Origin of the sequence: Candidatus Pelagibacter sp. HIMB1746, from assembly GCF_052047555.1 — a bacterium.
Lineage (GTDB): Bacteria > Pseudomonadota > Alphaproteobacteria > Pelagibacterales > Pelagibacteraceae > Pelagibacter.
Map to the genome: position 1 here is coordinate 57,672 of NZ_JBNAJZ010000003.1, position 57,671 is coordinate 115,342.

Annotated in this window: 60 protein-coding genes and 2 tRNA genes (2 of these 62 cut by a window edge); 14 read left to right on the forward strand and 48 right to left on the reverse strand. The window is 28.0% G+C overall.

What is annotated here, in order from left to right; genetic code table 11:
• A protein-coding gene (locus ACTTBM_RS04285; RefSeq protein ID WP_440634855.1) for a sigma-54-dependent transcriptional regulator crosses the window boundary here: on the reverse strand, nt 1–602 show its beginning. 754 nt of this gene lie to the left of the window's left edge; the window shows 602 of its 1,356 coding nt (coding positions 1–602); it begins with the start codon at nt 600–602; its stop codon lies beyond the left edge, outside the window.
• A 1-nt stretch (nt 603) separates the two neighbouring features.
• Nucleotides 604–2,385, reverse strand: a complete 1,782-nt coding sequence (locus ACTTBM_RS04290; RefSeq protein ID WP_440634856.1) for an ATP-binding protein — start codon at nt 2,383–2,385, stop codon at nt 604–606.
• Between the two features lie 23 nt (nt 2,386–2,408).
• Between ACTTBM_RS04290 and ispF the strand changes: the two genes are divergently transcribed.
• From ispF to ACTTBM_RS04305, 3 genes are read left to right on the forward strand one after another with little or no spacing between them, the layout of a single operon-like run.
• Nucleotides 2,409–3,509: a 2-C-methyl-D-erythritol 2,4-cyclodiphosphate synthase gene (ispF, locus tag ACTTBM_RS04295; protein ID WP_440634857.1), complete on the forward strand. Its 1,101-nt coding sequence runs from the start codon at nt 2,409–2,411 to the stop codon at nt 3,507–3,509.
• Nucleotides 3,506–3,997 carry a phosphatidylglycerophosphatase A family protein gene (locus ACTTBM_RS04300; RefSeq protein WP_440634858.1) on the forward strand — a complete coding sequence of 164 codons (492 nt, stop codon included), beginning with the start codon at nt 3,506–3,508 and terminating at the stop codon, nt 3,995–3,997. The genes ispF and ACTTBM_RS04300 overlap by 4 nt, the downstream gene beginning before the upstream one ends.
• On the forward strand, nt 3,997–4,464 hold the full coding sequence (locus ACTTBM_RS04305; protein WP_440634859.1) for a CinA family protein: 468 nt from the start codon (nt 3,997–3,999) through the stop codon (nt 4,462–4,464). The genes ACTTBM_RS04300 and ACTTBM_RS04305 overlap by 1 nt, the downstream gene beginning before the upstream one ends.
• Here the strand turns inward: ACTTBM_RS04305 and ACTTBM_RS04310 are convergent.
• Genes ACTTBM_RS04310 through tpiA form a run of 8 tightly spaced genes read right to left on the reverse strand, consistent with a single transcriptional unit; the run spans nt 4,461 to nt 10,888 of the window.
• Entirely contained in the window at nt 4,461–4,898 is a 438-nt protein-coding gene (locus tag ACTTBM_RS04310) for a type II toxin-antitoxin system RatA family toxin (protein ID WP_440634860.1), read from the reverse strand. The two genes, ACTTBM_RS04305 and ACTTBM_RS04310, sit on opposite strands and share 4 nt — an antisense overlap.
• Complete coding sequence (lipA, locus tag ACTTBM_RS04315; RefSeq protein ID WP_440634861.1) at nt 4,898–5,818, reverse strand: lipoyl synthase; 921 nt, start codon at nt 5,816–5,818, stop codon at nt 4,898–4,900. The genes ACTTBM_RS04310 and lipA overlap by 1 nt, the downstream gene beginning before the upstream one ends.
• The gene (locus tag ACTTBM_RS04320; RefSeq protein ID WP_440634862.1) at nt 5,808–6,110 is read right to left on the reverse strand and encodes an FtsB family cell division protein; all 303 of its coding nucleotides are present in this window, start codon (nt 6,108–6,110) and stop codon (nt 5,808–5,810) included. Before ACTTBM_RS04320 ends, lipA begins: the two co-directional genes overlap by 11 nt.
• The gene (eno, locus tag ACTTBM_RS04325; protein WP_440634863.1) at nt 6,110–7,366 is read right to left on the reverse strand and encodes a phosphopyruvate hydratase; all 1,257 of its coding nucleotides are present in this window, start codon (nt 7,364–7,366) and stop codon (nt 6,110–6,112) included. The genes ACTTBM_RS04320 and eno overlap by 1 nt, the downstream gene beginning before the upstream one ends.
• Nucleotides 7,363–8,184 (reverse strand): 3-deoxy-8-phosphooctulonate synthase, encoded by an 822-nt coding sequence (gene kdsA, locus ACTTBM_RS04330; protein ID WP_440634864.1) that lies wholly within the window; start codon nt 8,182–8,184, stop codon nt 7,363–7,365. Before kdsA ends, eno begins: the two co-directional genes overlap by 4 nt.
• The gene (locus ACTTBM_RS04335; RefSeq protein ID WP_440634865.1) at nt 8,181–9,797 is read right to left on the reverse strand and encodes a CTP synthase; all 1,617 of its coding nucleotides are present in this window, start codon (nt 9,795–9,797) and stop codon (nt 8,181–8,183) included. Before ACTTBM_RS04335 ends, kdsA begins: the two co-directional genes overlap by 4 nt.
• 44 nt (nt 9,798–9,841) lie before the next feature.
• Nucleotides 9,842–10,141, reverse strand: a complete 300-nt coding sequence (secG, locus tag ACTTBM_RS04340; protein WP_075506676.1) for a preprotein translocase subunit SecG — start codon at nt 10,139–10,141, stop codon at nt 9,842–9,844.
• Between the two features lie 6 nt (nt 10,142–10,147).
• Nucleotides 10,148–10,888, reverse strand: coding sequence for a triose-phosphate isomerase (tpiA, locus tag ACTTBM_RS04345; RefSeq protein WP_440634095.1), 741 nt, complete (start codon nt 10,886–10,888; stop codon nt 10,148–10,150).
• Nucleotides 10,889–10,944: 56 nt separating this feature from the next.
• Between tpiA and ACTTBM_RS04350 the strand changes: the two genes are divergently transcribed.
• From ACTTBM_RS04350 to gltX, 7 genes are all read left to right on the forward strand, one after another.
• Nucleotides 10,945–12,366 carry a SurA N-terminal domain-containing protein gene (locus ACTTBM_RS04350; RefSeq protein ID WP_440634866.1) on the forward strand — a complete coding sequence of 474 codons (1,422 nt, stop codon included), beginning with the start codon at nt 10,945–10,947 and terminating at the stop codon, nt 12,364–12,366.
• Nucleotides 12,366–13,823 (forward strand): anthranilate synthase component I, encoded by a 1,458-nt coding sequence (gene trpE, locus ACTTBM_RS04355; protein ID WP_440635046.1) that lies wholly within the window; start codon nt 12,366–12,368, stop codon nt 13,821–13,823. Before ACTTBM_RS04350 ends, trpE begins: the two co-directional genes overlap by 1 nt.
• Nucleotides 13,823–14,389: an anthranilate synthase component II gene (locus ACTTBM_RS04360; RefSeq protein ID WP_440634867.1), complete on the forward strand. Its 567-nt coding sequence runs from the start codon at nt 13,823–13,825 to the stop codon at nt 14,387–14,389. The genes trpE and ACTTBM_RS04360 overlap by 1 nt, the downstream gene beginning before the upstream one ends.
• 4 nt (nt 14,390–14,393) lie before the next feature.
• The gene (trpD, locus tag ACTTBM_RS04365; protein WP_440634868.1) at nt 14,394–15,386 is read left to right on the forward strand and encodes an anthranilate phosphoribosyltransferase; all 993 of its coding nucleotides are present in this window, start codon (nt 14,394–14,396) and stop codon (nt 15,384–15,386) included.
• On the forward strand, nt 15,379–16,170 hold the full coding sequence (locus ACTTBM_RS04370) for an indole-3-glycerol phosphate synthase TrpC (protein WP_440634869.1): 792 nt from the start codon (nt 15,379–15,381) through the stop codon (nt 16,168–16,170). The genes trpD and ACTTBM_RS04370 overlap by 8 nt, the downstream gene beginning before the upstream one ends.
• Nucleotides 16,171–16,259: 89 nt before the next feature.
• Nucleotides 16,260–16,937 (forward strand): transcriptional repressor LexA, encoded by a 678-nt coding sequence (lexA, locus tag ACTTBM_RS04375; protein WP_262589277.1) that lies wholly within the window; start codon nt 16,260–16,262, stop codon nt 16,935–16,937.
• A 22-nt stretch (nt 16,938–16,959) separates the two neighbouring features.
• Nucleotides 16,960–18,357 (forward strand): glutamate--tRNA ligase, encoded by a 1,398-nt coding sequence (gene gltX / locus ACTTBM_RS04380; protein ID WP_440634870.1) that lies wholly within the window; start codon nt 16,960–16,962, stop codon nt 18,355–18,357.
• Here gltX and lpxB read toward each other — a convergent pair.
• The 38 genes from lpxB to ACTTBM_RS04570 all read right to left on the reverse strand — a co-directional run bounded on the left by lpxB (nt 18,337) and on the right by ACTTBM_RS04570 (nt 55,808).
• Complete coding sequence (lpxB, locus tag ACTTBM_RS04385) at nt 18,337–19,470, reverse strand: lipid-A-disaccharide synthase (protein ID WP_440634871.1); 1,134 nt, start codon at nt 19,468–19,470, stop codon at nt 18,337–18,339. The genes gltX and lpxB overlap by 21 nt on opposite strands.
• On the reverse strand, nt 19,467–20,252 hold the full coding sequence (locus ACTTBM_RS04390; RefSeq protein ID WP_440634872.1) for an LpxI family protein: 786 nt from the start codon (nt 20,250–20,252) through the stop codon (nt 19,467–19,469). Before ACTTBM_RS04390 ends, lpxB begins: the two co-directional genes overlap by 4 nt.
• Before the next feature lies 1 nt (nt 20,253).
• Entirely contained in the window at nt 20,254–21,036 is a 783-nt protein-coding gene (lpxA, locus tag ACTTBM_RS04395) for an acyl-ACP--UDP-N-acetylglucosamine O-acyltransferase (RefSeq protein ID WP_440634873.1), read from the reverse strand.
• Entirely contained in the window at nt 21,036–22,013 is a 978-nt protein-coding gene (gene lpxD, locus ACTTBM_RS04400) for a UDP-3-O-(3-hydroxymyristoyl)glucosamine N-acyltransferase (protein ID WP_440634874.1), read from the reverse strand. The genes lpxA and lpxD overlap by 1 nt, the downstream gene beginning before the upstream one ends.
• Nucleotides 22,014–22,064: 51 nt before the next feature.
• Complete coding sequence (gene fabZ / locus ACTTBM_RS04405) at nt 22,065–22,511, reverse strand: 3-hydroxyacyl-ACP dehydratase FabZ (RefSeq protein ID WP_440634875.1); 447 nt, start codon at nt 22,509–22,511, stop codon at nt 22,065–22,067.
• Between the two features lie 3 nt (nt 22,512–22,514).
• Complete coding sequence (locus tag ACTTBM_RS04410; protein WP_440634876.1) at nt 22,515–23,012, reverse strand: OmpH family outer membrane protein; 498 nt, start codon at nt 23,010–23,012, stop codon at nt 22,515–22,517.
• Nucleotides 23,013–23,014: 2 nt separating this feature from the next.
• Nucleotides 23,015–25,261, reverse strand: a complete 2,247-nt coding sequence (gene bamA / locus ACTTBM_RS04415; protein WP_440634877.1) for an outer membrane protein assembly factor BamA — start codon at nt 25,259–25,261, stop codon at nt 23,015–23,017.
• On the reverse strand, nt 25,258–26,424 hold the full coding sequence (locus ACTTBM_RS04420; RefSeq protein WP_440634878.1) for a 1-deoxy-D-xylulose-5-phosphate reductoisomerase: 1,167 nt from the start codon (nt 26,422–26,424) through the stop codon (nt 25,258–25,260). The genes bamA and ACTTBM_RS04420 overlap by 4 nt, the downstream gene beginning before the upstream one ends.
• Nucleotides 26,421–27,062 (reverse strand): phosphatidate cytidylyltransferase, encoded by a 642-nt coding sequence (locus tag ACTTBM_RS04425; RefSeq protein WP_440634879.1) that lies wholly within the window; start codon nt 27,060–27,062, stop codon nt 26,421–26,423. The genes ACTTBM_RS04420 and ACTTBM_RS04425 overlap by 4 nt, the downstream gene beginning before the upstream one ends.
• Nucleotides 27,062–27,736, reverse strand: a complete 675-nt coding sequence (uppS, locus tag ACTTBM_RS04430; protein WP_440634880.1) for a polyprenyl diphosphate synthase — start codon at nt 27,734–27,736, stop codon at nt 27,062–27,064. The genes ACTTBM_RS04425 and uppS overlap by 1 nt, the downstream gene beginning before the upstream one ends.
• Nucleotides 27,733–28,284 (reverse strand): ribosome recycling factor, encoded by a 552-nt coding sequence (gene frr, locus ACTTBM_RS04435; protein WP_440634881.1) that lies wholly within the window; start codon nt 28,282–28,284, stop codon nt 27,733–27,735. Before frr ends, uppS begins: the two co-directional genes overlap by 4 nt.
• Nucleotides 28,285–29,136 carry a translation elongation factor Ts gene (tsf, locus tag ACTTBM_RS04440; RefSeq protein WP_440634882.1) on the reverse strand — a complete coding sequence of 284 codons (852 nt, stop codon included), beginning with the start codon at nt 29,134–29,136 and terminating at the stop codon, nt 28,285–28,287.
• A gap of 1 nt (nt 29,137) precedes the next feature.
• A complete protein-coding gene (gene rpsB / locus ACTTBM_RS04445; RefSeq protein WP_440634883.1) occupies nt 29,138–29,956 on the reverse strand; it encodes a 30S ribosomal protein S2 in 819 nt (272 codons plus the stop codon).
• 129 nt (nt 29,957–30,085) lie between these two features.
• The gene (dnaE, locus tag ACTTBM_RS04450) at nt 30,086–33,502 is read right to left on the reverse strand and encodes a DNA polymerase III subunit alpha (RefSeq protein ID WP_440634884.1); all 3,417 of its coding nucleotides are present in this window, start codon (nt 33,500–33,502) and stop codon (nt 30,086–30,088) included.
• Nucleotides 33,495–34,172 carry an ABC transporter ATP-binding protein gene (locus tag ACTTBM_RS04455; protein WP_440634885.1) on the reverse strand — a complete coding sequence of 226 codons (678 nt, stop codon included), beginning with the start codon at nt 34,170–34,172 and terminating at the stop codon, nt 33,495–33,497. Before ACTTBM_RS04455 ends, dnaE begins: the two co-directional genes overlap by 8 nt.
• A complete protein-coding gene (locus ACTTBM_RS04460; RefSeq protein WP_440634886.1) occupies nt 34,165–35,394 on the reverse strand; it encodes a lipoprotein-releasing ABC transporter permease subunit in 1,230 nt (409 codons plus the stop codon). Before ACTTBM_RS04460 ends, ACTTBM_RS04455 begins: the two co-directional genes overlap by 8 nt.
• Nucleotides 35,391–36,725, reverse strand: a complete 1,335-nt coding sequence (gene proS, locus ACTTBM_RS04465) for a proline--tRNA ligase (protein WP_440634887.1) — start codon at nt 36,723–36,725, stop codon at nt 35,391–35,393. The genes ACTTBM_RS04460 and proS overlap by 4 nt, the downstream gene beginning before the upstream one ends.
• A gap of 1 nt (nt 36,726) precedes the next feature.
• Complete coding sequence (locus tag ACTTBM_RS04470) at nt 36,727–36,972, reverse strand: DUF1467 family protein (protein ID WP_075506651.1); 246 nt, start codon at nt 36,970–36,972, stop codon at nt 36,727–36,729.
• The gene (locus tag ACTTBM_RS04475) at nt 36,972–38,630 is read right to left on the reverse strand and encodes a ribonuclease J (RefSeq protein ID WP_440634888.1); all 1,659 of its coding nucleotides are present in this window, start codon (nt 38,628–38,630) and stop codon (nt 36,972–36,974) included. The genes ACTTBM_RS04470 and ACTTBM_RS04475 overlap by 1 nt, the downstream gene beginning before the upstream one ends.
• Nucleotide 38,631: 1 nt before the next feature.
• A complete protein-coding gene (locus ACTTBM_RS04480) occupies nt 38,632–39,378 on the reverse strand; it encodes a type III pantothenate kinase (RefSeq protein WP_440634889.1) in 747 nt (248 codons plus the stop codon).
• A 5-nt stretch (nt 39,379–39,383) separates the two neighbouring features.
• Nucleotides 39,384–39,920, reverse strand: coding sequence for a biotin--[acetyl-CoA-carboxylase] ligase (locus tag ACTTBM_RS04485; protein WP_440634890.1), 537 nt, complete (start codon nt 39,918–39,920; stop codon nt 39,384–39,386).
• Nucleotides 39,920–41,338 carry an NADH-quinone oxidoreductase subunit NuoN gene (nuoN, locus tag ACTTBM_RS04490; RefSeq protein WP_440634891.1) on the reverse strand — a complete coding sequence of 473 codons (1,419 nt, stop codon included), beginning with the start codon at nt 41,336–41,338 and terminating at the stop codon, nt 39,920–39,922. The genes ACTTBM_RS04485 and nuoN overlap by 1 nt, the downstream gene beginning before the upstream one ends.
• Before the next feature lies 1 nt (nt 41,339).
• A complete protein-coding gene (locus ACTTBM_RS04495) occupies nt 41,340–42,821 on the reverse strand; it encodes an NADH-quinone oxidoreductase subunit M (protein WP_440634892.1) in 1,482 nt (493 codons plus the stop codon).
• Nucleotides 42,821–44,734 (reverse strand): NADH-quinone oxidoreductase subunit L, encoded by a 1,914-nt coding sequence (nuoL, locus tag ACTTBM_RS04500; protein ID WP_440634893.1) that lies wholly within the window; start codon nt 44,732–44,734, stop codon nt 42,821–42,823. Before nuoL ends, ACTTBM_RS04495 begins: the two co-directional genes overlap by 1 nt.
• Before the next feature lie 2 nt (nt 44,735–44,736).
• Nucleotides 44,737–45,048, reverse strand: coding sequence for an NADH-quinone oxidoreductase subunit NuoK (gene nuoK / locus ACTTBM_RS04505; RefSeq protein ID WP_075506644.1), 312 nt, complete (start codon nt 45,046–45,048; stop codon nt 44,737–44,739).
• Nucleotides 45,041–45,673 carry an NADH-quinone oxidoreductase subunit J gene (locus ACTTBM_RS04510; protein WP_440634894.1) on the reverse strand — a complete coding sequence of 211 codons (633 nt, stop codon included), beginning with the start codon at nt 45,671–45,673 and terminating at the stop codon, nt 45,041–45,043. The genes nuoK and ACTTBM_RS04510 overlap by 8 nt, the downstream gene beginning before the upstream one ends.
• Complete coding sequence (gene nuoI / locus ACTTBM_RS04515; protein WP_075506642.1) at nt 45,674–46,159, reverse strand: NADH-quinone oxidoreductase subunit NuoI; 486 nt, start codon at nt 46,157–46,159, stop codon at nt 45,674–45,676.
• A gap of 2 nt (nt 46,160–46,161) precedes the next feature.
• Entirely contained in the window at nt 46,162–47,160 is a 999-nt protein-coding gene (gene nuoH / locus ACTTBM_RS04520; RefSeq protein WP_440634895.1) for an NADH-quinone oxidoreductase subunit NuoH, read from the reverse strand.
• A gap of 1 nt (nt 47,161) precedes the next feature.
• Nucleotides 47,162–49,192 (reverse strand): NADH-quinone oxidoreductase subunit NuoG, encoded by a 2,031-nt coding sequence (nuoG, locus tag ACTTBM_RS04525; protein ID WP_440634896.1) that lies wholly within the window; start codon nt 49,190–49,192, stop codon nt 47,162–47,164.
• The gene (gene nuoF / locus ACTTBM_RS04530; protein WP_440634897.1) at nt 49,185–50,516 is read right to left on the reverse strand and encodes an NADH-quinone oxidoreductase subunit NuoF; all 1,332 of its coding nucleotides are present in this window, start codon (nt 50,514–50,516) and stop codon (nt 49,185–49,187) included. The genes nuoG and nuoF overlap by 8 nt, the downstream gene beginning before the upstream one ends.
• Entirely contained in the window at nt 50,509–51,117 is a 609-nt protein-coding gene (gene nuoE, locus ACTTBM_RS04535; RefSeq protein ID WP_440634898.1) for an NADH-quinone oxidoreductase subunit NuoE, read from the reverse strand. Before nuoE ends, nuoF begins: the two co-directional genes overlap by 8 nt.
• Entirely contained in the window at nt 51,114–52,289 is a 1,176-nt protein-coding gene (locus ACTTBM_RS04540) for an NADH-quinone oxidoreductase subunit D (protein WP_440634899.1), read from the reverse strand. The genes nuoE and ACTTBM_RS04540 overlap by 4 nt, the downstream gene beginning before the upstream one ends.
• Nucleotides 52,273–52,878 carry an NADH-quinone oxidoreductase subunit C gene (locus ACTTBM_RS04545; RefSeq protein WP_075506636.1) on the reverse strand — a complete coding sequence of 202 codons (606 nt, stop codon included), beginning with the start codon at nt 52,876–52,878 and terminating at the stop codon, nt 52,273–52,275. Before ACTTBM_RS04545 ends, ACTTBM_RS04540 begins: the two co-directional genes overlap by 17 nt.
• Before the next feature lie 2 nt (nt 52,879–52,880).
• The gene (locus ACTTBM_RS04550) at nt 52,881–53,396 is read right to left on the reverse strand and encodes a NuoB/complex I 20 kDa subunit family protein (RefSeq protein ID WP_440634900.1); all 516 of its coding nucleotides are present in this window, start codon (nt 53,394–53,396) and stop codon (nt 52,881–52,883) included.
• Nucleotides 53,397–53,406: 10 nt separating this feature from the next.
• Complete coding sequence (locus tag ACTTBM_RS04555) at nt 53,407–53,775, reverse strand: NADH-quinone oxidoreductase subunit A (protein ID WP_075506634.1); 369 nt, start codon at nt 53,773–53,775, stop codon at nt 53,407–53,409.
• Between the two features lie 88 nt (nt 53,776–53,863).
• Nucleotides 53,864–53,940 (reverse strand) — tRNA-Asp (locus tag ACTTBM_RS04560).
• 13 nt (nt 53,941–53,953) lie between these two features.
• Nucleotides 53,954–54,024 (reverse strand) — tRNA-Val (locus ACTTBM_RS04565).
• Nucleotides 54,025–54,464: 440 nt separating this feature from the next.
• On the reverse strand, nt 54,465–55,808 hold the full coding sequence (locus tag ACTTBM_RS04570) for a hypothetical protein (protein WP_440634901.1): 1,344 nt from the start codon (nt 55,806–55,808) through the stop codon (nt 54,465–54,467).
• 95 nt (nt 55,809–55,903) lie between these two features.
• Here ACTTBM_RS04570 and ACTTBM_RS04575 point away from each other — a divergent pair, with 95 nt between their 5' ends.
• The 4 genes in view from ACTTBM_RS04575 to ACTTBM_RS04590 are tightly spaced (each overlapping or abutting the next) and all read left to right on the forward strand, a layout consistent with a single transcriptional unit that may run on beyond the window.
• A complete protein-coding gene (locus tag ACTTBM_RS04575; RefSeq protein WP_440634902.1) occupies nt 55,904–56,665 on the forward strand; it encodes a hypothetical protein in 762 nt (253 codons plus the stop codon).
• Nucleotides 56,659–57,183 (forward strand): hypothetical protein, encoded by a 525-nt coding sequence (locus ACTTBM_RS04580; protein ID WP_440634903.1) that lies wholly within the window; start codon nt 56,659–56,661, stop codon nt 57,181–57,183. The genes ACTTBM_RS04575 and ACTTBM_RS04580 overlap by 7 nt, the downstream gene beginning before the upstream one ends.
• Entirely contained in the window at nt 57,183–57,566 is a 384-nt protein-coding gene (locus tag ACTTBM_RS04585) for a hypothetical protein (protein ID WP_440634904.1), read from the forward strand. The genes ACTTBM_RS04580 and ACTTBM_RS04585 overlap by 1 nt, the downstream gene beginning before the upstream one ends.
• Nucleotides 57,567–57,671: the 5' portion of a hypothetical protein gene (locus ACTTBM_RS04590; RefSeq protein ID WP_440634905.1), read on the forward strand. The gene runs 339 nt beyond the window's last position; only the first 105 of its 444 coding nucleotides appear in the window; its start codon is at nt 57,567–57,569; the stop codon falls past the right edge of the window.

Here is a 57,671-nt window from a genome sequence, read left to right on the forward strand (position 1 = left end):
AAAGCTCCATTTAAAACTACAAAAGGATTTTTATTTCTTTTTGATAATTTATGAATTTTTCTTGCTATTAATTCTTTTCCAGATCCCGAAGGACCATTAATAAATACCCTACTTTCTGTAACTGAAATTTTTTTAATTTGATCGTTTATATTTAAAATATTTTTACTATTGCCAATTAATTCATAGGATGAAAATAACTTTGTTTCATATTCTTTATTTTGCTTTTTAAGATTATAATTCTCGACTGCTCTCCTAACAAAATTAAGGAGTCTATCTTGATCAAAGGGTTTTTCAATAAATTCAAAGGCTCCTTCGTGAAGAGATTTTACAGCCATTTCAATGTTAGCGTGACCTGAAATTATTATAACAGGAACATCTTTATCTTTCGATTTAATGTGTGATAACAGCTCTATCCCATCGTTATCACCCTTATCTAATTTAACATCAAGTATTGCAACATCTGGAAGTTTTTTATCTATTTCAGATAACGCTTGATTATAATTAGCGGCAAGTCTTGTTTTATAACCAGCATCCAAAATTAAATCATTAATGATATTCCTTATATCAGCATTGTCATCTACAATTAAAATTTCAGAACTCATTCTATTTAATAAAATCTATTTTAATCTTTGCACCTTCATCTAAAGCTATAAATTCAATTTTGCCGTTATGGTCATTTATAATTTTACTTACTATTGAAAGACCCAATCCAGTTCCATTTTTTTTAGTAGTAAAGTATGGATTTAAAATATCTTTAATATTTGCCGCAAATATTCCAAAACCAATACCATTATCGATCAAATAAATCGTTATGTGGTTATTTTCTTCATTAACTTCAATAGTGATTATTTTCTCTAAATTACTGTCATTTTCTGCTCTTTGTTGGATACTTTCGATAGAATTTTTAATTAAATTAAAAAAAACTCTAGCAATTTGTTCTTTGTCACTATTTAATAAAATTTCTTTTTGATTGCAATTAATAGAAATATTAATCGTATTATCTAATTCATTTAATAATTTGATATTATCCTGAATAATTTGAATTAAATTATTTTCTTTTAAAATTGGTTTTGGCATACGTGCGAAATCGGAAAACTCATTAACCAAATTTCCTATTTGTTTAATTTGGTTATTTATTATCTTTAAATTTTCATCAAAATTTTCTTTTTCGTTTTCATTAACCTGATTAGAATATTTTGTTTTCATTCTATCTATTGTTAATTGAATTGGAGTTAGAGGATTTTTAATTTCATGTGCAAGTTTTCTTGCTAAATTACTCCAGGCTTCGTGTCTTTCGTTAATTATTAATTTTTCTTGTTGACTTTTAAGTCTATCAATCATCAAATTAAAATTCTTATTCAAAATTTCTAAATCTTTATCAGTCTTTACCTCGGGAACTTTAGTATCAAATTTTCCCTCACCGATTGAGACCGAAGCATTAATTAAATTATTAATAGATCTAAAAAATCTTGAAGAAAATCGTATGGCAATTGATATAGATACAAACAACAATACACTTACAACAATAACATAAATAATTGCAAAAGATATTTTTATGCCAGTACTTTTCTCTTCAACAGTATAATAAAAATTTATAGCTTCTTTTGACTCAGTAAGATATTTTGAAATATCTTTATCAAGATATTTAATTACGTATAAAAATCTGTTATCAAAATTTTGTAATCTCATAATCGCTGCAGACATATTTTCTGGAGCATTAATAATTTTTAATGGTCTATCATCATCAATAACTAGTGCTAATGCTCTATCAACTGGAGGTATATATGGTTGGTTGTCTTGAAGAGAAGTAAACAATAATTTTTTATTAACGTCGATTATATGTATTTCATCGACACCTCTAATCAATTTTTGAGTATCTAGAAATCTTTTGTACTCCTTAGAATTATCATTTAAAAAATTTTTACTTTTATTGGTATCAAAAGCAATTAAAACAATATCTGATTGAATTTTGTTTCTAATTTCCTCCACATAGTTTTTAGCTAACTCGTAGGAATTATTAACCACAGTTGTAACTTTCTTGTCAAAATATTTTTCTAAGGCAAATGAAAAAAGGAACAAAGAGAAAATAGATATTAAAACTGAAGGTATTAAAGTGAACAGAGCAAATACAGTAATATATTTTTTGTTAGATTTTAATCCATCATTATCAATGTCTGTTTTGATTGCTCTTCTTATTTCAAAAAAAATAAATACAAAAAGCGAAGTTAGAAGTATTATATTTAATATTAAAAGATATTGTAAATTTTCCTCGGTTAGTTTTATAAATCCTTTATCAATGAATGTTAAAAATGTTAAAAAACCTATCGATAATGTGATAATAAATAATATTATCAAATAAATATTTTTCTTAATAAAATCTGTCATTTAGGTATAAAATTTCTATAATTATGAGTAACTATTTTATAATACTAGCTTCAGGACAAAGCAAAAGATTTAATTCAAAAAAACCTAAACAATACAATATTTATGAAGGCAAACCTTTATTCAAACACTCTCTTGATAAGGCTTTAAAGTCAAAACTTTTTAAAAAAATAATAATTGTTGTGAACAAAAAAAAGGAAATTAAAGAAAAATTTCCAAAAAATGTTTCAATTATCGTCGGTGGTAAAGAAAGGTCTGATTCTTCATTGATTGCTTTAAAGTTTATTAAAAAGTACAAACCAACTAATGTGCTAATACATGATGCCGCAAGACCAAATTTTACAATTAATTTATTAAAAAAATTAATAAACTCACTAAAAAAATACAAAGCTGTAATACCTGCGATCAAATCTAAAGACTCAATCAAGTATAAAATTAAAAATCAAATATTCAATTTAAGCAGAGATAATTCTATTCTGACACAAACCCCTCAAGCTTTTAAATTTCAAGATTTATATCATCTAGCAATAGAACAAAAAAAAGTAATTACAGATGAGGCAACTTTATTTATTGAAAAAAACATAAGTGTAAAATTTATTAAAGGTGAAAATTTAAATTCTAAAATTACTTTTAAAGAAGATATTAAAGAAAAATTAACTTACTTTGGTATTGGATTTGATATCCATAGATTAATCAAAGGTAAAACACTTTATTTAGGAGGTATTAAAATACCTTATCACTCAGGATTAAAAGGACACTCAGATGGTGATGTAATTATTCATTCAATAATTGACTCGATATTAGGAGCAATGAGAAAAAAAGATATTGGTACTTTTTTTCCAGATAACAGTAACAAGTTTAAAAATATTAGATCTCCAAAAATGCTAAAACCAATAATAAACTTATTAAATTCAAATAATTACTATATCAATAATTTAGACATTAATCTGATATGTGAAAAACCAAAAATATCAAAATACAGAGATAAAATAATTAATTCACTTTCAAATCTTTTAGATTTAAATAAAGATTTAATTAATTTAAAAGGCAAAACTACAGAAAAACTTGGATTAATAGGAAAAGAAAAAGCAATTGCCTGTGAAGTAATTTGCTCAATATCAAAATGAAAAAAATTAACGTTTTAATCTCAACTTTCTTTGGTTACGGGTACTTAACAAAAATGCCTGGCACTGTTACATCGGTTGTCACAACAATCTTTATTTATATAGCTTATGAAATGCTGGACTATACAAGTTTAAAATTCTCAATAGTGTTTTTTATTATTTTGTTTTTTTACTCTTTTTATGCAGTCAAAGACGCAGAGAGTGAATTTAAAAATAAAGATCCTAGACAAATTGTAATCGATGAAGTTTTGGGTCAATCGATGCCTTTGATACTTCTGCTTTATTTAAATCAAACCAATCAAATCAATATTGCTATTGAATTTTATTATATTATTTCTTTATTATCGTTTAGATTTTTTGATATTTTAAAGCCATTTCCAGTAAACTATTTCGATAAAAATCATAAAAATTATTTTGGTATAATTATGGATGATATAATGGCTGGTATTTACTCAATGGTTGTAGTCTATTTAGTTAGTTTCATATTTTAATGTATTTAAAAAAACTACATAAAAAACTGATAGATAAAAAATTAACAATTTCTGTAGCTGAATCTTGTACAGGAGGTTTACTTGCTAGCAATCTTACTAAATTAGCAAATTCATCCAAGTACTTTCAAATGGGTTTAATTACTTACTCTAATGAGGCAAAAACTAAAATCTTAAAAGTAGATAGAAATATCATTAATAAATATGGCGCTGTAAGCAAAGAATGCTGTGAAGAAATGGTAAAAAACTTATCTAAAATTTCTAAAAGCAAAATTAATGTATCAATTACTGGTATAGCTGGACCAGGAGGAGGATCAGAATTAAAACCGGTTGGTCTTGTCTATATTGGGATTAAAACAGGAAAATATTTATTAATTTTAGAGAATAAATTTGGATCTAGGAACAGATCAAGTATTCAAAAAAATACAGTAAGAGAAGTATTAAATAAAATTACAAAAATTATTTCTTAAAGATTTTCAGCTCTTTTTTGAAAAGCATCAGCTATTTTGTTTAAACCAAATTGAAATGATTTTTCCATTATTAAATTCAAAAACTTATTTTTAATTTCAAAATCAACATCAAATTGCACTTCTGTTAAATTATCTTTTTCTACAAATTTCCAATTATTTTCAAGATGTTTTAATGGACCATCAATATTGGTTACATAAATAGAGTCGTTTTTTTTATCATATCTTACATCGCTTTTATAAGTATCAATAAAGGGTCTTTTGCCAATGGTAAGATCAGCAATTATTTTTTTTACATCCCCCTCGTCATTTGTTTCATAAATTTTTGAGTCTATGCAAAATGGGATAAATTCAGGATACTTTTCAATATCTAAAACAAAATCAATTAATGTTTGTTTATCACGTGCGATTTGACGTGTAACTGATGCTTTAGGCATTAATTACTTTTTATTCTGTTTTGTTGTAACTTAGCAAAATCCTCATCAGCATGATAAGAAGATCTTGTTAAAGGTGATGAGGAAACTAATAAAAATCCCTTAGCTTTTGCTATAGTTCCTAAATCATAAAATTCTTTTGGGGTATAATATCTATCTAATGGAAAATGTTTTGTTGATGGCTGCAAGTACTGGCCGATAGTTATAAAATCTACATCAGCTGCTCTTAAATCATCCATAACTTGCAATATTTCATCTCTTGTTTCTCCTAACCCAACCATAATTCCAGATTTAGTAAAAATATTTTTATCAATTTTCTTTGCATTTTTTAAAAGTTCTAAGGATGCAAAATATCTAGATCCTGGTCTTACTTTTAAATAAAGACTGGGTACAGTCTCAATATTATGATTAAAAACATCTGGTTTAGCTTCAATAACTTTTTTATAAGCTTCCCCTTTTCTTAAAAAATCTGGTGTTAATACTTCTATAGTTGTATTTGGATTTGATTTTCTTGTTTGATTAATCACATTATAAAAATGTTCAGAACCTCCGTCGTCTAAATCATCTCTGTCAACTGAAGTTATTACGACATGTTTTAAATTTAACTTTTTTACAGCTTCTGCAATTTTGACTGGTTCTAATAAATCTAAATTTCCTGGAACGCCAGTTTTAACATCACAGAAAGCACATGCTCTTGTACAAGTATCACCCATTATCATAAAAGTTGCGTGTCTTTTACTCCAGCACTCAGTAATATTTGGACAGTTTGCTTCCTGACAAACAGTTACTAGGTTATTATTATTAACTATTGTTTTTGTTAAAAAAAATTCTTTGCTATTTGTAAGCTTTGATCTAATCCAATCTGGTTTTTTTTTAATTGGATTTATCGGCTTATTTTCTTTTTCAGGATGTCTACTTTTCATCTTTTTTAATTAAATAAATTGTTTCACCTTTTTTACCTAATAAAAATCTTTCTCTAATTAATATCTCTACATAATCTAAATCTAGATTTGTACTTAATAGAGAATTCTTATGATCTATATCTTCTATTTTATTAATTAATAATGCCTCCTCTTTTTTCAAGTCAGACAAAAGTTCTTTTTTATCAAAATATGAAAAAAGCCCTCTTTCTCCAGAAACTAAATTAAATATAAAATAAAATATTAAAAAAATTGATGTTAATAAAAAATAATTTCTTTTTATTAATCTCAACATTAGTTGATTTTATTCATTCTTGCCTTATTTCCAAGTTCTTCTTCAATCCGAATTAATTGATTGTATTTAGCAACTCTTTCTGAACGTGCTAAAGATCCTGTTTTGATTTGATTAGAATTTGTTCCAACTGCCAAATCAGCAATGAATGTATCTTCGCTATCTCCAGATCTATGAGAAATTATTGTTTTATAGCCAATAGTTTGAGCAAATTTAATAACATCTAGCGTTTCAGAAACAGTACCTATCTGATTAAGTTTAATTAATATTGAATTGGATGAAATATTTAAAAATCCTTTTTTTAATCTCTCAAGATTTGTAACATAAAGATCATCTCCCACTATCTGAACTTTTTTTACCGAACGCATTAATTTATTCCAAGCTAACCAATCATTTTCTGCAAAAGGATCTTCTATAGATTTAATTTTATATTTCTTGATAATTTTTTGGTATTCTTTTATTGATTTTTCAACGCTTACAAAACTTTTTGAATGGATTGAATATTTGTTTTTTTTTAATAGTTCATTTGCAGCAACATCCAAACAAATTGAAACATCTTTACCATTAATAAATCCAGATTTCTTAATTGCTGAAACAATTAAATCTAAAGCCTGGTTATTGCTACTAATCATAGGTGCAAAACCACCTTCATCACCAACTGAAGTAGAATAACCTTTGTTTTTTATTAAATTACTTAGGTTTTTAATTACAACAAAACAAATCCTCATTGCTTCTGAGAAACTTTTTGCTCTATCTGGTCGTATCATAAATTCTTGTATTCTAAGACTATTGTTGGCATGAGCTCCACCATTAATAATATTCATTAATGGATAAGGTAATTGAAAATTATTTTTTAAAAAAAATGTTTTATACAAAGGTAGTTTTTTTACTTTTGCAGAAAGTTTTTTTACAGCCATTGATACTGCAAGCATAGCATTTGCACCTAAATTGGTTTTTTGTCTTGTACCATCTAAATTAATTAATAAAGCATCAATTCTCTCTTGATTATGAACACTTTGACCTTTTAATTCTTTTGAAATTTTTGAATTTACTAATCCAACAGCTTTTAAAACACTTTTACCTAAATACTTCTTGTTATTTTTATCTCGTTTTTCAAAAGCTTCATAAGTTCCAGTTGATGCGCCTGATGGACATATGGCAGATGCACTTAAATTATTTGTATAAACCTCAGCTTCTACAGTTGGATTTCCCCGACTATCAAAAACTTGTCGTGCTCTAACTTTTGTTATTTTGCTCACTTAATAAGTTTATCAATTTCGGTTAATTGTTTTAGTAAATTTTCTAGTTTATCTAGAGGAACCATGTTAGGCCCATCAGATGGTGCATTGTCAGGATCTTGATGAGTTTCTATAAATACACCAGCAACCCCAACAGCAACAGCTGCTCTTGCAAGATATTCAACAAATTCTCTTTGACCACCAGAAGACTCTCCTTGTCCTCCAGGTTGCTGAACTGAATGTGTTGCATCAAAAATAACTGGATAACCATTCTTAGCCATAATAGGCAGAGATCTCATGTCAGAAACCAAAGTGTTGTATCCAAAACTTGCGCCTCTTTCAGTAACAAGAATATTTGAGTTTCCTGAGTCTGATATTTTTTTTGTAACATTTACCATGTCCCAAGGAGCTAAAAATTGACCCTTTTTAACATTTATAATTTTATTTGTTTTTGCAGCAGCAATTAAAAGATCAGTTTGTCTACATAGAAAAGCTGGAATTTGTAAAACATCAACATGATTAGCAACTACTGAACATTGCTCTGAATTATGAATGTCAGTCAAAATTGGAATATTTAATTCTTTTTTAATTTTGTCAAACACAGGTAATGAAGCTTCCAAACCAGCACCTCTCTTACCTTTCAAACTTGTTCGGTTAGCTTTATCAAAAGAAGTTTTATAAATAAAACCTAGACCATATTTGGAAGTTATTTCTTTTATTTTTCCAGCCATGTCCATTGCATGCTGTTCTGTTTCAAGCTGACACGGGCCAGCAATGATACAAATTTTTTTATCGTTTGAGATTTCTATGTTCCCACAATTGACTGTAATACTACTCATTTATGATTTTTTGCTGCTTTGATAAATGAAGAGAATAAAGGATGAGGAGATAAAGGTCTAGATTTAAATTCAGGATGGAACTGAACTCCAATAAACCAAGGATGATTTTTAAGTTCAATTATCTCAGGAAGTTTATTATCTGGTGATAAACCAGAAAATATTAGTCCATTTTTCTCAAATTTTTCCTTAAATGAAATATCCACTTCATATCTATGTCTGTGTCTTTCTTTGATTAATCTTGATTTGTAGATATCTCTAATTTTAGACTTATCTTTTAAAATTGCATCATAAGAACCAAGTCTCATTGTTCCACCTAAATTTTTATCGGTACCTTTAACTTTTTTTCCACTTTTTTCCCACTCATTCATTAAACCAATTATATGAACACCACCTTTATCAAACTCAGAAGAAGTTGCTTTTTTAATTTTTAATTTATTTCTAGCAAATTCTAATATTGCCATTTGCATACCGTAACAAATACCTAGAAATGGTATTTTGTTAATTCTTGAATATTTAATTGCTTCGATTTTTCCCTCAGTTCCTCTTTTTCCAAATCCTCCTGGTATTAGAATACCTGAAACATTTTTAAGTTTGCTTTTAATTTCAGAAACTTTTAATTTTTCTGAGTCAATTCTAACTAAATTTACCTTCAGGTTGTTTGTAATTCCTCCATGCGTTAAGGCTTCATCTAATGATTTATATGCATCTTTTAATTCTACATACTTACCTATTATTGCAATATTAACTTGTTTTTTTGTATTAAGTGTAATTTTAGTAATTTTCTTCCAAGGATTTAGGTTATTTGATTTTTTAGATTTTATTTTAAAGTAATCTAAAACTTGAACATCTAACTTTTCTTTAGCAAAACTAATTGGTGCTTCATAAATTGTTTTTACATCAACCGTTTCAATTACATTTTTAATATCAACATTGCAAAATAGAGATATTTTTTTTCTATGCTCTAAAGGTATTGGTCTTTCTGATCTACAAATAATTATATCAGGTTGAATACCAATACTTCTCAATTCTTTTACGGAGTGTTGTGTTGGTTTAGTTTTTATTTCATCTGATGCTTTTAAATATGGAACTAAAGTTAAATGAATAAATAAAGCATTTTTTTTCCCAATATCATTTGAAAATTGTCTTATAGCCTCAACAAATGGTAAGCTTTCAATATCACCTACAATTCCACCTATTTCGCAAATTACAAAATCTTCTTTTGACGTATCGTATTTAATAAATTCTTTAATTCTATCGGTTATATGTGGAATAACTTGTACTGTCTTTCCAAGATATTCTCCTTTTCTTTCTTTTCTCAGAACATCGCTATAAATTTTTCCTGTAGTAATATTATCTGTTTTCTTTGCAGTAACTCCTGAAAATCTTTCATAATGACCTAAATCTAAATCTGTTTCAGCGCCATCATCTGTTACAAAAACCTCTCCATGCTGGAATGGACTCATTGTTCCAGGATCTACATTTAAGTAAGGATCTAATTTTCTAAGCCTAACTTTATACCCACGTGACTGTAATAGATAAGCTAATGATGCTGATGATAGACCTTTTCCAAGGGATGAAACCACGCCGCCAGTGACAAATATATATCGCGCCATGGAATTATCTTATAGCTAATAAAAAAAGAAATAGAAAGTATTAATTAATTATTTTCAGGAATTGATGGAGTATCTTCAGTTTTTTCTTCAACTGTGTCTAAAACTGATCCTGTAGGTGTTAATTCTGCTCTAGAAATTATTGTAAGCGCTAAGCTACAAATGATAAATAAAGTTGCAACTATCGCAGTTGCTTTGGTAATAAAACTACCAGCAGATCTTGATAGCATGAAATTTTCTTGAGAAACACCAATACCTAAAGCGCCACCCTCTGATTTTTGAAGTAGCACAAGCACAACTAAAATAAATGCAAGTATGATGTTAATTACAAGTAATAATGTTTCCATGGTGGTCTAATTAATGGTTTTTTTAATTATATCAATAAATTTCTTTGGATTTTGTGATGCTCCACCTATTAAAAAACCATCTATGTCAGGAATTATTTTTAATTGATCAATATTTTTGATGTTAACAGAACCTCCATATAAAACTTTTGGAGATTTTTTTCCAAATTTACTTTTTATAAATTTAATTGATTTAGACAGTTCCTCTGATGAAGGAATTAAACCAGTTCCAATTGACCATACTGGTTCGTATGCAATAATTATATCATTAATTTTTTTGATAGATTTTAATCCTTTCTTTAATTGACTATTTAAAACTTGATTAGTCTTTTTATCTCTTTTTTGTCTTAGAGTTTCACCAATACAAAAAATAATTTTTAAACCAGATTTAATTGAATTTTTTATTTTAAGATTAATTAGATTGTCATTTTCTCCAGCCATTCTGTTTTCAGAATGACCCAAGATCACATATTTTGCTCCAACACTTTTAAGCATTCTTGCATTAACCTGACCTGTAAAGGCTCCATAATCTAAATTTTGATGAGAATTTTGTGCACCAACTTCAATATTTGTTTTACTAAGTCTTTTTGAAATTGGACGTATTAGAGTATTTGGAGGACAATAAATTAGTTTGAACTTATTTTTTTTATGACTTTTTGAGAATTTAATAACTTTATCTAATGAATTTATAGTTTTTAAATCTCCAAACATTTTCCAATTAGCTATAAAATACATATATTTATTTGTCATAATTGACTTTTTAATCTATAGATTTGTTTTTTACAGATCAATAAATTTATAACGTTATGGTTGAAAAATTAAAAAATTTAGGTTGGAAACAATTTGGTGGATTGGTTCTAATAGTAATCATCATAATAGCTTTTGGCTTTGGCGGATTTGGCGGTGGCTTTAGCACTAACAATCAAAATAACATTGCTAAAATAAATAAAACTAACGTTACCACTCAAGATTTCATGGACTATGTTAATCAAAGTGGAATTTCACAAGAAGCAATAAGAAATAATTTAGACAACAATATTATAGAAGAATTACTATCAGGACTTATTTCAACAACTTTAATTGATCTAGAGATTGAAGATTTTAAACTTTCTATAAACGAAAAGACAATTTTAAAATATTTAAAAGACAATAAAAATTTTAAAGACGAGAATGGTGCTTTTGAAAGAATTAAATACGAAAAATTTTTACTTTCAAATAATATGTCTGCTCCTTTGTTTGAGTTGAAATTAAAAAATCAAGGTTTACAGAAACATTTATTTGATTTTATCGGTGCAGGTACTGTTACCCCTGAATTTCTAATAGAAAGTAAATTTGAAGAAAACAATAAATCATTAATTATTGAATACTTTGATATGGAAAATTTATATAAGATTAAGGATGATTATACATCAGATGAAATCAAAGCATTTATTGAAGAAAATAAAGATCAATTAAAAAGACAATATATTGACTTTAAATATGTGGTTTTAAATCCAAAAAATCTAATTGGAATTGATGAATTTAATCAAGATTTTTTTAACGAAATTGATGCAATAGAAAATAAAATTTCTCAAAATGAAAGTTTTAGTTCAATAATCGAAAACATAAATGTGGATGTGAATAATATTAATGAATTTGCTCCAGATGAAAACACTAGCACAAACGAAAAGTTAATTTACTCTAAGAAATCAAGCAAATTAGATATATTTGAAAGTGGCGATAATTATATTCTTTATAATATAGAGAATGAATATGATCGTTCACCAGATCTAAATGATGAGATAGTAAAAAGTGAAATTGTCGAGCTCATTTATCAAAAAGGTAAATTTGATTACAATAGAAAAATAATTGAAGAAATACAGAATGATGGATTTAATGAAAGTAAATTTATAGAGTTAAGTTCAGGTAAAATCCAAACTGGATCAATTAATTCGATTAACGATGATGGGCTATTTGAAGTAAATTCAATTAAAATGCTCTACTCATTACCTCAAAATTCTTTTGCTTTAGTAAACAACACTAATAATCAAATATTTTTAGTCAAAATAAAAGATATAAATAAAAATACGATAAATAAACAAGGTGAGGAATATAAAGGATTTGTAAATTCACAATATACAAACAACAGAAAAAGTATTTTACAATCTTACGATACCCTGTTGAATAATAAATATCAGGTTCAATTGAATCAAAAAACTATTGATAGAATTAAAAACTATTTCAAATGATAATTAATCGAAGCTTCAAAGATTTTAAGTTTCGACATAGAAGCAAAAAAAATCAGATTATATACACTTCTAAAAAAGTAAATTCTGATGATGAAGTAATAAATTTAATTGATAATTTTTTAGAGGAAAAAAATAGTTTTATATTTGAGTCTGTTGAAAAAGGAAAAATTAAAGGTAGATACACAATTTTTGGTAAAGATCCTGATAAGATATGGGAGTTCAACAACCAAAAGTCATATTTAATCACTGAAAATAAAAAAATCATTCTTAAAGATAAACCAGAAGAGTTAATAGAAAAAATTATTGAAAATTTTAAATTTGATACACCTAAGAATTTACCTAAGATTTGTTCGCTAATTTCAGGTTATTTTTCATACGATTCTATTAGGTACATAGAAAAAATTCCTAACTCATGTAAAAATGACCTTAATTTACCTGATGTAAGATTGATGAGACCAAGAACCTTGGTTATTCATGATAATTTAAAAAAAGAAATATTTTTTATAAGTAATGTTTTTAATGATGAAAAAATTAAAAATTATCAAAAAAAGTATGACTCTATAAAGACTGATCTATTTAAACTATTAATTCAATCATCGATCAAAAATATTGATACAAAAAGGGTATTAAAAGAAAAAAAAATTAAAGTTAAATCAAATACATCTAAAAATAAATTTCTTGCAATGGTTAATAAAGCTAAGAAATACATTAAACTTGGTGATATTTTTCAAGTTGTTTTAAGTCAAAGATTTGAAGCAAAATTAACAAAAAAACCCCTAGAAATTTATAAAAAACTTAGAGTAACTAACCCCTCTCCTTTTATGTTTTACTTCAACTTTAATGACTTTCAAATTATTGGGGCAAGTCCAGAAATTTTAGTAAGACTAAGAGATAACAAAATTACAGTTAGACCAATAGCAGGTACTAGACCAAGAGGAAAAAATAAAAAAGAAGATCATTTTTATGAAAAAGACCTTCTTAAAGATAAAAAAGAACTTTCTGAACATTTAATGCTTTTAGATCTAGGAAGAAATGATGCTGGTAAAGTATCAAAAATAAATACTGTAAAGGTAACTGAGAGTTTCATAATTGAGAGGTATTCTCATGTAATGCATATAGTTTCCAATGTAGTTGGAGAGTATAATAAAAAGTTTTCAAAATTTAAATCACTGTTAGCAGGATTTCCTGCTGGTACAGTATCTGGTGCTCCTAAAATAAGAGCAATGGAAATTATTGATGAATTAGAAACGTCAAAAAGGAAAGTTTACGCTGGTGGAATTGGATACTTTTCTGCTAATGGTGAATTTGATACTTGTATTGCATTAAGAACAGCTGTAGCAAAAAATAAAAAATTCTATGTACAAGCTGGAGCAGGTATCGTGGCTGATAGCAAACCTATAAATGAATTTGATGAAACAGTAAACAAAGCGAAAGCTTTGATAAATGCTTTAAGATAATGAAAATATTATTAATAGATAATTATGATAGTTTTACATTTAATCTTTATCATTACATTTCTTCATTAGGTGTAAAAGTTGATGTCATAAGGAATGATAAAATTACCTCAAAAGAAATAATAAGAAAAAAATATGATAAAATTGTAATTTCACCTGGACCTGGAAATCCAAATCAATCTGGAAATTGTATAAGTATTTTAAAATCATTATATAAAAAATTACCTTTCTTAGGTGTTTGTCTTGGACATCAAATTATAGGTCAAGTTTTTGGATCTAAAATTATTCAAGCAAAAAAATTAATGCATGGGAAAACTAGCAAAATTAAATCAAAAAAAATTGGGATTTTAAAAAATCTGCCTCGTTCCTTTGAAGCTACAAGATATCACAGCTTAATAATCAATAAAAAAACGCTTTCGAAAGATTTAGAGATTACCGCTGAAACTGATGATGGAGTGATCATGGCTATCCAGCATAAGCAATTTAATATTCATGGTGTGCAATTTCATCCAGAAAGTATTAAAACTAAGATGGGAATGAAAATTTTAAAAAATTTTATAAATTATTAATTTTATGGAAAAGATTTTAGAAAAACTTAAAAATAAAGAAAATTTAAACTTTGAAGAAAGTAAGTCAGCATTTGAAATTTTAATGACTGGTAAAGCTGATGAGGATCAAATCTACAATTTTTTAACACTTCTGTCTGAAAAAGGAGAAGTTGCAGATGAAATTGCTGGAGGTGTTTATGTGCTTAGAGAAAAATCTAAAAGAGTAAACGTTAAAGATTGCATAGATACATGCGGTACAGGTGGTGACGGTATGAACACTGTTAATATATCAACTGCATCAGCCTTACTTTTAGCTGGCATGGGCATAAAAGTTGCAAAACATGGCAATAAAGCTGTGTCCTCAAAATGTGGCTCTGGAGATGTTTTGGAAGCTCTTAATATTAAAATTGATTTAGAGCCGAGAGAAATAGAACGAGAAATAAGCAATAACAATTTTGGTTTTATGTTTGCTCCAAATTATCATAGTGCTATGAGATTTGTAGGCCCTGTGAGAAAGAAAATTGGTAAAAGAACTATTTTCAATATGATTGGTCCTTTAAGTAATCCCGCTCTAGTAGAAAGACAGGTTGTTGGAGTATTTGATAAAAAATTATTAACAATTTTTGCAGAGGGATTAAAAAATTTAAATATAAAATTTGCGTGGATAGTAAACAGCGAAGATGGATTGGATGAAATATCTCCTTATGCAAAAACAAATATAATACAATTGAAGAATGGGGAAATATCTGAAATCTTAATTGATCCTAATTCAATTGGTGTAAATGCAGAAAAATTTGAGAATTTAATTGGTAATGATGCAAAATTTAATGCAGATAAAATGATTGAAATATTTAAAGGTAAAGATAATGATTTTTCAAAAGCAGTTTGTTTAAACGCTGCAGCTGGGTTAATCGTTGCAGAAAAGTTTCTTGATTTTAAAGAAGCCTATAATCATGCAAGACAATTCATTCTTTCTGGTAAAACTTTTTCACATTTGGAACGAATACAAAATGTCTGAAAATGTTCTAGAAAATATAATTAAAAAAAAAATCGAAAAAATTGATAATCTAAAAAAATCAATTGATCTTAAAAAATTAGATGAATTAATACAAAAAAATAATTCATACATAAGTTTTAAAGATAAAATTGAAAACAATTTAAAAGAAAATAAAACTTCAATTATTGCTGAAATAAAAAAAGCAAGTCCTTCTGCAGGTGTTATAATTGAAGACTACAATCCAGTGGATATTGCTAATATTTATCTAAAAAATAATGCTACTTGTTTATCAGTTTTAACTGAAGAAGATTATTTTTTAGGAAATTTAATTCATATAAGTAAAATAAAAGATAAAGTTAATTTACCAATATTATGTAAAGATTTTTTTATTGATACATTTCAAGTACCACTTGCCAAAAGTTACGGTGCAGATGCAATTCTAATTATTTTAGCTGGTGTCTCAGATGATCTTGCAAACAATTTGTATCAAGAGGCATTGAAACTAGGTATGTCAGTAATAGTAGAAGTGCATACAGTTGAAGAGGCTCATAAAGCTCTAAATTTTAAAGATGCACTTATTGGTATTAACAACAGAAACTTAAAAACACTTAAAACAGATATAAATACAACCTATGATATTTATAATGTTGTAAAAAACCATAAAGGACCTCTAATCTCTGAGAGTGGTATTAAATCTAAAGAAGAATTATTAGAACTAAACAGCAAGACTTCAATTAATACTTTTTTAATTGGTGAATCACTTTTGAAAAAATTGGATGAAAATTCAATTTTTTCAGTTTTGTAGTCAATTTAAGCCCTATTTTTCTCACTATTTTTAGTATTGTTAAATCAAAAGAACTTTTATAGAACATTATTTGTACGATATTTGTTCTTATGTTAACAAAAAAACAAAAAAACCTGCTTTTATTTATCAACAAGAAGTTGAGAAGTTCAGGCGTGTCTCCTTCTTACGAAGAGATGAAACAATCTTTAAACTTAAAATCAAAGTCAGGAATTCATAGATTGATTAGCGCCTTAGAAGAAAGAGGTTTTATTAAAAGATTGGCTCATAAAGCAAGAGCTTTAGAGGTGGTAAAATTACCTGAAACGGCTTCAGCAAATGATATTTATAATAGTTTTTCACCAAGCGTTATCAAAGGTGGTTTGGATGAAGAAATTAACAATTCAGATGAAATGGAAGTGCCAGTATTAGGAAAAATTGCGGCAGGTACTCCTGTAGAAGCAATACAAAATGAAGTTTCAAGAATACCATTACCAAATAATTTAGAAAAAAATGGAGATTATTTTGGATTAAAAGTTCAAGGTGACTCAATGATTGAAGCTGGAATCCACGAAGGAGATACAGTTATCATTAAAAGAACAGATACAGCAGATAATGGAAAAATTGTAGTCGCATTAATTGATGAACACGAGGCGATGTTAAAAAGAATTCGTAAAAAAGGTAAAGTAGTTGCATTAGAAAGTGCAAATAGAAACTATGAAACCAAAATATTTGGCCCTGACAGAGTTAAAGTTCAGGGTGTTTTGGTATCTTTATATAGAAACTTCTAAAAAAATAGTCTAAACATCTCTGATGTCAAAAGTAGCAACTCGTTTTGCTCCCTCTCCTACTGGGGCTCTTCATATTGGTGGTGTTAGAACTGCCTTGTTTAATTGGTTATATTCAAAAAATCAAAAAGGCACTTTTTATTTAAGAATTGAAGATACTGATAAAGAAAGATCGAAAGAAGAACACAAAATACAAATAATTAAATCCTTAAATTGGTTAGGGATAAAACATGATGGCGAAGAATATATTCAGTCAACAAAAATTGATGATCATGTAAAAATTGCACATGAATTATTAAAAAATGGTTATGCCTATAAATGTTACTGTTCACCTGAAGAGATAGAAGAGCAAAAAAAAAGAGCTAGACAAAAGAAAATACCTTATATTTACAACAGAAAATGGAGGGATGCAGAAGAAAAAGATGCTCCTAAAGAAATTAAACCTGTAATTAGATTTAAAAGTAAAATTGAAGGAAGTTCAATTCTTAAAGATCTAGTTCAGGGGGATGTTGAAATAGAAAACAGCACAATAGAAGATTTTGTAATATTAAGAAATGATGGAACTCCAACTTATAATTTGTCAGCAACTGTAGATGATCATGAAATGGGGATGACGCATATAATTAGGGGAGATGACCACAAAATAAATACCTTCAAACAAATTCAAATTTATGAAGCAATGAAATGGGATGTACCACTGTTTGCCCACATACCTTTAATTCACACCATAGAAGGTAAAAAATTATCTAAGAGAGATAATGCTTCAACATTAGATGACTACGCAGAAATTGGGATTATGCCTGACGCTTTAAGAAATTATTTACTAAGACTAGGATGGTCATATCAAGACAAAGAAATATTTACTTTAGAGGAAAGTATAAAATTTTTTAACTTAGAAGGTATTGGAAAATCACCATCAAAATTAGATATGAGCCGTATTTTGTCAATGAATGAGCACTATATCAAAAATATTGATGAAAATGATCTGTACGATAATCTTTTAAGATATTGTGAACAATACAAAGATAAAATTGATACAGAAAAAGCAACAAAAATAAAATCATCTTTAGTGTTTTTAAAAAACAAAGCAAAAACACTGGAAGAAATATTTAATAATGCAAAATATATTATTAATGATGAAGTTAATTTTAATGAAAATGATTTAAAACTAATTGACGATAAATCCAAAAAAATAATTAATGAATTTCAAAATGAAATTAAAAACTTAGAAAGTTTAACTAGAAATAATTTAGAACCAATAGTTAACAACTTGATAAAAAAACATGAAACAAATTTCAAAGGTGTAGGTCAACCGTTAAGAGTAGCCCTAACAGGATCTAAGTTTGGACCAGGCCTATATGATATTGTTATATCTTTGGGTAAAACAGATGTTGAGAAAAGATTAAGAAAGATACTTAATTAAAATTGAACTTGCCTCTCCGGAAGATGAAGTTTTAGACCTGATGCCCTCTAGAGTTTTGGAGCATTCATTTACTTGTTTTTTCATTAATTCAGGGTTTTTAAGAAAATAAATAACAGACCTGTATATTTCATCTGCATTACATTCTTTTTGAAGTAATTCAGGAATTACCTCACGATTATTAATTATATTTATAATATTTGCAAATTTTACATTAACTAACATTTTAAAAATCATAAAATTAATAAAACTAAGTTTATAAATAATAATAGATGGAACATTAAAATTACAAATTTGCAGTGAAACAGTACCAGATTTTGAAACAGCGAAAATAGATTTAGACAAAATTTCAGATTTAATATTTTCCTCAGATACAATATCTAAATTATCAAAGTTATATTTTTTTAAATATTCTAAAATTAAACTTTTATTTTCTTCAGTTGCATGAATATAAAAAAAATATTCATTATGTTTTTTGTTCATTAATTTAATAAAATCCAATAATATAGGTAGCAAAACATAAATTTCAGAATTTCTGCTACCAGGAAATATAGATATTATTTTTTTATTTTTAGGTAAAATATTGTCAATAATAGTTTTGTTATTTAGATTTCTTTCTATTAGAGGATGGCCAACAAAAGTATTGTTAATATTTTCTTCATCAAAGTATTCTTTTTCAAATTTAAACAACAAAAGAATGTGATCAATAAATTTTTTAATTTTTTTAACTCTGTTCTTTCGCCATATCCATACTTGAGGTGCAACATAATGAATTGTTTTGATGTTAGTATTTATTTTTTTAACCTTTTCTGCTACGCGCAAAGTAAAATCAGGGCTGTCTACACTTAGTAATATATCAGGGTTAAATTTTACTATTTCTTCTACAGTTTTATTTATTTTTGATTTAATTGTAAAAATATTAAGCAATACACTTGTAAAACCTAAATATGTAATTTCCTTCAAATCATAAATAGATTTAATTCCTAGTTTCTTTAAGTGAATACCACCAACACACAAATATTCAATTTCAGGGCTTTCTAGTTTTAATCTTGAAATTAAAGTTGATGCAAGTTTATCTCCTGATGGTTCGCCTGTTAATACAAAGATTTTTTTCATATAACTTTTATAAAAATTTTGTTTTTATTTGCAAAATTTATTACCTGTTTCCTGTCTAGAAAAATATTCTTTTTAGATTTTAAAACGAGACCCTTTAATCCGTGTTTTTTAATATCTTTTAAAGTTTGCAAACCAACAGTTGGTAAATCCATTCTTAAATCTTGTTTATTTTTTGGTAGTTTTATTAATATCCCTTTTGAATTTTTCTTTACTTTTGAAAGCATTTTTTTTGTCCCTTGTCTTCCTTCTTTTGCAATTATTTTTTCATCTTTGATAACTAAAGCCTGTATATGATCCAAACTATTAATTCTATTGAAATAATTTTTAGCATTTTTAATTGAGTTATTGTCACTCCTATTAGGCTTAGTTTTTGTATAGTTTCCTTTTTTAAGAGATAGTTCTGGGTTAAAGTATATAGAACTAATTACTTTTATACCCTCATTTGCAAGAATATTGATTATTGATTTGATAATTGCAGCGTCACCAATTTTAGAAGCTCTAATAACACTTGGCATATAGTATATACCTTTTAAATCTAATCTAAGAGATGTAAAATTAGGTTTTACTATTTTGCCTGCAAACAAAACTTTTTTAGATTTTTTTTCTTTAATTAAATTGATTATTTTTCCAAATTTTCCAATACTAATCCTGTAAGAATTTTTATCTATTTTAAATTTATTATTTTTAGAAAAATCTATAATGAAATATTTTTTTTTTAATTTTTTTATTTTATTTAAAACTATTTCAGGAAAATCAGTATCACCTAAAAATAAACCAATCATTTTATTTTGAAAAAGGAGTACAAATTGGTCTTTTTTTATCTTTTTCTATAAAATTAATCACTTCAGAAACTAATTTATTTTTTCTTAAATCATTTGATAAATTACTTAAACTCTCTGTTAAATTCTCATTCTTAAATATTATTTTATAGGCTTCACTAAGGGATAATATTTCTTTATTTGGAATATTTTTTCTTCTCAAACCAATAAGATTTAAACCTTGCAATATACTTCTATTTCCATGGGCTATACCATATGGTATCACATCTCTTACTACACCACACATACCACCTATCATTGCAAACTTACCAACTCTAGTAAATTGTTGTACAGCTGAATTTCCCCCTATTATGGCATTATCATCCACATGAGCATGACCCCCTAACGGAACATTATTTGCCAAAATAACGTTATCACCAACTATGCAATCATGGGCAATGTGTGAAGAAACCATAAACAGACAATTGTTACCAACTTTAGTTTTACCACCGCCACCTTCAGTGCCTGGATTAATGGTTACGTACTCTCTTATTTTATTGTTATCACCTATCTCTAATGATGTTTTTTCACCTTTAAATTTTAAATCTTGCGGATCATTTCCTATAGACGCAAACGGATATATTTTATTATTTCTGCCTATAATAGTATTGCCTGTTATGTTTACATGAGATTGCACATCTGTACCTTCTCCAATTTCTACATTAGGACCAATTATAGAATACGGTCCTATTTTTACATTTTTAGAGATTTTAGCATTTGAATCAATAATTGCAGTTTTGTGTATCATTAATTATTTCTTAAAAATTCTCTTATATTTTTTGCCGGATAACCCATCACCTTCGTATTATCTGGTATATTTCTTATTACACCAGAGCCGCCTCCAATTTCTACATTATTGCCAATTTTAATATGTCCTGAAATTCCAGCTTGGCCACCTATTTTTACATTAGAACCAATAATTGCACTACCAGCAATTCCTACCTGACCAGCTATGATAGAGTTTTCTCCTATTTTAACATTGTGGGCTATATGTATTTGATTATCTAAATATGTATTTTTGCCAATAACAGTATTTGACATTGAACCTCTATCGATAGTAGAACCACATCCGATTTCACAATTTTCCTCAATAATTACAATGCCAATATGCGGATATCTTAAATTTTTATTTTTATTTGGGAAGAATCCAAAACCATGTTTTCCAACAACGCAGTTATCTAAAATTTTAACATTATTACTTATTAGTGAATTTCTTATTATTGTATTTGAGCCTATTGAACAATTATCTCCAATAGAAACATTTTTTTCAATTATTGTATTGTGACCTATCTTACAATTTGCGCCTATCGATACATTTTTTCCAATTAAAACATTTTTGCCATAAAGTACTTTATCCTTAAAATCTGTTTCATTAATATCAATTGAGCTATCATCAAAATAATCATTTATAGCATCAGGATAAAAAATTGATGTTATTTTTGATACAGATACTAATACATTTTTAACCAATATCGGAGTACAAGAATTCGGAAGTTCATTTTTCAAAGACTCAGTTGTGAGACAGAAAGATGCTTTTGTATTTTTTGCAACTTCTTTGTATTTATTTGAGTGAAAAAAAGTAATATCTAGCTTATTTGAATTATGTAAATCTTTTATGTCGTCAATTTTTATATTCTCTTTAACATCATAGTTGGTAATATGTAGATTGCTTAAAATATCTGAAAGTAAAATTGGACCATTATTTTTAAAAAAAGGATTTGACATATCTGCTTTTAACAGAGCAAAATTAATGAGCTTATCAAAATTTATTGCTATTTATTTCTTATCAACAATTGTTGCAGACCAAATAGCATCTGCCATTTTTATTTCATTTACAAAAGCTTCACCTTTATACTTCCATACTCTACCATGAGATCTTATAGCTTCAATTTTTAATATTAATTTACAATCAGGTATTACTGGATTTCTAAAACGAGCTTTTTCAACACCCATCAAAAATACCAATTTATTTTCATAAGTAGATTTATCCAAACCATGAGCTGTTAGAGCAGCAGCAGCTTGGCCAAATGACTCAACAATTAAAACTCCTGGCATTACTGGTTGATCGGGGAAGTGGCCCTGTACAAAAAAACTGTCATTTTTAACATGAACTACAGCTGTAGCAGAATGCAATTTTTCAATATCATATAGTTCATCAATTAATAACATAGGTTCTCTATGTGGTAATAAATTTCTTATCTGATCTTTATTAAGTACATTCATAAATTACTGTTTATTCGTCAAAATTAAAATATCTTTTGTAATATCTAAAGAATCATCTGCAATAATTATATCTTTCTTATCTATAACAATTTTTAGTTTATTTGAAGCTATATAATTACTTAGAATTTCATCCAGATAAACAAAAAAATTGTCTAATTTTTCTTTTTTTAACTTCTCAAATAATAATATTTTATCATTTTGAAAAGAGTTAAATTCATCAATGTTTTTTTTTAATTCAGAAATTTTTTCTTGATATTCGTTTTCTGGTGTAATGTTTTTAATTTTATTCAGATTAACTCTTTTAAGATCTAATTCCTTTTTTTTTGAATTGAATAATTTTTCGTTATTCTTTTTTAAAGAATTTAGTTCATCAATTATTTTTTTACCTTTTACGGAATTTTGTAATATAAAGTTTATATCAATATAACCTATACTTGCTTTTGATAAACTAATAAAAAAAAAATTACTTAATATAATTATAAAAAATAAAATTTTTTTCATAATTAAAATGTTGTGCCAATATTAAATCTAAAGCTCTCCGTTTTATCATTTGATCCTTTGGATAATGGTTGTGCCAAACTTAAACTCATTGGTCCAACTACTGTAAACATATCCAATGCAATACCAATTGAACTTCTCAACTCCCCACCATCATCTAAGGAAGAGTCGTAATCAACACCCCATAAGTTAGCCGCATCAATAAATAAAACTGCATCAAGGTTTTCAGAATTTGGTAGAATTTGAGGTAATGTTGATGAAAAATTTAATGTTGTCATATAATTACCACCAATAAAATCTTTTCCATCTTTAGGGCCAACTTTACCACTCTCAAAACCTCTAAGATTTTTTGAAGGAATAAACAATCTTTCAGAAAGTTTTATATCACTATCGTCAATTGAAAATGCAGATCCAATAGAAAAACCAACTGATGTTACGTTATTATCATAAAGTTCATCATATATTTTATAGCTATATGTATTTTTAAAAGTATTTGTATCACTAATAACAGGAACATCTAAACTATATCGACTTATATAACCACTAGAAGTTTGAAATCTTGCATTCCTTTTATCTTGAGTGAAGTTAAGATTTAAAATACTATCCCAGTAGTTTCCCTTTTGCTTCTGTTGTTTAGCTGATGCTGTAGAATTAGTTGAAATCTTCTCATAGTAATTAGAGGTACCAACAAACAAATCTAAATCATCAAAATACTCGAAACGAGTACCAACTGTAAATCCAGTTTTATTATTTTTATACCCTGAAGTCTTAAGTCTATCCGTTTCACTTGATTCAAGAGAAAAAAATAGCGATTTATCAGAATTCTTAAAGTTTGGATTATTAACTGAAAAAGTTCCCTTTATATCCTCCTCTGAAAGTTGTAATTGAGAATTTAATCCTATTCCTTTTCCTAAATAATTATTCTCTTTAATGCCAAATAATACAGTGCTACCAGATGTACCTACCCCTGCACCAGCCATAATTTCACCTGTGGCTTTTTCTTCAACAGATATGTTTATTATTTTATTTGTATTATTTTTATTAGATACAATTTCACTGTTAACATTTTTAAAGAAATTAAGTGCTTTTATATTATTTATTGATTTAGAAACTAAGATTTCATTATAAATATCACCTTCATCAACCTGTAACTGGTTTCTTAAAACCCTTTCTTCAGTAATATTATTACCGAATATATTAATCCTCTCAACTAAAAATCTTTCACTTTCATCAACTAAAAAAATCATATTAATTTTATCGTCTATAATTTTTTCTGTTACTACTGCTTTCACAGACTCGAATTGTTCTTGAATAATAACTTCGTCAATCTTTTTAACTATTCTATCAATTGAGTTAATTGAATAATGTTCACCTTGAAGTTTTTTCAAAAATTTATTTATTGAAATAAAATTTTCTTGATTATAATCTAACGACATTTCTAATTTAAGATCACCAAAAAAATATTTTTTTCCTGCGTCAATATTGTAAATCAATTCGAATTCATTATTTTTTATTAATTTAGCAAATGAAGAATTAATTTTTACATTGTAATATCCTTCATTTTTAAAAAAATTATTTAATAAATTTTCATCAAATTTAATCATTTCTTCATTAAGATATTTTTTTCCTGAAATAAATTTCCAAAATTTATATTCTTCACTGACGATTACACTTCTAAGTTTTCTATCTTTAAATATTTTGTTCCCAGTGAATGTAATTTTTTTAATTTTTGATTTATTTCCAAGTGTAATATTGTAAACAATATTAATCTTGTTATCATCTAAATCTTCAACAGTTGCGAATACTTTAGAGAAAAAATAACCTTGTGCTTTCAAAATATTTTTGATTGTTCTCAGATCTTCATTAAAAAGATAATCATTAAATGAAGATCTATTTTTTAAATTTAAATTTTTTTTTATTAGATCTTCTAAGGTATTTGAAGCAAGACCTTCTATCGAAAGAGTTTGAATTAATGCTTCCTCTACAACGGTTATAATTAATTTATCATTATCTATTTTTAAAGAAACATCTTTAAAAAAATTAGTATCGTATAAGTTTTTTAGAATATTATTTATATTTCTTTCATTAATTTCAATATTATTTTTATAATCAGAAAAGACTATTATAGTTTCATTTGAAATTCTGTTATTTCCAATGATTTCAATATTTGAGATTTCTTTTGCTAAAGAATAATTTTTAAAAAAAAATATTATTAAAAAAAATATTAGGTATTTTCGGTATTTCTCTATCATTCGTAATAATGATTATAATTTGATTTTACTTCCATTTGTACAATTTTCTTGGTTTTAATTATGTCATTAATATTATTGGGTTTCACTGACTTAAATTTACTAAATTTTTTACTATCCAGAATTTTAAACAAAATTTCTGATATATGCTGGAATTTAATAAATCTTTTTAGGAAAAGGTCTACCAAAATATCATTCAGAGAAACAATAACCGTGTTAAATAAAGTGAATTTATCTGGTACTATCTTAAGGATATTAAGCATTGGAAATTTATTATTATCAGGATAACTCAAATTTAATTGATTTAACTTTTTTATATTCAAATTCTTTAATTCAGAAATTTTCTTATCATCATATAATGTATTAAATATTGGTATTTTCATATCTGTTTCATGAATAATCATTTTTGAATATCCACTTTTAAAATTAACAATTGCGTGAAGATAAGAGTCTCTATTAATTAATATTTTTATTTGTTTCATTGATAAATTAAATATATTTTTTGCCTCGATTACTTCAAAAACTTTGTTCATTAAATTTGAAGAGTCAATTGAGATTTTATTTCCCATGTTCCAGTTAGGATGTTTAATTGCATCTTCTACTTTGATTGATTTAAATTTAGATATTGGCAAATCAAAAAAAGGTCCGCCAGATGCAGTTATGAAAATGTCGTTTATATTTGAAATTTTATTTGCATTTATGCAAGACCAAATAGAAAAATGTTCAGAGTCTACAGGCACAAATAAAGTTTTGTTTTTTTTCAACTCTTTTTCAATTAAATTCCATCCACAAATTAACGATTCTTTGTTAGCTATAGCAATTTTTTTTGTGTATTTTATGGATTTCAAGGTTGGCTCGAGACCATCAAGTCCAGTTATAGAGCACATTATATAATCCATTTTTTTTGTAAAAATTTTATTTAATTGGTTAAAATTTGAATAAATTTTAAAATCAAATTTTTTCGATTTTACTTTCTCAAATTTTGTTGAGTTGGTAATTATTATATTTTTAGCCTTTAGAAGTTTTGCCTGTTGAACAAGAAGTTTGGTATTATTTTGAGCTGCTAACAAAATAACTTCAAAATCATTTTTGTTCTTTTTAATAAGTTCGATCAAATTCTTACCAATTGATCCAGTTGATCCAAAAATAGCAATTTTTTTTTTCATTTTAGAAATAATAAGTAAATTAAATATGACATTGGAAATGCAAAAATCATTCCATCAATTCTATCAAGGATACCTCCGTGCCCAGGAATTATATTTCCTGTATCTTTTATATTAGATAATCTTTTAAAATAAGAAATTAAGACATCTCCTATTTGACTAATTGAGGAAATTATAAATATAAAAATTATATTAAAAACAATTGAATCTGAAATTAAGAAATTAATATAATTATTTATAAAAATTAAACTGAATATTGAAAAAAAATAACCGCCAAACATTCCAGAAAAAGTTTTGTTTGGACTTAGTTTAGTTAATTTAGGACCCTTTAAAATTTTGCCAAATAAATACCCCCCTATATCAGTTAAAATACATATAACTAATACTATAAATAAATAAGTGGGATCATTATCTTCAAATGTTCTTATCTGAAATATGGAGAAAAATGAAAAGAATAAAAAAAGTATTCCAAATATGAAATATTTTTGATTTTTAGAAATTTTGTACCACTCGTACATAGATATTGAAAAACAAATTAATAAAAAAAAGGTAAAATACAGATTTCCCTTGATAATAAAAAAAAATGCTAGTGGGATTAATATAATTGAACTTATAATTCTTTTGAGTAGTTCATTTTTCATTAAATACTTCCATAATTTCTTTTAATTTTTTTGAATTTATTGATTATTTTAATGAAATCTTTTTCATTAAAATCTGGCCACAATTTTTTTTCAAAAAAAATTTCAGAATAAGCAATTTGCCACAACAAAAAATTACTTAAACGCATTGTGTTTCCTGTTCTAATTAAAATATCTGGATCAGGTATATTTTTTGTATATAAAAATTTACTTAAGTTTTTTTCATTCATAGTTAAATTTTTATTTTTTAATTTTTTAAAAGCGTAAATTAACTCATTTTTAGAACCATAATTTAATGCTAGATTGATTTGCAATTTTTTGTTTTTAATAGTTTTTTTTTCAGCGAACCTTAAAAGAAAATTTAATTTATTTGAAAAGCTTTTTTTACCAATAATATTTAATTTTATGTCTTGTTTATGTAAGTAATCAATTTTTTTTTTTAAAAAATTTTCTAGTAATTTAAATAAATATTTTATTTCTTGTTTTGGTCGTTTCCAATTTTCTGTAGAAAAAGTATAAAGTGTTATGTGTTTTATATTTTGTTTTATTGACTCTTTTATTATTTTTTCGACTGTAATAAGACCTGCCTTATGACCTTCGTTTCTTGAATTTTTATTTTTTATACCCCATCTTCCATTACCGTCCATGATAATGGCTACATGATTCAAAGGGTTCATATTGTCATTATTTCTTTTTCTTTTGAAGATACTTTATCATCAACAGATTTTATATGATCATCAGTGATGGTTTGTATTATTTTTTCTTTTGATTTTTCATCATCTTCACTAATTTCTTTTGATTTTAATAACTTTTTAAGATCTTCATTTGCTTCTCTTCTTATATTTCTTATTGATACTTTGCATTTTTCGCCAATAGATTTAATTAACTTTTTTAACTCAGATCTTCTTTCCTCATTTAATTCTGGTATGGGCAACCTAATTAATTGACCATCAATTTGAGGATTTAATCCTAAATCAGATTTCTTAATAGCTGCATCTAAAAGAGGTACATTGTTTGCATCCCACACTTGAATATTTATCATTCTAGGTTCTGGAGTTGTTATACTCCCAATTTGATTGATTGGCATTTGTTGGCCATACACATCAACTTTAACAAGATCAAGCATTGCTGCATTGGCTCTACCCGTTCTAAGAGATGCCAGTTCTTTAGAAAACACATCTATGGCTTTATCCATTTTTACACCATAAGATTTCTCGTCAAACATCTACTCTCCTATTTTTATTCTAAAAAATTCCTTAATTTTTAAATCAGCTATTGAAAGTTCTTTTACAATATCTTGAACTTTTTTCTTGGGTTCCATTACCCAAGCTTGAGTTAAAAGAGCATTTTCTTCTTTAAATTTGTTCATTTTTCCTAAACTTATTTTTTTAGCTATTTCATCAGGTTTGCCTGAATTTTTTAATTCCTCTGCAACGAGTTCTTGTTCTTTATCAATTACTGTTTGGTCAATTAAATTTGATTCAAGTGCTAAAGGATTTGAAGCTGCAATATGCATAGATAATTGTTTACCAAACGATTTAACTGTATCTGATTTGTCATTTGTATCAAGGGATACTAATACAGCCAATTTTGCTACATTATCTTTTACAACTGTATGTAAATAATAGTTATTAATACCTTTTGTATTTTCAATAGTTTTTGATTTTCCAATTGTAATTTTTTCACCAATTTTTGCAATTAGCGCTACTAAATTATCATCTACACTTTGCCCATTTTTCATCACAGCTTTTTTTAATTCATCATGATTAGAGTTGTGTTGATTGTTTAACTCACTTAATTCTTTAACGAAGCTTATAAAGTCATCATTTTTTGCAACAAAGTCTGTTTCACAATTTACTTCTATTACAGAAGTTTTGTTTTCATCACCTGATACTACAACAACTCCTTCTTTGGCATCTCTAGACATTTTTTTTGAGGCCTTTGATATTCCTTTAACCCTAAGAATTTCAATTGCTTTATCTAAATCACCACCGGACTCTTTGATTGCTAAATTACAATCTTTAAATCCAGCACCCGTTGCTTCTCTTAATTTTTTTACTTTTTCTATATCACTCATTTTAATTTAACTTTCCTTTATCTTCGTTAGAGAATTTTTTTTCTAGTTTTTCTCTATCAATTTCTTGAATAGTTTTGTTTTTATCATCATTATTACCTGATTTTGCTTTTTCTTGATTAGGCTCAGATGATTGAATTGAACTTTTTGCATTATTAATCGTTTCTTTAATTAAATTACAATAAAGATCTATTGCTCTTCTTGCATCATCATTACCAGGAATTGGGTAGTCAATATTATCTGGGTTAGAATTGCTATCTAGAATAGCAATTATAGGAATACCTAATTTTGATGACTCAGCTATAGCTAATGACTCATAATTAGTATCAATTACAAAAACTAGTTCTGGAACTTTTTTCATTTCTGCAATTCCACCTAATGATCTTTGAAGTTTGTCTTTTTTAACACTCATCTTTAGAAGTTCTTTTTTAGTAAAACCTCTATTTTCAGCAGCTAAATCAATTTCTAATTTTTTTAATTTTTTTATCGAATTAGATATTGTTCCCCAATTAGTTAGCATTCCACCTAACCATCTATAGTTTACAAAATACTGATCTGTATCTTTAGCAACTTCAGCTATAGCTTCTGATGCTTGTTTTTTAGTTGAAACAAATAAAATTTTTCCATTATTTGCTATTGTATTATATACTTTTTCTAAAGCTACTTTAGTTAATTCAAGTGTCTGAGTTAAGTCTATAATATGAATTGAGTCTCTTTTTCCAAAAATGTATTTCTTCATTTTTGGATTCCATCTCAAAGTTTTGTGTCCAAGATGAACACCAGCTTCTAATAATTGTTGAATTGTAACATTAGGTATTTTCATATTTATTCCCGGTTAAGCCACCACAGTAATTTCCAATTAAGGACCGGAGGTATAAAACCAACAACTGTGTGCGTGTTAATTTAATTTAATGTTTATTTACAAATATTTGTTAAAATTGACAAGTTTTATTTAACTAATTTCTGCTTGAATTTGCTGTTTTCTTAAAAGATTTAAAGATTTTCTATCAAGATTCATTGGTTTTTTTAATTGAAAATTTAAAATTTGATCTTCCGTTGCGAAATTAAATTTTATTTGAGTTTTACCGTCTTGATTTAAGAATTTTGAAATCTCTTGGATTTGTTCAATAGATTTAACATTAAAGGATATTTCATTAATTGGACTATTAAATAAATCTTTCAAAGAAGCTATTTTTTGAACATTAATTCTTTTAAAACGGTTTTCATCATTAGAAATATTCTTAACTAAGGTCAAAATTAATGAGTTACCTTCTTTTAGGATTTCTCTATTTAATTCTAACAAATCTGAAAAAATAAATATTTCAAATACACTATTTAAATCTGTTAACTTTAAAACAGCATACGCATTTCCTTTAGCAGTTTTTCTCTCTTGAACTTTAAGTAATGTTGCAGCTACGTTATTATTTTCTGAATTATCATCTGATATAAATTTTGCATAATCATTAATTTTATAGTCTTCAAAAATTTCCGTAAATTGATTTAATGGGTGATCAGATATAAAAAATCCTACTGCTTCAAATTCTTTTGATAATCGCTCTTCAAATTTCCAATCTTCTATTTTAGCGATAATGTCTTCCACTATTTCAATGTTATCAGAAAATAAATCTATTTGATTGGCTAGCTTATTTTCAGAAATATTTTTATTTTTTAAAATTAAATTAGGTATTGAGTTAAAGATTGCTTGTCTATTTGAGTTTAAATTATCAAATGCTCCTGCTTTTACTAATCCCTCTAATTGTAATTTATTTATATCTTTGGGATTAACTCTATTTATAAAGTCATTAATAGATTTAAATTTTCCATTTAACTCTCTTTCTTCAACAATATTAGAAATTGCCTCATAACCTACAGCTTTAATTCCACCTAAGGCATAATAAAATTTTCCATCAATAGTTCTAAAATCAGCAAAACATTCATTAATATCAGGTCTAATTGTTTCAACATTAAGTCTTTTTAATTCTTCATAAAACTCACTTAATTTATTTTGATTAGAAATATCCATAGTCATTGATGCAGCAATAAATTCTTTAGGATAATAAGTTTTTAAATATGCAGTTTGATAAGAAATTATTGCATAAGCTGCAGCATGACTTTTGTTAAAACCATATTCTGCAAAAGGTTCGATTTTTAAAAATATTCCAGCTGCAACATCTTTAGCAATACCGTTTTTAACTGCTCCAGCAATAAAACCTTGTTTTTGTTTCTCTAGTTCCGCTCTCTTCTTTTTACCCATTGCTCTTCTTAAAAGATCGGCTTGACCCGCTGTAAAGCCTGAGAGTTTTTGAGCAATCTGCATTACTTGCTCTTGATAAATAATTACCCCATATGTGGGTTTTAAAATATCTTCCAATAATGGGTGTAAGTAATCAGGTTTTTGCTTTCCATGTTTACAGTCGTTATAGGTTGGTATGTTACTCATTGGGCCTGGTCTATATAATGCTACTAGTGCAATAATATCTTCAATATGATTTGGCTTCATATGAAGCAAAGCTTCTCTCATTCCAGCACTTTCAATCTGAAACAATCCTACGGTTTTACCTGATGATAAAAGATCAAAGACTTTTTGATCATCATAATTTATTTCTTCTATGTTAAATTTTTTATCTTTTTTTCTAACTAATTTTTGAGTGTTATTAATTACTGTTAGTGTCTTTAACCCTAAAAAATCAAATTTAATTAAACCAGCGTTTTCAGCTGAATACATGTCAAATTGTGTTGAAGGTAAAAGTAAATCTGCTGAAGTATCTTTATATAAGGGAACTACTTCTGTTAATTTTTTATCTGCAATTACAACTCCTGCTGCATGAGTAGCGACGTTTCTATTAAGACCTTCTAATTTTAATGATAACTCTGTTAATTTTTTTACTCTGGTATCCTCATTAATTAACTTTTGTAATCTTGGTTCTCCAGCTATACATTGAGTTAGATTTTGAGGTCTAGAAGGATCAAAAGGTATCATTTTTGATATACTATCAATAAACCCATAAGGTAATCCCATAACTCTACCGACGTCTCTGATCACCATACGTGCTTTAAGTTTACCAAATGTAATTATGTGAGCTACACTATCTTTGTATTTTTTTGTTAAGTATTCAAAAACAAGGTCTCTTTTATCCTCACAAAAATCTATATCAAAATCAGGCATAGAAATTCGGTCTGGATTTAAAAATCTCTCAAAAATTAAATTAAACTTAATTGGGTCAACATCAGTAATTGATATACACCAAGCAACCAATGACCCAGCACCTGAGCCTCTACCAGGACCAACTGGTATATCATTTTCTTTAGCCCATTTTATATAATCAGATACAATTAAAAAATAACTCGAATATTTCATTTTAATAATTATTGAAAGTTCATGATCTAGTCTTTCTTTATAAAGAAGAAAATTTTTATCATTTTCAAGTTTGCTATCTTTAACATTAAAAACTTTTAAAAATTTATCTCGCAGTCCTTCTAAAGAATATTTGGTTAAAAGATCATCTGCATTACCATCTTTATCGGTACTAATGTTTGGCAATATAGGATTAGAGAATAATGGTCTAAAATTACATCTTAAAGGAAAGTTGTAATTGTTTTCTAATGCCTCTGGTATATCAGCAAATAACTCCGTCATTTCAGAGTTAGTTTTTAAATAATGTTGATCGCTTAATTTTAATCTATTTTTTTCATTAATATAGGTTTTGTTACCAATACAAATCAAGGCATCATGTGCTTCATGCATGTCTTTTGATAAATAAAAAACTTCATTAGTAGCAATTATTGGAATTTCTAGTTCTGCAGACTTTTTTAGATTAAATTTTTCAAATCCAATTTCATTATTGTCGTTGTGTCGTTGAATTTCTAAATAAAACCTATCTCCAAAAACTTCTTTAATTTTTAGATAAATTTCGTTTATTTCTGTAAATTTTCCTTTATCAAATAATTTTCCGAAAAGACCTAAAATAGTACCTGAAAAAACTGAAACACCATCAGAACTTTTTAATAATTCATCAAAATTTACATGAGGGTCACTTAATTCATCATTTTCTAAATATGAATTCGAGGACAATTCAATAATGTTTTTATAACCTGTTTCATTCAAGGCAAATAAAGGTAACAATCCAGTTGTATCATTTAGTTTAAAATTAATTTGAGTGCCAATAATTGGCTGTGTTCCTGATTTAGAAATTTTTTCTGCAAATTCTAAAGCTCCACATAAATTAAAAGTGTCACTTATTCCTAAAGATTTAATTTTGTTTGATTTGCAATATTCTTGTAAATCATCAATCTTAGCCGCACCTTCACATATAGAATATTGTGTATGGACTTTTAGATGATTAAAGTTTTGATTTAATGACTCAGACATTAGATGATTTTATAATACCATCTCTCATCTCCAATAGGCAATCTGCCTTATTAGCAAAAAATCTATTGTGAGTTGCAAATATTATTAATCTATCTGATTTTTTTTGGTTATATAAAAGTTTAAAAACTTCTTTTGCTGTATTCATATCCAAACTACCTGTTGGCTCATCTGCTAATATTATTTCAGGATCATTTACTATAGCTCTTGCTATAGCAACTCTTTGAGCTTCTCCGCCTGAAAGTTGTGAGGGAAAATGATTTGATCTATTTGAAAGACGAATTTTTTTTAATAATTTTTTAGCCTTTTTACTTGCTAATTCTTTATCATTATTATTAGCAAGTGATGCTAAATAAATATTTTCTAAAGCAGTAAAATCAGAAAGAAGATTATTTTGTTGATAAACAATACCAATTTTTTTTGATCTAAAAATATCATTTTCTTCTGTATCATTAAAATTAATTTGATTTTGATTAAAAATAATTTGACCTGATGAAGGTCTGTCTATTAAAGAAATTAAATTTAATAAAGTTGATTTTCCTGAACCAGATGGGCCCATGAGCGAATAGATTTTACCTTTTTCAAAATTTTGCGACAAACCTTTTAAAACTTTGATTTTTTTCTCAGTTTCAAAACTTTTAGATATACTTTTTAATTCTAAATACTTACTCATATTTTAAAGATTTAATTGGATCCAACTTAGCTGCTTTAAATGCTGGAAAAATTGATACTAAAATAGTTATAATTATTGAGCAGACTGAAATTAGAATAATTGATGTTGGATTAATTTCAGAAGGCATTTTGCTTAAAAAATATATTTCTTCAGGAAATAAACTTATATTGAAAACTGAGCTTAAAAATTGTCTAAAATTTTCAATATAAACAGAAAAAGTTACACCTAAAAAAATACCAAAAATTGTTGCGGAAGTCCCTATTATTACTCCAACTAAAAAAAATATTTTAATTATTGATTTATTTAATACTCCAATTGATTTTAAGATGGCAATATCCCTTGTTTTGTTTTTTACTAAAATAGTTAATCCTGAAATAATATTAAATGCAGCAACAATTATTATTAATGACAAAATAATAAACATAACATTCCGTTCAACTTTTAGAGCTGAAAATAATGAACTATTCATATCTGCCCAACTAAAGACAAACTCATCATCAAAAACTTGTTTCACTATTAATTTTTGAGACTCGATATTGTTTGGATTTTTCAGATAAATTTCTAAATTTCTGTCGTTGGGATTGTATCCAAAGAACTCTTCTAAAACATTAAGTTCTATAAATGCAATATTGTTATCAAATTCTGCTAAACCACTATTAAAAATTGAATTAACAATAAAAGTTTTTTGTTTCGGCATACTGCCAATTATTGTTTGAACACCAGATGGTGACATAAGGGTCAATTCATCCCCTATTTCAAGATTTAGAGAAAAACTTAGTTCGCTTCCAATTGATATAAAATTTTCATCAAATAGACTTAAGTCGCCTTTAAATTTTTCATTTGTTAATACCTCTAAATTTAAAAGATCATTATGTTTATAGCCTCGTAACACTATTCCTTTGGTATTATTATTTTTAAGAATAATTGCCTCTCCTGAATTACTAAAAATAATATAATTAGAAATTGAATTTAATTTATTATTTATTTTATCTTCATCTATTGAATTTGAATAAGGTTTAACAGTTACGTGTGAATTAAATCCAACAATTTTATTGATTAATTCAGTTCTAAAACCATTCATTACCGACATAACAATAATTAGAACAGCAACACCAAGACTTATTCCAATGAAAGAAAATATTGAAATGACATTTAAAAAGCCATCTTTTTTTCTAGCTTTTAAAAATCTAAAAGTAATTTCTTTTTCTAAAGTAGAAATCAAATTGAATTTTTTTGTTTATTAATAATTTCTATAATTTTGTTTAAAGGTAAGTTTTGAGTTTCACCACCTGTTTCTTTGAACTCTAGTAAATCACCCTCACTTTTCTTACCAATGATAATTTGGTACGGAGCACCAATCAAATTCATTTTTTTAATTTTGGATGAAAAATTTTCATCTGTGTCATCAATAATTGCATCAATATTATTTTTTAATAACTCGCTGTTAATATTATTTGCCTTATCTAGTGCTGAATTATCGTTTTTATTTATCATCGGTATCAAAGCAATATCATATGGAGCAACAGACAATGGCCATTTCATGATTTCATTTTTTTCATCATACTTTGCTTCTATTATAGCCCCTACTAGCCTTGATACACCAATTCCATAAGAACCCATTTTAACAAAATCTTTTTTTCCACCTGGTAAATCTACTGATGCATTCATAGGTTTTGAATATTTGTCGCCAAAATAAAATATGTGGCCTACTTCAATACCTTTTGTGATTAATTGATTTTCCTTTGAAACTATTTTTTCAAATTCATCTTTGTTAAACTTTTCATCTGTCACAGCATAAAATTGCTCATATTTTTTTCTCATTTCTTCTAACGAAGATTTTTCTAGTTGAGTATCATCACTATTTAAGTCAAAAATTCTTTTATCAGTAAAAATTTTACTTTCTCCCGTGTCTGCTAGGATAATAAATTCATGAGATAAATTTCCTCCAATTGGGCCTGTGTCAGCAGCCATAGGTATTGCAGTTAGATCTAATCTTTTAAACGTTTTTAAATATGAAAGAAAAAATTTATTGTAAGAAAAAAATGCTTCCTCATCTGATACATCAAATGAATAAGCATCTTTCATATAAAACTCTCTTCCCCTCATTATTCCAAATCTAGGTCTTATTTCGTCTCTAAATTTCCATTGTATGTGGTACAAAAGTTGGGGTAATGATTTATAAGATTTAATTGAAGATCTAAAAATTTCTGTAACTTGCTCTTCATTGGTAGGTCCATAAAGCATTTCTCTATTTTGACGATCAGTTATTCTAAGCATCTCCTCACCGTAATCATCATATCGACCACTTTCTTTCCATATCTCACTAGATTGAATTGTTGGCATTAATATTTCTTGAGCTCCAATCTTATTTTGCTCTTCTCTAACAATTTGTTCTATTTTTTTCATTACCTTAAAGCCTAAAGGTAACCATGAGTATATTCCTGCGGAAGCTTGCTTTATCATACCAACTCTCAACATTAATTGATGAGATTTAATTTTTGCTTCAGAAGGATTATTTTTTAATATCGGAATAAATGAATTTGATAAAAGCATCTTAACTAATCATATTTCTTAAATTTAAATATTCAAATTTTATTAATAAATAAATAATGATAAAAATTACAGTTGTTATACCAGTGCAATACAAGAATTTTTTCAACATTTTTGGGTTTTCAGGTGATCCTGGATCTTCACCATCAATTTTTACTGTTTTTGCTCTGTTTACATCAATAGGAAGTATGGCAAAGAAAACTATCCACCATATAATTACATAGATGATTGCTAAACCAGTTACACTCATTAAATTCTAACTAAGTTAATATTAGTGAAAGGTTTTTTCCCAGTTCTTTCCTTAGAAAATTTCCTACAGGCAATTTTCAATGCATCAATTAAATTATGTTCTTGTTGCTTGCTTCCTATTTTAAAAGTTCTAGAAGTTTTTTCTATTTCTTCTTCTAATCCATAAACAAATTCTTCTCTATCATCTACTGGCAACCCACGAAAAGAAAGCACAGGATTGTTATGAATATTTCCTTTAGGTGTTATCATTAAAGTTACTTCAAGATATCCATTGGCACTCAAATTTTTTCTATCTTTTATTGACTGTGAATCTGGATCAACACTTACATTGCCATCTAAATATAATCGACCACTTGGAGCTTTGTCGTAAACTTCAGGCTGATTACCAGGATATAACTTTACTATATCACCGTTTTCTACTTGCACAGGGTATGGAACTTGCATTTCTTTTGCAAAATTTATGTGTTCTATCATGTGCCTATGTTCACCATGTACAGGTATTACACATTTAGGTTTAACCCATTTATACATTTCTTTTAAATCTTCTCTATTCGGATGACCAGAAACATGAACAAATTCAGTTTCCTCAGATATCACTTCTATACCATCTTTAACAAGTTGGTTGTGCAATTTATAAAGTTTTTTTTCATTTCCAGGTATAATTTTTGATGAAAATATTACAGCATCACCTTTTTCAATAAAAACATCAGGGTGTACATAACTAGAAATTCTCATCATCGCTCCCATTGGTTCTCCTTGGCTACCTGTACAAAGATAAACTATTTTTTCTCTTGAGAAATTTTTAGCTTCACGGGGGTCAATTGGTTCAATTGTATTTTTTAAATATCCACATTGACGTGCAGCTTTGTAAATACGATGCATCGATCTTCCAACTAGTGAAATTTGTCTTCCTGTTTGCTCAGCACAATAAAATGCTGTCTCCATTCTTGCTACATTAGATGCAAATGAAGTGATGATAATTCTCTTTTTCAATCTCGACATTACATTTAACATATTTTTTCTAACATCAAGTTCAGATCCAGACTTGCCGGAACTAAAAACATTAGTAGAGTCGCAGATCATTGCTAATACTCCTTCATCACCAATTTCTTTTAATCTCTTCTCATTTATATTGTCACCAATAAGTGGATTGGGATCTACTTTCCAATCTCCTGTGTGTAAAATTACACCAGCAGGAGTTTTTATTCTCAAGCCATTGGGTTCTAAAATTGAATGAGTTAAAGTTATATATTCAATTTCAAATGGATCTAATGAAACAGTTCCATTTAATTCAACAATTTGTAAATCATTAGTAATATCTATTTGTTTTTCTCGAAACTTCTCTCTAATCAAAACTGCTGTAAATGGAGTAGCAAATATTTTACATCTTAATTTTGGCCATAAATGTGCGATTGCTCCAATGTGATCCTCATGTGCATGAGTTAAAACTATACCCAACAAGTTATCTTTTCGTTCAACAATAAATCCAGGATCAGGATAAATTAAATCAACACCTGGTATAGTGTCATCAGCAAAAGTTACACCAATGTCTACCATTATCCATTTATGATCGCTTGGTTGACCGTAACCAAACAAATTCATGTTCATACCAATCTCACCAGATCCACCTAGTGGACAAAATAACAATTCATCTTTCATATTATTTTATTTGCTTAGAAATTTTTATTAGACCTTTAATTGTAATATCTTGGTTATGTTTAACTTTCGATTTTATTGAACTCGTAAATAAATCAGAAAATCCACCTGTCAATACAACTTTAAAGGATTTTCTTGTCTCTTTCTTAATTAAATTAATCATATTGTCAATTAAACCAGAATAACCCCAAAAAAAACCTGATCTAACAGCAGAAAGTGTGTTGCTGCCTATTACTTTTTTCATACGTTTAAGCTCAATTTTTGGGATTAAAGTAGCTCTATCTGACAAAGTATTAAGAGACAACTTAACTCCAGGAGCTATTATTCCTCCCATATACGTATTTTTTATTAAAACATCAAATGTTGTAGCGGTACCAAAATCTAAAATTATATAATTATTTTTGTTATCCAATAAGCTTATGGCATTTGTAATTCTATCAGAGCCTACCTGCTTGTAATCAACTTTAATTTTAATCATTGATTTTAAATTCAAGTTTTTTACCTCGTTGCATTTAACTTTAGTGATTTTAGAAAAGTAGTTTTTTATAATTTTAAAAGTGTTTGGGACAACACTACAAAACAATATTTTTTCAATTTTATTTATTTGTATTTTATTTTTTTTAAATAAGATTTTTAATTGGTTATTACTTATTTTTTTTGAAATAAAAGTAATTCTTTTTAAAACTTTATTTCTTTTGGAAACTAAAAAAATTTTAGTATCAGTATTTCCTATGTCACCTAAAATATACATATTAATTAATTTATTTTATACATTTTTGATATTCTATTTTCAAAAACTAGTTTCAAATTTTTTTCTAATTCAGATTTATTAATTTTTTTTCCTGTTACTCTATATAAATTTGTAGATGGATAATTTTTAATATTTGGATTTTTTATTACATTAATTCCTATTCCTGTAATTAAAAATTTTTTATCTGATTTCGTTATAATTTCTTGTAAAATCCCACTAATCTTTTTCTTATTAATTAATAAATCGTTTGGTTTTTTAAAGTTAATTTTTTTTTTTATATATTTAGAGAGTGTTTGTTTAACTAAATTACAATTTAACTTTGTAACTCTTTCTATTGAGAATTTATTTTCATCAAATGGATGAAAAAAAGAGGCAAATAAATTACCTTTATATGAAATCCATTTTCTTCCATATTGACCTCGACCACTAAATTGTTTTTCAGCAACAACCATTCCAAATTTATAGTTAGTTTTTTTTATTATTCTTGCAGCTGTATCGTTAGTACTTTTTATTATTTTAAAATTAAATTTCTTAAATTTCATTAAATAATATTAATTCTTGATACTACCTCAATTAATTGGCTTGGAAATATGAAGTATAAAAGAATTAATATTGTAGAAAAAGTTAATGAAAATTTTAACCATAAACTATGATCCGTATCATATTTATCTTTTTCTTTATCAAAGTACATAATCTTGATTATTCTTAAGTAATAGAAAGCTGCAACAACTGTAGATAACAATCCAACAATAGCTAAAAAATACATTGATTGTTCTAAAACCGCTTTGAAAACATAAAACTTAGCAAAGAATCCTGCTAATGGTGGTATCCCTGCCAATGAAAACAATATTACAAGTAAAGAAAGTGATAATAATGGATGATTTTTCGATAAACCAGATAAGTCATCAATATCTTCGTAATATTGATTATTTCTTTTAAGCATTAACAAACAAGAAAAAAGAGCCAAATTCATTACAACATAAATTGAAATATAAATTATTGAACTTTGAATTCCTTCATTAGAAGCAGTGGCAAGACCAGCCAATGTATATCCTATGTGTCCAATAGAGCTATAAGCAACTAGTCTTTTAATGTTTGTTTGTCCAATTGCTGCAATTGCTCCAAAAAGCATTGATGCAATAGATAAAAATACAATTATCATTTGCCATTGATCGATTAGATTTAAAAATGGAACATATAAAAATCTAATAAATACAGTTAACGCAGCAATTTTTGGTACCATTGTAAAAAATAAAGTTACTGTAGTTGGAGATCCTTCGTATACGTCTGGTGCCCACATATGGAATGGCACTGCTGAAATTTTGAATGCTAAACCTACTAAAATAAAAACTATCCCAAAAGTCAGTACATACTCATTTGAATTAAGTTGTGTGGAAATCACATCAAAGTTTGTAGATCCTGAAAAACCATAAATTAGTGAACATCCATAAAGTAATAATCCTGATGATAAAGCACTTAATACAAAATATTTTAAACCTGCTTCAGATGATTTTAGTTGATCTCTATTATAAGTTGCTAAAACATATAAGGCTAATGATTGTAACTCTAGACCCATATAAAATACAATTAAATCATTAGAACTAATCATGACCATCATTCCCAGCACAGAACTCAAAATTAAAACTGGATATTCAATATTAAAAATTTTAAAAATTTTTAAATAACTAGAAGAAATAACTAATACTAGAAAACCGCCCAACAGTGTTATTATCTTCATAAATGAAGACATCTTATCTATTACAACACTGCCATTAAACAAAGTTTCTCTATTCACAGAGAAAGTTTCGTTAATAGTAATTATAGAGGCGATCAAAAATACAAATAAAGACAAGTTAAAAGTAATGCCTGAACTATTTTTTTTAAATACTCCCAATACAAGTAAAAACATTATTGATAATGAGATAAAAATTTCAGGTAAAATTAAATTTAAATTTTCCATGTTATTTACTCGCTAAATTAATATTATGCATATTTATTAAATCTGAAACGGAAACCTCTATTGTATTAATCAAAGGATCTGGATAAAAACCAAAAAATAAAGTTGGTATAGCTAAGCATGTTAAAATTACATATTCTGATTTATTCAAATCTAACATTTGTTTTAAATCTTCATTAACTAATTTCCCAAAAACAACTCTTTTATACAACCAAAGCATATAAGCAGCTCCTAAAATTACTCCTAAGCTTGCTAACACAGCTACTAAAAAATTATCCTTAAAGGCACCCATTAAAATTAAAAATTCACCAATAAAACCACTTGTTCCAGGTAACCCTAAAGCGGCTAATGTAAACAACATAAATAAAATCGAATACTTTGGTATTATGGCAACTATACCACCATAAGAATTTATCATCCTTGAATGCATACGGTCATAAACAACACCAACACATAAAAATAGAGCTGCAGAAACTAATCCATGACTAATCATCTGAATTATACTTCCTTCTATACCTTGCTGTTGAAGAGTAAAAATACCTAAAGTTACAAAACCCATATGTGCTACAGACGAATATGCTATTAACTTTTTCATGTCTTCCTGCATTAAAGCGATAAAAGAAGTAAAAATTATTGCTATAACACTTAAAGTATAAATAAGAGGTGTGAATACTTCAGAAGCCACAGGAAATAATCCTAGTGAAAACCTAATAAAACCATATCCTGCCATTTTTAATAGAATAGCAGCTAATAAAACTGAACCAGCAGTAGGAGCTTCAACATGGGCATCTGGCAACCAAGTATGAACAGGCCACATAGGTGTTTTTACTGCAAAAGAACTAAAGAAAGCTAACCATAATAAATTTTGGTATTTAGCGTCAATTCCAATTTCATAAAGTTTAACTACATCAGTTGTGCCTGATATCCAGTATATTGAAATGATTGCAACCAGCATTAAGACCGATCCAAGCAAAGTATATAGAAAAAATTTAAATGCTGAATAAACACGTTTTGGACCACCCCAAATCCCAATAATTAAAAACATTGGAATTAATCCGGCCTCAAAAAATAAATAAAAAACAACTAAATCAAGTGCACAAAACACACCAATCATGAAACTTTCCATAATTAAAATTGCAATTAAAAAATCTCGTAATCTATTTTTTACTGAATTGTTAACTGAAATGATGCAAAGTGGAGTTATAAAGGTTGTTAAGATTATAAACAATATCGAAATTCCATCGACACCAACTTTATAATTAATAAATCCTTCGATCCATGTTCTATCCTCAACAAATTGAAAATCAGATACGCTTTGGTCAAAAGATGCCCATAAATATATAGAAATTAAAAAATTAACTATACTTGTGAATAAGGCTACATATTTAGCTGTTGAATTATTTCCATCTTTATCTTTTGTAAAAAATAAAAAAAGAGCTCCTATAGTTGGTAACAAGATTAAAGATGATAAAATTGGAAAGCTCATTATTTAACTATCAAAAAGGTTAATAAAGCAGAAAAACCTAACAACATTACAAAAGCATATTGGTAGATAAAACCACTTTGAAATTTATTTGCTTTAATCGAACATTTTTTTATAAAAGAAGAAATTCCATCAGGACCAAATCCATCTATTATAGTTCCATCACAGACTTTCCATAAAAATGTCCCAAGTTTTTTCGATGATTTAATAAAGATAACCTCATACAACTCATCGAAGTACCATTTATTGACAAGGAAATTGTATAAAGGTTTATTCATTGACGCTATTTCATTTGGCAATTCTTTGTTCTTAACAAATAAATAATAAGCAATAGGTATTGATAGGATAACTAAACTAGGTGTTAAAAGTAAAAACCATGTTGGTGGATGATCTGTGCTTAGAGGTTCTAAAAATTTGATTGATTCTGACCAAAAGTAATTTTCACCACCATGTCCAATGAACAAATCTTTAAATAACATGCCTGCAAAAATTGCACCAATAGAAAGCACAAATAACGGAACAAGCATTACCAAAGGTGACTCGTGCGTTTCCTCAATTTTAATCTCTTTATTATTATATTCGCCATGAAATGTTTTGAATATTAGTCTCCACGAATAAACTGACGTTAAAAACGCAGTAACTATTCCAATACCAGCTGCATAATAACCTGTTGTATTTCCTTTCAAATATGCAAATTCAATAATTGCATCTTTTGAATAAAAGCCTGATAAGAAAGGAAAACCTGTTAAAGCAAGAGTTCCTATAATCATTAAAGCATAAGTGTAAGGTAATTTTCTCCATACACCTCCCATGTTATTAATATTTTGCTCATCTTTAAAAGCATGAATTACTGATCCTGATCCTAAAAATAATAAAGCTTTAAAAAATGCATGCGTAAATAAATGAAACATAGCTACATTGTAAGCTCCTACACCAGCTGCGAAAAACATGTAACCTAACTGACTACAAGTTGAATAAGCAATTATTTTTTTAATATCTGTTTGAACCAATGCTACCGTTGCAGCAAAAAAAGCTGTTGTCATTCCAACTACAGTAATCAAGTTTAAAATTACTGGAGAAAATTCATATATAGGTGAACATCTAACAACTAAAAATACGCCTGCAGTAACCATTGTTGCAGCATGAATTAAAGCAGAAACTGGCGTTGGTCCCTCCATCGCATCTGGTAACCATGTATGAAGCAAGATTTGAGCTGATTTACCCATAGCTCCGATAAATAACAATAAGCAAACCAAATCTATCGCTTTAACCTCAAAACCTAAGAAGGATAAATCTTTATCTACAACTGTTGGAATTTGTTGGAAAACTTCATCATAATTAACAGTTCCAAATAAATAAAAAACTAAAAAAATACCTAACGCAAAACCAAAGTCACCTACTCTATTAACTACAAATGCTTTGATTGCAGCTGCATTAGCACTTTCTTTTTTAAACCAAAAACCAATTAAAAAATATGAGCAAAGACCAACTCCCTCCCAACCAAAAAATAGTTGAATAAAATTATCTGATGTTACAAGCATTAACATTGCAAATGTAAATAATGATAGGTAAGCCATAAATCTTGGTTTATGTGGGTCGTGAGACATGTATCCGATAGAATAAATATGGACTAACGCTGATACAGAAGTAACTACAACCAACATCACAGCTGATAGAGGATCAATTAACATTGACCAATTAACATCAAGTGAACCTGAATTAATCCAAGTTGCTATAACAATATTTTCCTCATATTGATTAACAATTACCTGATACAATACAATTATTGATAAAATTGCAGATATAGAAACTAATGCGCTAGTTACTATTTCAGAATTTCTATCACCAATGTAACGTCCAAAAAAGCCTGAAATAATTGATGCTATTAATGGAAGAAATAAAATTGAAAGTTCCATTATTATCCTTTCAACTCATCAATTTCTTCAACTCTGATAGTTCCAGAGTTTCTATAGTAAACAACGATTATAGCTAAACCAATCGCAGCTTCTGCAGCTGCTACAGTTAAAATAAATAAGGTAAATACTTGACCAGCTAAATCTCCAAGAAAAATTGAAAAAGCAACTAAGTTGATATTTACAGCTAATAAAATCAACTCAATACTCATCAGTATAACAATAATATTTTTTCTATTAAGAAAAATTCCAATAACTCCAATTGAAAAAATCACAGCACCTAAAGTTAAATAGTGCCCTAAACCTATCTCAGTCATCTATTTTAACTCCTTTATTAGAAGCAACTTCTACAACACTTACTCCTTCTGCTCTTTCACGAGAAATTTGTTTTATATAACTTTGTCTTTTAACGTTTGATCTTTGTCTAAAAGTCAGAACGATTGCTCCAACCATCGCAACTAACAAAATCATACCACTGATTTGAAATATATGTATGTAATCAGTGTATAATACTTGACCTAGTGAGTGTGTGTTACTTAAGTCTGAAACTTTTAATGAATTGTTAACATCAAAAATCTCTGGTTTATACTTCCATCCACCAATTACAATAATTAATTCAAAGAAAATGATTGTGCTAATAATTAGTCCAACAGGAATATGTTTTGAGCTAGCAGCAGATGCAAACCATTGATTTTTTTGTTGAGCAACATTTAGCATCATTACAACAAAAAGAAATAAAACTGCTACGGCTCCAACGTAAACAATTAACATTATCATACCTAAGAACTCGGCACCAATCATAATAAATAGACAAGAAATACTGATAAAATCTAAAATTAAAAAAAATACTGAATGGACAGTATTTTTAGATACTGTAACCATTATTGCAGAAACAACTGCAATTATAGAAAAAGTATAGAAGAAAATAGCGTGAGCAATCATTTATCTGTGCGAACTATCCGCTTTAATATTAGCGTCTAGAATATTCTCCCATCTATCACCGTTATCTAATAATTTTTCTTTTGTGTAATATAATTCTTCTCTTGTTTCAGTCGAAAATTCGAAATTTGGACCTTGAACTATAGCATCAACAGGACAAGCTTCTTCACATAGACCACAATAAATGCATTTCATCATATCGATGTCATAACGAGTAGTTTTTCTACTGCCATCTTCTCTTTGAGCAGATTCAATTGTAATTGCTTGGGCAGGACATACAGCTTCACAAAGTTTGCATGCAATGCATCTTTCTTCTCCATTTGGATATCTTCTTAAAGCGTGCTCACCTCTAAATCTAGGGCTAATTTTTCCTTTTTCAAAAGGATAATTGATTGTTTTTTTGGGTTTAAACAATTCTTTTATTGCAATGAATAATCCTCCTACAAAATCTACCATGAAAATAGTTTTAAAAAATCTAGATAAATTCATAATTAGCTTGTTGGTAAAAGGTTAAAGTAAAATAAATAACTTGCAGTTAAAACAACCCAAGTTAAAGACAAAGGTAGAAATACCTTCCAACCTAACCTCATTAATTGGTCATATCTATATCTTGGTACAATTGCTTTTACTAAAGCAAATAAGAAAAATAAAAGTAAAATTTTTAAAATTAGCCAAATTGCACCAGGTACTAAAGTGAATGGATAAATATCTATTGGAGATAACCATCCACCTAAGAATAATATGGCTCCCATGGCACACATCAATAAGATGTTGGCATACTCACCTAACCAAAACATTGCATACATCATTCCAGAATATTCTGTCTGGTATCCAGCAACTAATTCTGCTTCAGCCTCAGGTAAGTCAAAAGGTGGTCTATTAGTTTCGGCTAGAGCAGAGATAAAAAATATTACAAACATTGGAAATAATGGAATCACAAACCATAGATTTTGTTGAGCAATTACGATGTCATTTAAATTCAATGAGCCTACGCATAACAATACATTGATAATAATAACTCCAATTGAAACTTCATATGATACCATTTGAGCCGCAGATCTAATTGCACCTAAGAAAGGATATTTAGAGTTTGAAGCCCATCCTCCCATAATTATTCCATAAACACCTAGGGATGAAACAGCAAATAGATAAAGTATACCGACATTAATATCCGCTAAAACCTGGGTTGCGCTAAATGGTATAACAGCCCACGCAATCAAAGCTAATGTCATAGTAACAATAGGTGCTAATATGAAGATTACTTTGTTAGAGCTTGATGGAATGATTATTTCTTTAAAAATATATTTCAAAGCATCAGCTAATGATTGAAGTAATCCAAATGGTCCCACTACATTTGGTCCTTGTCTTTTTTGAACAAAAGCCCAAACTCTTCTATCTAGCCAAACAATCATAGCTACAGAAACCAAAACTGGAACTAACAAAAATAGAATTTTGTATACCTCTTGAAAAACTATATTCAAATATTCCATCTTAACCTTCTGTACCTGTTGATTTTAAATTCATTTTTGCATTATTACACTCAATCATTGTTTTTGATGATTTAGCTACAACATTAGAAAAATAATAATCTTTAATTTCAATTTTTAAATTTTCATTATTAAAATCAGAATTCGAGTTGTTATTGTTTTGTTTAGTTTGTTTTTCACTTTGCAATTTTAAATAATTTAACATGCTGCTATCTAGCTCTTCTTTATCGTTAAATAATTTTCTATTATTCATGAATTCAGCTAATTCATTTATTATCTGCCAATCTTCTTTTGCATCTCCAGGAGGATAAGAGGCCTTAAATGCTTTTTGAATTTTTCCCTCTAAATTTGTATAATAACCGTCTTGTTCTGTGTAAGCTGAACCAGGTAAAATTATATCTGCACACTCTGCACCTTTGTCACCATGGCTTCCTAGGTAAATAACAAATTCGTTTTTTTTAACAAAATTTAAATTATCCCGACCAATTAAAAACACAATTTCAAATTTATTTGATTTTAAATCTTCTATTAAATTTGTTCTAATGTTTAAAACTCCTAGATCAAAATTTCCTACAGTTGCTGCATCGCAAGATAAAACATTCAAAGGACTCCAATCCTCAGAGAATTTGTTTTTTTTATTCAAAAAATCTTTTAAATTATCAAACAAATATTGTGCCTTTTCTAATCTTAATAAAGATTCACCAATTATTATCATTGGTTTTTTTGCACTTTCTATTTCTTTTGAAAGTTTGTGTGTGTCATCTATTATTTCTTTAATTGTTTTAGTTTGGCCATCTAAACTTTCGTAAGGATAAGTTAGATCTCCACAATCATTTAATGATACAATTCTTGTACTATTATTTAGATAAGATTTTCTAATTCTTGCATTTAAAATTGTGGCTTCATATCTGGGATTGGCGCCCAATAATAAAATTAAATCAGCATCTTCAATTCCATTAATTGAGGAATTAAACAAATAATTTTCTCTTTTTGAAATATCAATATATCGATTATCTGATCTAGACTCATAATTATCAGTTTCAACTGTTCGGTCAAAAAATTCTTTAAAAATGTAAGCAGTTTCCATGTTTGTTAAATCTCCAACAAAACCAGATACTTTTTCTTTAGATGTGTTTTCCAATTTAGATTTAATTATTTTATAAACTTCTTGCCAGGAAGCTTTCTCAAATTTACCGTTGTATTTAATATATGGAGTATCTAATCTTTGATGCAGTAAACCATCACACGCATATCTAGTTTTATCTGAAATCCATTCTTCATTAATATCTTCATTTATTATTGGGAGAACTCTTTTTACTTCCCAATCGTATGTATCAACTCTAATGTTTGAACCTATTGCATCCATAACATCAATTGTTTCAGTCTTTTTTAATTCCCATGGTCTCGCTTCAAAAACATAAGGTTTTGATGTCAAAGCTCCAACAGGACATAAATCAACTACATTGGCAGATAATTCTGATTGCATTGATTGCTCAAGATATGTTGTAATTTGCATATCCTCACCCCTACCTATAGCACCAAGTTCTGGGACTCCTGCAACTTCAGTGGCAAATCGCACACATCTTGTACAATGTATGCATCTTGTCATTTGAGTTTTGATTAAAGGTCCCATATTTTTTTCAGGAACTGCTCTTTTGTTTTCTTTAAATCTTGATTTATCTACCCCATAAAACATTGATTGATCTTGAAGATCACATTCACCACCCTGGTCACATACTGGACAATCTAAAGGATGATTTGCTAGTAAAAATTCCATTACACCTTTTCTAGCCTTTTCAACTAAACTTGTGTTTGTTTTAATGTTCATTCCTTCGGCAGCAGGCATTGCGCATGATGCAATGGGTTTCGGTGATTTCTCCATTTCCACCAAACACATTCTACAATTTCCAGCTATAGATAATTTTTCATGATAACAAAATCTAGGTATCTCAACTCCTGCTTTTTCACAGGCTTGAAGAACTGTTAGTCCTTCTTCAACTTCTACATCAATATCATTTACTTTTAATTTAAGCATTTTTTTTATCTAATAAATGTTGATCAACCAAATAAGGTATATTATTTTTTTTCTGAACAATTGGGTCCAAATTGTTTCTTTCTTGAATTTCTTTTTTAAAATGTCTTAACAAACCTTGAACTGGCCATGAAGAACCTTCTCCAAACGCACAAATTGTATGACCAGCGATTTGGGTTGTTACATCTCCTAACATGTCAACTTCATCTTTAGTTGCATCACCTTTTGCCATACGTTCAAGCATTCGCCACATCCATCCAGAACCTTCTCTGCAAGGTGTACATTGTCCACAACTTTCATGTTTGTAAAATCTAGCAATTCTCGCCATACATTTAATAATGTCTTGATCTTTATTGATAACCACTATTCCAGCTGTTCCTAATCCACTTTTTTCTTCAACACACGCATCAAAATCCATCTTTAATGTTTCGCATCTATCTTTTGGAATTAGAGGCATAGAAGATCCACCTGGTATTACAGCTTGCAAATTATCCCACCCACCAATCACTCCACCGGCGTGAACTTCTATTAATTCTTTTAAAGGAATACTCATTTCCTCTTCTACATTACACGGATTATTAACATTTCCAGAAATACAGAATATTTTAGTACCTGTATTTTTTTCTCTTCCTAAAGAAGCAAACCATTTCGCTCCTCTTCTTAGAATAGTTGGCACCACAGCAATCGTTTCAACATTATTAATTATAGTTGGACATCCATATAAACCAATCAAAGCTGGGAAAGGTGGTTTTAGCCTTGGTTGACCTTTTTTACCCTCTAAACTTTCAAGTAATGCTGTTTCTTCACCACAAATATACGCTCCTGCTCCATAGTGGATATAAATATCTAAATCCCAGCCAGTTCCAGCTGCATTTTTTCCTAATAGTTTTTTCTCGTAAGCCTCATCAATTGCAGTTTGGAGTTTTTGACCATCAACAAAATATTCTCCTCTAATATATATGTAGCAGACGTGTGCTTGAACTGCGTATGATGCTATCAGACAACCCTCTATTAATTTATGAGGTTCAAATCTTAAAATATCTCTATCTTTACAAGTGCCTGGTTCAGACTCATCACCATTAATAACCAAATAATGTGGTCTTGATCCAACTTCTTTTGGTGCAAATGACCATTTTAAACCAGTAGGAAATCCTGCTCCACCTCGACCTCTAAGTTGAGACTCTTTAATTTCATTAATAATCCAATCTCTTCCTTTTTCAGTAATTTCTTTAGTGTTTACCCAATCACCTCTTGATTGTGACGCTGCTACATCAGAACCTTTATCATTATATAAATTTTGAAAAATTCTATCTTGATCTTTAAGCATTTTTTAAATCCATTAGTGTTTTTCTATTATTCTCTGGCTCATTATTAATTCTTCCTCTGTATGAACCTGGTTTTGGAGTCTCTCCGTTTAAAATTTTATCTAAAATCTCAGATGTTTTTTCTTTATCAAGATCTTCGTAATAATCATCATTTATTTGCATCATAGGAGCAGTCACGCATGCACCTAAGCATTCAACTTCCATCCATGAACAACTCTTATCACTTGATAATTCACATTCATTTTCAGAAATTTTTTCCTTACAAGCTTCAACCAATTTATTTGCACCTCTTATCATACAAGGTGTTGTAGTACATACTTGAACAAAATATTTTCCAACTGGAGATAGATTGTACATTGTGTAGAAAGTGGCAACCTCATAAACTTTTATATAAGGCATGTCTAAAAACTTAGCGATATACTTCATTGCAGCTAATGGTATCCAATTATTATTTTGTCTTTGAGCAATATAAAGTAAGGCCATCACAGCACTTTGTTGTTTTCCTTTTGGATATTTTGCAACAATATTATTTGCTGCCTCTAAAGAGGTAGTATTAAATTCGAAACTTTCTGGTTGATCTTTTGCTGGTTTTCTTAAACTCATCTATCCACCTCACCGAAAACAATGTCTAATGAACCTAAAACCGCTGGTACATCTGCTAACATGTGTCCTTTAATTAAATAATCCATTGATTGCAAATGTGAAAAACCTGGGGCTCTAATCTTGCATTTATAAGGTTTGCTTGAACCATCAGAAATTAAATAAACTCCAAATTCTCCCTTAGGTGCTTCAACAGCTGTGTAAATCTCGTCCTTAGGCACTCTATAACCCTCAGTAAATAGTTTAAAATGATGAATTAACGCTTCCATTGATTGTTTAATATCTTTTTTTGATGGTGGACTAATTTTACCATCTAATGATTTAATTGGACCTTTTTCCATTTTAGATAAACATTGTTTAATAATAGAAACACTCTCTTTCATTTCTTCAATTCTGCATAAATATCTATCGTAGCAATCACCATTTTTTCCAACTGGTATTTTAAAATCTAAATCCTCATAACAATCATAAGGTTGTGACTTTCTTAAATCCCAAGGCACTCCTGATCCTCTAATCATAACTCCTGAAAACGAATAATCTAAAGCATCCTCTTTACTTACAACTCCAATATCAACGTTTCTTTGTTTAAAAATTCTATTGTCTGTTAAGAGACTTTCTAAATCATTAATTACTTTTGGAAATGTGTCGCAAAAGTTTGAGATATCTTCCTCTAAACCTTTGGGTAAGTCTTGATGAACACCACCTGCTCTGAAGTAGTTAGCGTGTAATCTTGATCCAGAGGCTCTTTCATAAAAAGTCATTAATGTTTCTCGCTCTTCAAATCCCCAAAGTGATGGAGTTAAAGCGCCAACATCAAGCGCTTGAGTAGTAACGTTAAGAATATGACTTAATATTCTTCCAATTTCACAAAATATAACCCTAATATACTGAGCTCTAATCGGTACATCTATTTTAAGAATTTTTTCTACAGCAAGGGCAAAGGCATGTTCTTGATTCATTGGAGCTACGTAATCCAAACGGTCAAAATAAGGAACAGCCTGCATATATGTTTTGTTTTCAATTAATTTTTCAGTGCCTCTGTGAAGCAAACCTATATGTGGGTCTGCTTTTTCAACAACCTCACCGTCTAATTCTAATATTAATCTTAATACACCGTGAGCTGCTGGATGTTGAGGACCAAAGTTTAGATTTAAATTTTTAATTTTTTTTGTCATTATTTTCAATTTCTTCTTTAATGTATTTTGTTCCTTCCCAAGGACTCTCGTAATCAAAATTTCTATAGTTTTGCTCTAGTTTAACTGGTTCGCTGATTACTTTTTTTTGATCTTCACTGTATCTAACTTCCGAGTGACCAGTTAAAGGAAAATCTTTTCTTAAAGGATGTCCTTCGAAACCATAATCTGTAAGTATTCTTCTTAAGTCGGGATGATCTTTGAAATTTACACCATACATATCAAAAACTTCTCTTTCCATCCAATTTGCTGCAGGAAAGACACTTGTTAAAGAAGGTATAACTTCATTTTCAGAAATAGAGTATTTTAGAACTAGTCTTTGATTAAATTCATGACTTAAAAATAAGTAAACTACTTGAAATCTTTGATTATTTTCTGGATAATCAACAACTGTAATATCTATTAGCTGTCGAAATTTTGTATCTAAATTAGTTTTTAAGAATAAAATTACATCTAAAAAATCATCTTTATCTGTTTCTAGATAAATTTGATTATGTTTTATTTCTGAATTGTTAATTTTAGTGGTTAACTCAGAATTAATTTTTTTTTCTAGATCCTCTAAACTATTCATGACTATCTTACAAAAGATCCTTTTTTTCTAATTTTTTTTTGTAATTGCAAAATTCCGTATAATAATGCCTCTGCAGAAGGAGGGCATCCTGGAACATATACATCAACTGGAACTATACGATCACACCCTCTTACAACTGAATAAGAATAATGATAATAACCTCCACCATTAGCACAGCTACCCATAGAAATTACATATCTAGGTTCTGGCATTTGATCGTAAACTTTTCTTAAAGCTGGTGCCATTTTATTTGTCAAAGTTCCAGCAACAATCATTACATCTGATTGTCTTGGAGATCCACGGGGAGCAGCTCCAAACCTTTCCAAGTCATATCTAGGCATTGCTGTTTGCATCATTTCGACTGCACAGCACGCAAGACCAAAAGTCATCCAATGCAAAGAGCCAGATCTAGACCAATTAATTAAATTATCTAGCGATGTAGTTATAAAACCATTTTTACTAAAATCTTTGGCAAGTTGTTTAAACTCTTCAGGAACTTGTTCTATTTTATCGTTCATTAAATTAATTTTATTCCCAATCTAAAGCACCTTTTTTCCATTCATAAATAAAACCAACTGTAAGTATGAATAGAAAAATCATCATTGATGAAAAACCTAATAGACCAATATTTCCTAATGATATTGCCCATGGAAATAGAAAGGCAATTTCGAGATCAAATATGATAAATAGAATTGCAACTAAATAAAATCTTACATCAAACTCCATTCTGGAATCTTGAAACGGTTCGAAACCACATTCATATGCAGATAATTTTTCTGGATCAGGTTTTTTTGGAGAAAGTAAAAAATTTAACACTACAAAAGCAACGCTTAAACCAAGAGCGATAACTAAAAATAGAATAATTGGAAGGTAATCTTTTAAAAATTCAGATAACATGAAAATCTATATATCAGTTTTTATCTGATGTTGAAGGGAAGATAAGTCACATTTTATTAATATTAACAGACAGTTTATTGGGAAAAAGTGGCGGGAGTGAAGGGACTCGAACCCTCGACCTATCGCGTGACAGGCGATCGCTCTAACCAACTGAGCTACACCCCCACTTAAATTTGTTTGGTGGGCAGTAAAGGACTCGAACCTTTGACCCCCTCGGTGTAAACGAGATGCTCTACCAACTGAGGCCCCTACCTTAAACCAAATTATTACTTCAAAAAGTACCGTCCTACTACAATAAACGTACACTTTAATCAACAGTAAGTATATCAAATAATATGCTAAGAAAAAGTGATTATTAAATATCAAGTGTGTCGTGAAAGTGTCGAGAAATTATGTTGAACAAAACCTAAATAAAGGCATTGAGATTCCTAAAATTAATTCTGTAGTACCTTGAATCATATTCCATTGAAATGACTCTCTACGTGGCTCTAATGGACTCTTAAACACTATGTTTTGACTAGGGGGTATATGCGGGGTGCCCCAGGGGGTATAGGTATACTATAGATGTGCTCATGATAAATTCTCGGTTAATACTGTTAACTACATTGTGGTTAACTTAATTAAAATAAATACAAAACTTTAGTATCCCTAAATCAGTTGTTCCATTAATAGATAAGGGGGTGCTAGTGTTACTTTATTATGGGTATAGATATTAGTTTAAAACTCCCAAACATATGGTTCATTAAATTAAGTAAACTACTTTTATTCTTAGATTCTACTATAAAAGAGTCATGAATTGAGAGTATTGGTATTCTATTGTTAACCATATGTTCAATTATCTTTTCAGCTATGCAACTATCCTTAAACTGTAGTCTCTTTCCTACCCCTGTAAATAAATGATGTTTAATTGGAGCGTTTGCTTTTTCAAATAATCTAAGTCTTTTCCATATCTCCTTAGCAATAGGCACTTTTAATTTCTTTTTATTGCCAAGAGAATAATTCTCATCATTATCTTCTTCTATAGCTCCTTTTACAGCATAAACAAATTTATGTTTGTCAGTTATATTTAATGCAATTGTAATTATTAGTTTATTAATATCTCTTTCATCTCTATCAATACCCTTAAGTATATAAGGGTCAGCAGTATTATCATTTAAGTCATAGTAGTTAATACCTTCTTCAGAGTACAATAAATGAATATTGAGTGAGCTATAGTCTAGCTCCACATTTTTATTGTTATTGATAGTAATATATTTTCTAATATCTTTGCTCAAGTTTACCCACCATGGGCCATAGAACCTACCACCCAACTCGAAAGAGCTATCATTAAAAACTCGATGATATTCTGTGTTATTAAAATTAGTAGGTTTTATTTCTAAATAATTAGAAACCTTTTTGTTTCTTATTAACTTTATATTGGTTCTGAATAATAAATTATTATAAGCATGTAATTTAGATCTCATTGAATGTGTGGCTGAATTATCCTTATATTCTATAAGTTTTTTACTTTTATCTTTTAAACGAACACAATCCATTGGATTACTCTGTAAATACTTTGAAGCTATTTTATAATCCTTGAAAGCTTGTTTGAGTTTGTGAGTGACAGACATCTTTGATCGTTTGCCTTTTTTTTGGCTACCTAAAATATTTTTAATCCACCCATGTTCTTTAAGATTATCTACAAGAAAAATTAAAGGTCTATAGGAGATACGATTAGGGTTGTATCTGTTTGATTTTTTGTAATATTCTTTATCTCTAGAATAAACAACAAACAAATCTTCATTAATACTATTCGCAGTAAATAAATTAGCCAATATTACTCTTAATTGTTTTTTATAAAGCTTTAGATACTTAGAATTTATTTTATCTTTAAAGTCTAGTAATATTGTATCTACTAATCTGCTAGATTGTTTGCCAACTAGCTCTAAACTGATATTGAAAAAAATATCATTCTCCCAAGTTTCATCTTCTGAGATCTGACCAATTTCTATCATGATCTCTCGTTTAGTCATACCCTGGAAAGGATTTTTCATATGATTTCATATGGTTACTAAATAAAAAAATTAAAGACTTTCATTGATGATGGGTTAGACTCTCTGATCAGGATTTGGTAATCTTGGATTGTGAGATGATTAAGCTTTTTAAAATCTTAGGATTATTTTTTATTTTAATATCCCTAAATAATTGTGCAGATGTTGCTATAGGTGCGCTACAGGGTTTGGAAGAATCTGGAAGAGCTGATGCTAGATCTAAACAAGCTTGGGGAGAGCTAGGATATGATCAAAAAGAATTTGAGGACATATCTTTAAGATTTGAAAATTTTGAGAAATGTACTGAAGCAATCCGATCGAATAACAATTATAAATTTCTTAAAATGAGAAGTCCTAAGGTTAAAAGTTATGAGCATTATGCAGATAAAAGTTACGTTAATCAGGCGGAAAGAATGAGTATTTCTTGGGTTGGCAAAGAAACTGATAAATGTTCAGTTATTTTGAGAGATGCAAAATATAATTCACCTATGGCTCAAGAATTTATACTCATTCCTCAAAGACTTTTAATTCAACAACTTTTTTTATTAGCTAGTTTAGATAATAAAGAAATTAATTGGGGCGAATATAATCGAAAAACTGAGGAACTAGACAACTTTGCCGAAAAAAAAGTTAGTGATTTCCTGGAAAAAATGAAAAACCAATCATACCAAGTTAAAAACAGAATAATGATTTTAAATGAAATTGATACTCTAAATGCTAATAGAGCTTATTTAGACACCCAACTCCAGAGAAGCAAAAATCAACTAAAATCTTTAAGAAACGAAAATAGAAAACTTGAGAATGAAAAACGCAGAATTGAAATGTGCGTTCGAAATCCTGGAGAATATTTATATTGCTGAAAAGAATTAAATTAATAATAATTTTAATATCTATTTTGGTTTTTAGTTACTCTAACGCCGAAGAAATAAAACTTTCGTGTAAAGGAGTTCATACCTCTAAGAACTTTCCTCTTGGGGAAAATATTAAAGAAATAAAATATGAGGAAGATCTTCTTTTGGATACCGAAAAAAAAAGATTGTTTTGGATAAATATTAGACAATCTCATATCTTAGATGATGGAACTATAATTGAAGCTCATAAACCCTTGGTATTTAAAGATTTAACACCTACTAATTTAATTCAGTTTTATGATGAAAATGAAAACGTAATAACTTTTGCAAATGCATACTTGAATAAAAAACTGTATTCTATGGAACAGTTTTTAAAATTAGATCTAAAGTCGATGCCATCATCAACCACATTGGCAACATATTTTTATGGAATTGATAAGAAGACTTTTAATATTGATAAACGATTGCAGACAGAAAGCGCTTCATTACCTATTATAAATTTTACATGTGAGAAAATAAACTATTAATGAAAAAAATTTTATTAATTATAATTTTAAGCATTATAGGGTTAGTGACTGCTAATGCAGATGATGATTGTCCTGGTGATAAAGCAGAAATTATTTTAAATTTAGGCGGATCACCTGAACCAGAAAAAATTACTTATGCAACATACAGTACATGTTCAGGAATGCATGACTATTGTGGTACAATGGGATGTTCAGTCGAAGTTTTTAATCATGAAGGTAATATGGAATTAGGATATATTCATCCTGCTGACTGGTACATCAGACCAATTAATGTTTTAAGTCAAATACCAACATTCGAATTAGTTATGCCACTTTCTAATGGTAAGCTTAGAATAGTAAAAGTGATAAACGGTGAGCTTACCGCAACTGTTATTGAGAAATAAATGAAAAAGTTCTTATTAATATTTATACTGACATTATCTTGGAGCAATATCAGTTTAGCTGAGGTTTTAAATTTATATTGTGAATATATTGAAGGGAAAGTGAAA

What these genes read in the sequence shown, in the direction of transcription:
- ACTTBM_RS04290 (WP_440634856.1), bottom strand. Translation starts at nt 2,385, where the DNA reads ATGACAGATTTTATTAAGAAAAATATTTATTTGATAATATTATTTATT.
- ispF (WP_440634857.1), top strand. Translation starts at nt 2,409, where the DNA reads ATGAGTAACTATTTTATAATACTAGCTTCAGGACAAAGCAAAAGATTT.
- ACTTBM_RS04300 (WP_440634858.1), top strand. Translation starts at nt 3,506, where the DNA reads ATGAAAAAAATTAACGTTTTAATCTCAACTTTCTTTGGTTACGGGTAC.
- ACTTBM_RS04305 (WP_440634859.1), top strand. Translation starts at nt 3,997, where the DNA reads ATGTATTTAAAAAAACTACATAAAAAACTGATAGATAAAAAATTAACA.
- ACTTBM_RS04310 (WP_440634860.1), bottom strand. Translation starts at nt 4,898, where the DNA reads ATGCCTAAAGCATCAGTTACACGTCAAATCGCACGTGATAAACAAACA.
- lipA (WP_440634861.1), bottom strand. Translation starts at nt 5,818, where the DNA reads ATGAAAAGTAGACATCCTGAAAAAGAAAATAAGCCGATAAATCCAATT.
- ACTTBM_RS04320 (WP_440634862.1), bottom strand. Translation starts at nt 6,110, where the DNA reads ATGTTGAGATTAATAAAAAGAAATTATTTTTTATTAACATCAATTTTT.
- kdsA (WP_440634864.1), bottom strand. Translation starts at nt 8,184, where the DNA reads ATGAGTAGTATTACAGTCAATTGTGGGAACATAGAAATCTCAAACGAT.
- ACTTBM_RS04335 (WP_440634865.1), bottom strand. Translation starts at nt 9,797, where the DNA reads ATGGCGCGATATATATTTGTCACTGGCGGCGTGGTTTCATCCCTTGGA.
- secG (WP_075506676.1), bottom strand. Translation starts at nt 10,141, where the DNA reads ATGGAAACATTATTACTTGTAATTAACATCATACTTGCATTTATTTTA.
- tpiA (WP_440634095.1), bottom strand. Translation starts at nt 10,888, where the DNA reads ATGACAAATAAATATATGTATTTTATAGCTAATTGGAAAATGTTTGGA.
- ACTTBM_RS04350 (WP_440634866.1), top strand. Translation starts at nt 10,945, where the DNA reads ATGGTTGAAAAATTAAAAAATTTAGGTTGGAAACAATTTGGTGGATTG.
- ACTTBM_RS04360 (WP_440634867.1), top strand. Translation starts at nt 13,823, where the DNA reads ATGAAAATATTATTAATAGATAATTATGATAGTTTTACATTTAATCTT.
- trpD (WP_440634868.1), top strand. Translation starts at nt 14,394, where the DNA reads ATGGAAAAGATTTTAGAAAAACTTAAAAATAAAGAAAATTTAAACTTT.
- ACTTBM_RS04370 (WP_440634869.1), top strand. Translation starts at nt 15,379, where the DNA reads ATGTCTGAAAATGTTCTAGAAAATATAATTAAAAAAAAAATCGAAAAA.
- lexA (WP_262589277.1), top strand. Translation starts at nt 16,260, where the DNA reads ATGTTAACAAAAAAACAAAAAAACCTGCTTTTATTTATCAACAAGAAG.
- gltX (WP_440634870.1), top strand. Translation starts at nt 16,960, where the DNA reads ATGTCAAAAGTAGCAACTCGTTTTGCTCCCTCTCCTACTGGGGCTCTT.
- lpxB (WP_440634871.1), bottom strand. Translation starts at nt 19,470, where the DNA reads ATGAAAAAAATCTTTGTATTAACAGGCGAACCATCAGGAGATAAACTT.
- ACTTBM_RS04390 (WP_440634872.1), bottom strand. Translation starts at nt 20,252, where the DNA reads ATGATTGGTTTATTTTTAGGTGATACTGATTTTCCTGAAATAGTTTTA.
- lpxA (WP_440634873.1), bottom strand. Translation starts at nt 21,036, where the DNA reads ATGATACACAAAACTGCAATTATTGATTCAAATGCTAAAATCTCTAAA.
- lpxD (WP_440634874.1), bottom strand. Translation starts at nt 22,013, where the DNA reads ATGTCAAATCCTTTTTTTAAAAATAATGGTCCAATTTTACTTTCAGAT.
- fabZ (WP_440634875.1), bottom strand. Translation starts at nt 22,511, where the DNA reads ATGAATGTACTTAATAAAGATCAGATAAGAAATTTATTACCACATAGA.
- ACTTBM_RS04410 (WP_440634876.1), bottom strand. Translation starts at nt 23,012, where the DNA reads ATGAAAAAAATTTTATTTTTTATAATTATATTAAGTAATTTTTTTTTT.
- bamA (WP_440634877.1), bottom strand. Translation starts at nt 25,261, where the DNA reads ATGATAGAGAAATACCGAAAATACCTAATATTTTTTTTAATAATATTT.
- ACTTBM_RS04420 (WP_440634878.1), bottom strand. Translation starts at nt 26,424, where the DNA reads ATGAAAAAAAAAATTGCTATTTTTGGATCAACTGGATCAATTGGTAAG.
- ACTTBM_RS04425 (WP_440634879.1), bottom strand. Translation starts at nt 27,062, where the DNA reads ATGAAAAATGAACTACTCAAAAGAATTATAAGTTCAATTATATTAATC.
- uppS (WP_440634880.1), bottom strand. Translation starts at nt 27,736, where the DNA reads ATGAACCCTTTGAATCATGTAGCCATTATCATGGACGGTAATGGAAGA.
- frr (WP_440634881.1), bottom strand. Translation starts at nt 28,284, where the DNA reads ATGTTTGACGAGAAATCTTATGGTGTAAAAATGGATAAAGCCATAGAT.
- tsf (WP_440634882.1), bottom strand. Translation starts at nt 29,136, where the DNA reads ATGAGTGATATAGAAAAAGTAAAAAAATTAAGAGAAGCAACGGGTGCT.
- rpsB (WP_440634883.1), bottom strand. Translation starts at nt 29,956, where the DNA reads ATGAAAATACCTAATGTTACAATTCAACAATTATTAGAAGCTGGTGTT.
- dnaE (WP_440634884.1), bottom strand. Translation starts at nt 33,502, where the DNA reads ATGTCTGAGTCATTAAATCAAAACTTTAATCATCTAAAAGTCCATACA.
- ACTTBM_RS04455 (WP_440634885.1), bottom strand. Translation starts at nt 34,172, where the DNA reads ATGAGTAAGTATTTAGAATTAAAAAGTATATCTAAAAGTTTTGAAACT.
- proS (WP_440634887.1), bottom strand. Translation starts at nt 36,725, where the DNA reads ATGCTTTTATCAAATTCATTTATTCCGATATTAAAAAATAATCCTTCT.
- ACTTBM_RS04470 (WP_075506651.1), bottom strand. Translation starts at nt 36,972, where the DNA reads ATGAGTGTAACTGGTTTAGCAATCATCTATGTAATTATATGGTGGATA.
- ACTTBM_RS04475 (WP_440634888.1), bottom strand. Translation starts at nt 38,630, where the DNA reads ATGAAAGATGAATTGTTATTTTGTCCACTAGGTGGATCTGGTGAGATT.
- ACTTBM_RS04480 (WP_440634889.1), bottom strand. Translation starts at nt 39,378, where the DNA reads ATGTATATTTTAGGTGACATAGGAAATACTGATACTAAAATTTTTTTA.
- ACTTBM_RS04485 (WP_440634890.1), bottom strand. Translation starts at nt 39,920, where the DNA reads ATGAAATTTAAGAAATTTAATTTTAAAATAATAAAAAGTACTAACGAT.
- nuoN (WP_440634891.1), bottom strand. Translation starts at nt 41,338, where the DNA reads ATGGAAAATTTAAATTTAATTTTACCTGAAATTTTTATCTCATTATCA.
- ACTTBM_RS04495 (WP_440634892.1), bottom strand. Translation starts at nt 42,821, where the DNA reads ATGAGCTTTCCAATTTTATCATCTTTAATCTTGTTACCAACTATAGGA.
- nuoL (WP_440634893.1), bottom strand. Translation starts at nt 44,734, where the DNA reads ATGGAACTTTCAATTTTATTTCTTCCATTAATAGCATCAATTATTTCA.
- nuoK (WP_075506644.1), bottom strand. Translation starts at nt 45,048, where the DNA reads ATGACTGAGATAGGTTTAGGGCACTATTTAACTTTAGGTGCTGTGATT.
- ACTTBM_RS04510 (WP_440634894.1), bottom strand. Translation starts at nt 45,673, where the DNA reads ATGATTGCTCACGCTATTTTCTTCTATACTTTTTCTATAATTGCAGTT.
- nuoI (WP_075506642.1), bottom strand. Translation starts at nt 46,159, where the DNA reads ATGAATTTATCTAGATTTTTTAAAACTATTTTCATGGTAGATTTTGTA.
- nuoH (WP_440634895.1), bottom strand. Translation starts at nt 47,160, where the DNA reads ATGGAATATTTGAATATAGTTTTTCAAGAGGTATACAAAATTCTATTT.
- nuoG (WP_440634896.1), bottom strand. Translation starts at nt 49,192, where the DNA reads ATGCTTAAATTAAAAGTAAATGATATTGATGTAGAAGTTGAAGAAGGA.
- nuoF (WP_440634897.1), bottom strand. Translation starts at nt 50,516, where the DNA reads ATGCTTAAAGATCAAGATAGAATTTTTCAAAATTTATATAATGATAAA.
- nuoE (WP_440634898.1), bottom strand. Translation starts at nt 51,117, where the DNA reads ATGAGTTTAAGAAAACCAGCAAAAGATCAACCAGAAAGTTTCGAATTT.
- ACTTBM_RS04540 (WP_440634899.1), bottom strand. Translation starts at nt 52,289, where the DNA reads ATGACAAAAAAAATTAAAAATTTAAATCTAAACTTTGGTCCTCAACAT.
- ACTTBM_RS04545 (WP_075506636.1), bottom strand. Translation starts at nt 52,878, where the DNA reads ATGAATAGTTTAGAGGATCTAGAAAAAAAAATTAATTCTGAGTTAACC.
- ACTTBM_RS04550 (WP_440634900.1), bottom strand. Translation starts at nt 53,396, where the DNA reads ATGAACGATAAAATAGAACAAGTTCCTGAAGAGTTTAAACAACTTGCC.
- ACTTBM_RS04555 (WP_075506634.1), bottom strand. Translation starts at nt 53,775, where the DNA reads ATGTTATCTGAATTTTTAAAAGATTACCTTCCAATTATTCTATTTTTA.
- ACTTBM_RS04570 (WP_440634901.1), bottom strand. Translation starts at nt 55,808, where the DNA reads ATGAAAAATCCTTTCCAGGGTATGACTAAACGAGAGATCATGATAGAA.
- ACTTBM_RS04575 (WP_440634902.1), top strand. Translation starts at nt 55,904, where the DNA reads ATGATTAAGCTTTTTAAAATCTTAGGATTATTTTTTATTTTAATATCC.
- ACTTBM_RS04585 (WP_440634904.1), top strand. Translation starts at nt 57,183, where the DNA reads ATGAAAAAAATTTTATTAATTATAATTTTAAGCATTATAGGGTTAGTG.